Source organism: Flavobacterium geliluteum, from assembly GCF_017948595.1.
GTDB lineage: Bacteria > Bacteroidota > Bacteroidia > Flavobacteriales > Flavobacteriaceae > Flavobacterium > Flavobacterium flavipigmentatum.
Map to the genome: position 1 here is coordinate 57,672 of NZ_JAGFBV010000009.1, position 57,671 is coordinate 115,342.

The 57,671-nt window shown below is 35.2% G+C and carries 45 protein-coding genes (2 of these 45 cut by a window edge); 24 read left to right on the forward strand and 21 right to left on the reverse strand.

Annotated features, from left to right (window positions below; translation table 11 throughout):
* From J3495_RS07450 to rpsF, 6 genes are all read right to left on the reverse strand, one after another.
* Positions 1-7,108: the 5' portion of an Ig-like domain-containing protein gene (locus tag J3495_RS07450; protein WP_210665929.1), read on the reverse strand. 1,097 nt of this gene lie to the left of the window's left edge; only the first 7,108 of its 8,205 coding nucleotides appear in the window; its start codon is at positions 7,106-7,108; its stop codon lies off the left edge, out of view.
* A 1,255-nt stretch (positions 7,109-8,363) separates the two neighbouring features.
* Positions 8,364-8,837, reverse strand: a complete 474-nt coding sequence (locus tag J3495_RS07455; RefSeq protein ID WP_210665930.1) for a DUF6495 family protein — start codon at positions 8,835-8,837, stop codon at positions 8,364-8,366.
* Positions 8,838-8,939: 102 nt separating this feature from the next.
* Positions 8,940-12,110 carry a TonB-dependent receptor gene (locus tag J3495_RS07460; RefSeq protein ID WP_210665931.1) on the reverse strand — a complete coding sequence of 1,057 codons (3,171 nt, stop codon included), beginning with the start codon at positions 12,108-12,110 and terminating at the stop codon, positions 8,940-8,942.
* Positions 12,111-12,211: 101 nt separating this feature from the next.
* The gene (gene rplI / locus J3495_RS07465) at positions 12,212-12,652 is read right to left on the reverse strand and encodes a 50S ribosomal protein L9 (RefSeq protein WP_210665932.1); all 441 of its coding nucleotides are present in this window, start codon (positions 12,650-12,652) and stop codon (positions 12,212-12,214) included.
* Positions 12,653-12,718: 66 nt separating this feature from the next.
* Complete coding sequence (gene rpsR / locus J3495_RS07470) at positions 12,719-13,015, reverse strand: 30S ribosomal protein S18 (protein WP_002987043.1); 297 nt, start codon at positions 13,013-13,015, stop codon at positions 12,719-12,721.
* Positions 13,016-13,020: 5 nt separating this feature from the next.
* Positions 13,021-13,362: a 30S ribosomal protein S6 gene (rpsF, locus tag J3495_RS07475; protein ID WP_007810575.1), complete on the reverse strand. Its 342-nt coding sequence runs from the start codon at positions 13,360-13,362 to the stop codon at positions 13,021-13,023.
* A gap of 179 nt (positions 13,363-13,541) precedes the next feature.
* Between rpsF and J3495_RS07480 the strand changes: the two genes are divergently transcribed.
* Positions 13,542-14,240: a LytR/AlgR family response regulator transcription factor gene (locus J3495_RS07480; RefSeq protein WP_210665933.1), complete on the forward strand. Its 699-nt coding sequence runs from the start codon at positions 13,542-13,544 to the stop codon at positions 14,238-14,240.
* Positions 14,241-14,243: 3 nt separating this feature from the next.
* Here the strand turns inward: J3495_RS07480 and priA are convergent, their stop codons facing one another.
* From priA to nadC, 5 genes are all read right to left on the reverse strand, one after another.
* Positions 14,244-16,694, reverse strand: coding sequence for a replication restart helicase PriA (gene priA, locus J3495_RS07485; protein ID WP_210665934.1), 2,451 nt, complete (start codon positions 16,692-16,694; stop codon positions 14,244-14,246).
* Positions 16,695-16,713: 19 nt separating this feature from the next.
* Positions 16,714-17,466 (reverse strand): subclass B1 metallo-beta-lactamase, encoded by a 753-nt coding sequence (bla-B1-FLAV, locus tag J3495_RS07490; protein ID WP_210665935.1) that lies wholly within the window; start codon positions 17,464-17,466, stop codon positions 16,714-16,716.
* A 3-nt stretch (positions 17,467-17,469) separates the two neighbouring features.
* On the reverse strand, positions 17,470-17,901 hold the full coding sequence (locus J3495_RS07495; RefSeq protein WP_210665936.1) for a DUF2147 domain-containing protein: 432 nt from the start codon (positions 17,899-17,901) through the stop codon (positions 17,470-17,472).
* A gap of 1 nt (position 17,902) precedes the next feature.
* Complete coding sequence (locus tag J3495_RS07500; RefSeq protein ID WP_210665937.1) at positions 17,903-18,829, reverse strand: YihY/virulence factor BrkB family protein; 927 nt, start codon at positions 18,827-18,829, stop codon at positions 17,903-17,905.
* 78 nt (positions 18,830-18,907) lie between these two features.
* Complete coding sequence (nadC, locus tag J3495_RS07505; RefSeq protein WP_210665938.1) at positions 18,908-19,765, reverse strand: carboxylating nicotinate-nucleotide diphosphorylase; 858 nt, start codon at positions 19,763-19,765, stop codon at positions 18,908-18,910.
* A gap of 156 nt (positions 19,766-19,921) precedes the next feature.
* Here nadC and J3495_RS07510 point away from each other — a divergent pair, with 156 nt between their 5' ends.
* From J3495_RS07510 to rlmH, 6 genes are all read left to right on the forward strand, one after another.
* On the forward strand, positions 19,922-21,022 hold the full coding sequence (locus tag J3495_RS07510) for a DNA alkylation repair protein (RefSeq protein WP_210665939.1): 1,101 nt from the start codon (positions 19,922-19,924) through the stop codon (positions 21,020-21,022).
* A 105-nt stretch (positions 21,023-21,127) separates the two neighbouring features.
* Complete coding sequence (locus J3495_RS07515; RefSeq protein ID WP_210665940.1) at positions 21,128-22,009, forward strand: pirin family protein; 882 nt, start codon at positions 21,128-21,130, stop codon at positions 22,007-22,009.
* Between the two features lie 3 nt (positions 22,010-22,012).
* The gene (locus J3495_RS07520) at positions 22,013-22,408 is read left to right on the forward strand and encodes an OsmC family protein (protein WP_210665941.1); all 396 of its coding nucleotides are present in this window, start codon (positions 22,013-22,015) and stop codon (positions 22,406-22,408) included.
* Positions 22,409-22,414: 6 nt separating this feature from the next.
* Positions 22,415-22,699: a GNAT family N-acetyltransferase gene (locus tag J3495_RS07525; protein ID WP_210665942.1), complete on the forward strand. Its 285-nt coding sequence runs from the start codon at positions 22,415-22,417 to the stop codon at positions 22,697-22,699.
* Positions 22,700-22,906: 207 nt separating this feature from the next.
* Positions 22,907-24,322 carry an amidohydrolase family protein gene (locus J3495_RS07530; RefSeq protein WP_210665943.1) on the forward strand — a complete coding sequence of 472 codons (1,416 nt, stop codon included), beginning with the start codon at positions 22,907-22,909 and terminating at the stop codon, positions 24,320-24,322.
* 85 nt (positions 24,323-24,407) lie between these two features.
* The gene (gene rlmH / locus J3495_RS07535) at positions 24,408-24,881 is read left to right on the forward strand and encodes a 23S rRNA (pseudouridine(1915)-N(3))-methyltransferase RlmH (protein WP_210665944.1); all 474 of its coding nucleotides are present in this window, start codon (positions 24,408-24,410) and stop codon (positions 24,879-24,881) included.
* 44 nt (positions 24,882-24,925) lie between these two features.
* Here rlmH and J3495_RS07540 read toward each other — a convergent pair whose 3' ends face one another.
* Both J3495_RS07540 and folP read right to left on the reverse strand, forming a co-directional pair.
* Entirely contained in the window at positions 24,926-25,576 is a 651-nt protein-coding gene (locus J3495_RS07540; protein WP_210665945.1) for a hypothetical protein, read from the reverse strand.
* Positions 25,577-25,725: 149 nt separating this feature from the next.
* Positions 25,726-26,550, reverse strand: a complete 825-nt coding sequence (folP, locus tag J3495_RS07545) for a dihydropteroate synthase (protein WP_210665946.1) — start codon at positions 26,548-26,550, stop codon at positions 25,726-25,728.
* A 151-nt stretch (positions 26,551-26,701) separates the two neighbouring features.
* On the opposite strand from folP, the gene J3495_RS07550 reads away from it, so the two are divergent.
* The 7 genes from J3495_RS07550 (at position 26,702) to J3495_RS07580 (ending at position 32,466) form a co-directional block, all read left to right on the forward strand.
* The gene (locus J3495_RS07550; protein ID WP_210665947.1) at positions 26,702-27,241 is read left to right on the forward strand and encodes a DUF1599 domain-containing protein; all 540 of its coding nucleotides are present in this window, start codon (positions 26,702-26,704) and stop codon (positions 27,239-27,241) included.
* A 60-nt stretch (positions 27,242-27,301) separates the two neighbouring features.
* Positions 27,302-28,402, forward strand: a complete 1,101-nt coding sequence (locus J3495_RS07555) for a BT_3928 family protein (RefSeq protein ID WP_210665948.1) — start codon at positions 27,302-27,304, stop codon at positions 28,400-28,402.
* A gap of 315 nt (positions 28,403-28,717) precedes the next feature.
* Positions 28,718-29,212 (forward strand): TlpA family protein disulfide reductase, encoded by a 495-nt coding sequence (locus J3495_RS07560; protein ID WP_210665949.1) that lies wholly within the window; start codon positions 28,718-28,720, stop codon positions 29,210-29,212.
* 53 nt (positions 29,213-29,265) lie between these two features.
* Positions 29,266-30,018 (forward strand): triose-phosphate isomerase, encoded by a 753-nt coding sequence (tpiA, locus tag J3495_RS07565; protein ID WP_210665950.1) that lies wholly within the window; start codon positions 29,266-29,268, stop codon positions 30,016-30,018.
* A 185-nt stretch (positions 30,019-30,203) separates the two neighbouring features.
* Complete coding sequence (locus J3495_RS07570; RefSeq protein WP_210665951.1) at positions 30,204-30,539, forward strand: PadR family transcriptional regulator; 336 nt, start codon at positions 30,204-30,206, stop codon at positions 30,537-30,539.
* Positions 30,536-31,144 (forward strand): HAAS signaling domain-containing protein, encoded by a 609-nt coding sequence (locus J3495_RS07575; RefSeq protein WP_210665952.1) that lies wholly within the window; start codon positions 30,536-30,538, stop codon positions 31,142-31,144. Before J3495_RS07570 ends, J3495_RS07575 begins: the two co-directional genes overlap by 4 nt.
* 5 nt (positions 31,145-31,149) lie before the next feature.
* Positions 31,150-32,466, forward strand: coding sequence for a serine hydrolase domain-containing protein (locus J3495_RS07580; protein ID WP_210665953.1), 1,317 nt, complete (start codon positions 31,150-31,152; stop codon positions 32,464-32,466).
* Between the two features lie 107 nt (positions 32,467-32,573).
* Here J3495_RS07580 and J3495_RS07585 read toward each other — a convergent pair whose 3' ends face one another.
* The 3 genes from J3495_RS07585 to hutH are packed head-to-tail and all read right to left on the reverse strand — an operon-like array spanning position 32,574 to position 36,155.
* Entirely contained in the window at positions 32,574-33,914 is a 1,341-nt protein-coding gene (locus J3495_RS07585) for an inorganic phosphate transporter (protein ID WP_210665954.1), read from the reverse strand.
* A gap of 33 nt (positions 33,915-33,947) precedes the next feature.
* Entirely contained in the window at positions 33,948-34,592 is a 645-nt protein-coding gene (locus tag J3495_RS07590) for a DUF47 domain-containing protein (RefSeq protein ID WP_210665955.1), read from the reverse strand.
* 48 nt (positions 34,593-34,640) lie between these two features.
* A complete protein-coding gene (gene hutH / locus J3495_RS07595; protein ID WP_210665956.1) occupies positions 34,641-36,155 on the reverse strand; it encodes a histidine ammonia-lyase in 1,515 nt (504 codons plus the stop codon).
* 646 nt (positions 36,156-36,801) lie between these two features.
* Between hutH and thrA the strand changes: the two genes are divergently transcribed.
* From thrA to J3495_RS07615, 4 genes are all read left to right on the forward strand, one after another.
* On the forward strand, positions 36,802-39,249 hold the full coding sequence (gene thrA / locus J3495_RS07600) for a bifunctional aspartate kinase/homoserine dehydrogenase I (RefSeq protein WP_210665957.1): 2,448 nt from the start codon (positions 36,802-36,804) through the stop codon (positions 39,247-39,249).
* 145 nt (positions 39,250-39,394) lie between these two features.
* On the forward strand, positions 39,395-40,315 hold the full coding sequence (locus J3495_RS07605) for a homoserine kinase (protein ID WP_210665958.1): 921 nt from the start codon (positions 39,395-39,397) through the stop codon (positions 40,313-40,315).
* A 115-nt stretch (positions 40,316-40,430) separates the two neighbouring features.
* Complete coding sequence (gene thrC, locus J3495_RS07610; protein ID WP_210665959.1) at positions 40,431-41,720, forward strand: threonine synthase; 1,290 nt, start codon at positions 40,431-40,433, stop codon at positions 41,718-41,720.
* A 672-nt stretch (positions 41,721-42,392) separates the two neighbouring features.
* Complete coding sequence (locus tag J3495_RS07615) at positions 42,393-42,806, forward strand: VOC family protein (protein ID WP_210665960.1); 414 nt, start codon at positions 42,393-42,395, stop codon at positions 42,804-42,806.
* A 206-nt stretch (positions 42,807-43,012) separates the two neighbouring features.
* Here J3495_RS07615 and J3495_RS07620 read toward each other — a convergent pair whose 3' ends face one another.
* Positions 43,013-44,056, reverse strand: a complete 1,044-nt coding sequence (locus tag J3495_RS07620) for a glycosyltransferase family 9 protein (RefSeq protein WP_210665961.1) — start codon at positions 44,054-44,056, stop codon at positions 43,013-43,015.
* Between the two features lie 308 nt (positions 44,057-44,364).
* Between J3495_RS07620 and J3495_RS07625 the strand changes: the two genes are divergently transcribed.
* Positions 44,365-44,871, forward strand: coding sequence for a GNAT family N-acetyltransferase (locus J3495_RS07625; protein WP_210665962.1), 507 nt, complete (start codon positions 44,365-44,367; stop codon positions 44,869-44,871).
* 103 nt (positions 44,872-44,974) lie between these two features.
* Here J3495_RS07625 and J3495_RS07630 read toward each other — a convergent pair whose 3' ends face one another.
* Positions 44,975-45,544: a Crp/Fnr family transcriptional regulator gene (locus J3495_RS07630; RefSeq protein WP_210665963.1), complete on the reverse strand. Its 570-nt coding sequence runs from the start codon at positions 45,542-45,544 to the stop codon at positions 44,975-44,977.
* 228 nt (positions 45,545-45,772) lie between these two features.
* Here J3495_RS07630 and J3495_RS07635 point away from each other — a divergent pair, with 228 nt between their 5' ends.
* Positions 45,773-46,882 (forward strand): pectate lyase family protein, encoded by a 1,110-nt coding sequence (locus J3495_RS07635; protein ID WP_210665964.1) that lies wholly within the window; start codon positions 45,773-45,775, stop codon positions 46,880-46,882.
* Between the two features lie 287 nt (positions 46,883-47,169).
* On the opposite strand, the gene J3495_RS07640 is transcribed toward J3495_RS07635, so the two are convergent.
* The 3 genes from J3495_RS07640 to J3495_RS07650 all read right to left on the reverse strand — a co-directional run bounded on the left by J3495_RS07640 (position 47,170) and on the right by J3495_RS07650 (position 49,254).
* Positions 47,170-47,553, reverse strand: a complete 384-nt coding sequence (locus J3495_RS07640) for a DUF3037 domain-containing protein (RefSeq protein ID WP_210665965.1) — start codon at positions 47,551-47,553, stop codon at positions 47,170-47,172.
* Entirely contained in the window at positions 47,543-48,325 is a 783-nt protein-coding gene (locus tag J3495_RS07645) for a HipA family kinase (RefSeq protein WP_210665984.1), read from the reverse strand. Before J3495_RS07645 ends, J3495_RS07640 begins: the two co-directional genes overlap by 11 nt.
* Before the next feature lie 80 nt (positions 48,326-48,405).
* Positions 48,406-49,254, reverse strand: a complete 849-nt coding sequence (locus tag J3495_RS07650) for an NAD(P)H-hydrate dehydratase (protein ID WP_210665966.1) — start codon at positions 49,252-49,254, stop codon at positions 48,406-48,408.
* 237 nt (positions 49,255-49,491) lie between these two features.
* On the opposite strand from J3495_RS07650, the gene gcvT reads away from it, so the two are divergent.
* The 4 genes from gcvT to J3495_RS07670 form a co-directional block, all read left to right on the forward strand.
* Positions 49,492-50,574, forward strand: a complete 1,083-nt coding sequence (gene gcvT / locus J3495_RS07655) for a glycine cleavage system aminomethyltransferase GcvT (RefSeq protein ID WP_210665967.1) — start codon at positions 49,492-49,494, stop codon at positions 50,572-50,574.
* Positions 50,575-50,828: 254 nt separating this feature from the next.
* Positions 50,829-52,859 carry a S41 family peptidase gene (locus J3495_RS07660; protein WP_210665968.1) on the forward strand — a complete coding sequence of 677 codons (2,031 nt, stop codon included), beginning with the start codon at positions 50,829-50,831 and terminating at the stop codon, positions 52,857-52,859.
* Between the two features lie 136 nt (positions 52,860-52,995).
* Positions 52,996-53,709 carry a YebC/PmpR family DNA-binding transcriptional regulator gene (locus tag J3495_RS07665; protein ID WP_210665969.1) on the forward strand — a complete coding sequence of 238 codons (714 nt, stop codon included), beginning with the start codon at positions 52,996-52,998 and terminating at the stop codon, positions 53,707-53,709.
* A 269-nt stretch (positions 53,710-53,978) separates the two neighbouring features.
* Positions 53,979-57,671, forward strand: the 5' portion of a protein-coding gene (locus tag J3495_RS07670) for a hypothetical protein (protein WP_210665970.1). It continues 1,029 nt past the right edge of the window; 3,693 of the gene's 4,722 nt are visible here — the first part of the coding sequence; it begins with the start codon at positions 53,979-53,981; the stop codon falls past the right edge of the window.

Below are 57,671 nucleotides of genomic sequence, written 5' to 3' on the forward strand. Positions count from 1 at the left end.
AGTTCTGAGTTGTGTTTGGTGTTGTTATTACACCAGGTATATTAACATTTACCGTCACTACTAATCTTACGGAATTCTCACACCCTGCTGTATTTGAAATTGCTCCATAATACAAACCGCTAACCAAAGGTGTTGTTGCTGGCAGCACCGTTCCGCCTGTTGGGGTACTGTACCAAACTACATTTGACTCATTTACCTGAATATTAGCTACGGTTGGTGTACTAATACTACAAAAGTTTTGAGTTGTAGCATTTGTAGTTGGTGTTACACCAGGAGTATTTATCGTTACGGTCACTTGTAGTCTTGTAGTACTTTCGCAACCAACTCCCTGACTTATGGCTCCATAATAGATTCCGTTAGTCAAAGCTGTTGTTACAGGTAGTGCTGTACCTCCTGTTGGTGCACTGTACCATACTACATTTGACTCATTTACCTGAATGTTAGCTACAGTTGGTGCGTTACTACTACAAAATTCTTGTGTATTATCTGTAGTGGTTGGTGTTGCAGGATTGCTTACCGTAACAGTAATTTGCAATCTTATTACACTTTCACATCCTGTAACAGCATCTTTAATCGCAGCATAATATACTCCGGTAGTTAAAGCAGTTGTTGCTGCGATAGCCGTTCCTCCTGTTGGGGTTGCATACCATACTATGTTGGTTTGGTTTACCTGAATGCTCGCAAATGTTGGCATATTTGCAGAACAGAAACTTTGAGAAGCATTGGATGTAGAAGGTGTTCCTGGATCGGTAACAGTAATTGTAATTTGCAATCTTGTGGCACTTTCGCATCCTGTTACTGCATCTTTGATTGCGGCATAATACACACCTGTCGTTAAAGCAGTTGTTACAGCAATAGCAGTTCCTCCTGTTGGATTGGCATACCAAATAATATTAGTTTGATTTACCTGAATATTTGCAAATGTAGGATTGTCTACTGCGCAAAAACTTTGAGAAGCATTCAACGTTGAAGGTGTTCCCGGATTGGTTACAGTGATCGCAACTTGCAAACGCACAGAGCTTTCACAACCTGTAGCTGAATCTCTAATTGCTCCGTAGTAAGTTCCGCTGGTTAAAAGCGTTGTCAACGGAATCTCTGCTCCTCCTGTTGGTGTCGCATACCAAACCACATTGCTCTCGTTTACCTGAATACTTGCAAATGTTGGCGCATCTACGGTACAAAAACTTTGCGGATTGCTGGTAGTTGTTGGAGTATCCGGATCTGTAACAATAATGGTTCCTACTTTAAGATCTCCTGCCAGATTTTCGCAACTGGTATCGCTGGAAACAGCCACATAATACGATATAGGAGACAATGCTTTTGTTAATCCTGTAACCGTCAAAACTCCTGTTGGACTTATCGTATACGTAACTCCTGCAGGTACTCCGTTGGTAACAGGCTGTGTTTTATTATTATCTAAATACCATGTAAAAACAGGATTTGTTAAAGTAGTAGTTGGTGTTAATGATGCTGGCACATTCGAACAAACAGATGCATTATTTAACTGAATGTCTGTTGCTTTTGACTCAGGTAAAATCGTAAACGTTACCGATTTTCTATCTGCCGGTGCAGTCTCACAAAACTCATCTGAACTAACTCCTACGTAATAAGTATAAGTTCCAGGTGTTAAACCCGTTAGTAATAATTGATTGGACGTTTCACCCACGATTAGTTGACTTGTCGTTCCATTAAACTGATACCAGTAATATACAGGATTTGTCAAAGCTGGGGTTCCGGTTACAGCAGTCTGCAAAGTAACTGACCCTGTAGAAGAGCAGATTGTTGTATCTGTTCCGCCATTTAAAGTTATATTGGCTATCGCTCCTTGTGGTGCGGTCGCTTTTACTTCTACAATAACTTCTCCTCTGGCCAAATTCTCGCAATCGTATCTAATCGACTGGATGTAAAATCTGTAAATCCCTGCGGGTATGCCTGCCGGTAAGGTATAAGAAACTCCGGTAGTAATTTGATTACCACCCATTGCCGAATCATACCAGGCATATTTTGCACAATTTTCTTCGGGTATCGAAAGTGTAATAGGCGTTCCCGGACAAACAATTACTTTATTATTGATGTCGCTTCCTATCACTTTTGTATTGGCCAAGCGTTCTACCGTGTGTACTCGCAAAAAGTCTAATACACCAGCAACTCCTCCAAAACGAATTCTAACTTTATCATAAGCCTCTGGCTGAGAAAAAACTACAACCGCAGATGATAAACCTCCGTTTAATAATTTTACTTCTAAAATACTGCTGGTATTATCAATAGGAGCTCCCACGGGAACATTACCTAAAAAACGTTGAATAGTTAATCCCGTAAGTACGCCCGCAGTCAAAAGAACAGCCGGTTTAGAAACTACTATTCTAAGCGTATCCGAAGCAATAGAAGGCGTTTTAAACAATACTGTTAGATCTGCAGCTGCCAGAATACCAGCACCACTATACATGGTCGCGTAGCTGGAAGCATCTCCATCTGCGACATTCCATGCATCACTAACTCCCACGGTGGCAGTTGCTACTCCTACACCTAAGTCAGTTGCTCCATAAAAAACATCTTTTATATCGCCCGGAGTACAAGTAACAGTCGTAACTTGTCTGGAATAATATGCCTCATAAACTTTAGTATTTTGAGCTACGCTTAAAAGTGATGAAGATTGAATTCTAATCTCATCATACTCTTTCGGCCCGGTTGCATCCGCAGGAACAAAGGTAAATTCGAATGAATTATCTCCAGCTAATACATTCAATAAAGAACCAGAAACCGACTGAAAATTCCCTATTTGAACTCCATTTCTAAATCCAACTACAGATAAATTTTCAGCCAAAGCAACTCCGCTATATTCCGAACCTAATTTTACAGTTACCGGAGTTCCTTGCGCAACAGGTGCTGACCACTGCAAATTTTGCCACGTAGTACCAATCCCTAAAAGACCAAGTCCTGTAGTAATGGTCGAAAATGTTTTAACATCTCCGTCGATAGCATTACTTCCGTTTGATACCGTACCCGTTACTATTGAACCCGAGCTTTGGCTATTAGCATAAACTCTTTCTGTTAATGACTGACAAGTATTTGGATCTATAACATTTATGAAGAAAGTACCAGTTTTAGAACAATTTCCAAGTGTTGCTACAACGGTGTATGCATAAATTCCCGGCGTTGTCAAAGTAACTGACGGATTAGCAGGCAATGGATTTCCTTGAGGATCAAACCATGATAAAGTTCCGTTTGAAGTCGCTGCTAAAGCGATAGGACCTGCATTTGGCGCCACTGTAACCGGATCTGCCACAACCAAAGTTGGTGATGGACTGATCGTAACTGTTACTAATTTTCTATCAGAAGAACAGTTTCCAATACTACCCTGAGCCTGAATATAATAATCACCTGAAATAGTAATATTTGAAGCAGCATCAACTGTTATTGGATTATTTGAAGCATCAAAAAAAGTATAAATCGTACTTCCTGAATTGTCTATATTTTGAATAGCATCCTTTAAATTGGCTTTATCACAACCTGCTAAAGTTGCAGTAACATTAAAAGTAGTCACTGCCGGAAAATTAACAACAACTTCTTTTAAAGTGCTTGCCTCATTTTCGCATTGCAAAGCATTAGAAACCGAAATATAATAGGTATAAGGACTTCCTAACGCTGTAAGGCCTGTAATGGTCAAAGCGCCAGTTGCACCGTTTATACCTGTTGTGATTTCACCTGTTTTGTCCGGATTTGCATAGTATTTAAATTGTGCTCCAGCTAAAGCTGATGATGGCGCCAAAGTAATCTCGCCTGTACATGAAGCTATAAGCGGACTATTAATTATAACATCGGCAGCCACAGATTTTGGTAAAACAGTAACCGTTACTATCTGACGAACACTGTTGGCACAAGTACCACGTGTTGCCTCTAAATAATAATTTGTGGTCGCTGTTAATACCGGCGTTGTATAAGTAGAAGAAGGTACTGCATCTAGTGGCGTCAATCCGTTTGGGGTTGCGTACCAAAGAAATGTTTCTGTACCTACCGAGGAAGATGCTGTTAAAGTGGTTGTATTTCCCTCGCAAATTGTTGTATTTCCTGCAATAACGGCCTCTTTATAACGATAAGAAGCGTTATAAATATCCAGACGGGCCAAGGCCGTTAGCAATCCGCCAAGGGTAACTCTAACACCTGTAAAATCTCCTCCAGCGGCAAAACTCGCTCTAAAACGATTTCCGCCTAGCAATTGAATATTTAAAAGCGGATTATTAACAGCCGTTAGATCAGGATTATTGCTTGCTCCGTTATAACTTTGTAAAGTAATATTCGAAAGAAGTGAAATATCTAATAAACCTCCCGGAACTCCCAATTCAACTTCGATAATATCTCCTTGTAAACCTGAATTTGTAAAATCAATTTCTTGAAAAATATCCTGTCCAAGTCCAAGCGGAATTGACAGTGAAGCTGCCGAATCAATATCTGTATCTACAGAATTATTTGGAGAGTTTACAGCACACAATACACATAAAATACCATCGTAAGTTGTAGTTACAGCATTGCCTCTCAAACATCCCGTAAGGGGCTTATTTACAATAACATTTACAGTAGTTCTTACCGGATTTATACATCCTGACGCCGTATTTGTTGCAATAATATAATAAGACGCATTTGCTGTTAAAGGATCTGTTTGGTATGCTGTACCAACAAATTTGCTTTGATCGTTTGAAGCATCAAACCATTCGTAAGTTACTCCTGCTTCAGGATTCGAAACCATCAATAAAGCACTTTGACCTGATTGAATTGTGACATTTGCCGAAGCCACTGTTGGAGCTGTCGGCAATGGATTTACGGTAACAGCTACCTGAGTTTGGCCTGTACTTGTACAAGTGCCTATTCCTGCTTCTACATAATAACTTGTATTAATCGTTAAAATCGGAGTTGTAAAAGAATTACCTGTAGCTAATAAAGTGCCCCCAATTACAGCATCATACCATCTGTAATCTGTTCCTGTTACCGGATTTGTTATGGTTAAAGTAGTGGCATTACCGGCACAAATAATGGTTCCTGTAGCAGCAATTGTTGGTGCAATAGGATTGTTTACATTCACTTGTACGGAAGTTCTTTCGCTATTTACACAACCATTTCTGGTAAGTTGTACATAATAAGTAGTGGCACCGGTAAGAACTGGCGTGGTATAACTGGCTGTACTGGCTAATAAAGTGCCTCCGGTACTGGCATCGTACCATGCTACTGTTTCTCCAACACCAAGAGCTGCTGTTAAAGTAGTAGTCTGACCGCTGCAAATTGTTGTGTTTCCTGTGATGGATGGTGCTTTGTAACGATAAGAAGCATTGTAAATATCTAAACTTGTAAGCACACTTGCTACGCCTCCCAACCGTACTTCAACACGATCAAAGGCTGCTCCTGCTACAATACTTGCTCGAAATCTGTTTCCTCCTAGCAACTGAACATTCAATAAATTATTAATTGAAACTCGATCATTATTAAAAGTAGCGCTATTATAAGTGGCCAAAGAAATATAATCCAAGAGTCCTACATCCAATACTCCGGCAGGTAGTTCCATTTCAACATCAATAATGTCACCTGCTCTACCCGGATTATTAAATTGTAACGTTTGCTGAATGTATGCGTTTACCAATCCTACTGGGACAGAAAGTCGTGTTGCAGTAGCTATATTTCCATCTACAGAAAAATTAGAGTTTGCAACTCCACACAACAAACACAATCCGTTAGCAAAAGTCTGCTGACTGCTTGCCTCAAGACAAGTGCCTAATGGCGATGGTATTACGGTAACTGTTACGGGTACTCTTACAGTGCTTAAACAATTTCCTGCAGCACTTTCTGCTTCTACATAATAAGTTTTTGAAGCTGTTAAGATGGGTGTTGCAAAGGATGACGTATTACTTGCAATAGCAACGCCTCCTGTTGGTACATCAAACCAGTTTAAAGTAACATTTGGTTCAGTTGTCATTGCACTCAAAGTTGCATTTTGGCCTGATTGTATGGTTACACTTTGCGTTAGTACTGTTGCTGCAGCCGGAATTGGTGTAGCGATTACTGTTACCTGAGTACGAGAAGGACTTACGCAACTGCCGATAGAAGCTTCTACATAAAAATTGGTTACTCCAACAGGAACTGTTGGCGAATAACTAGTTCCGCTTGCGAGAGCAACCCCACCACTTGCGGTAGAAAACCATCCATATGTAGTTCCAAGAACCGGATTAATAACTGATAATGTAGTCTGTTGGTTTGTACCACTCGTACAAATTGAGGTTCCTGAGCTACTAATAGCAGGTGCGATAGGATTTGACACATTGATTACAACAGGCAAACGTTCGTTACCCTCACAACCTGCAAGTCGTGAAACCCCTATGTAATAAGCGGTATTAGCTGTCAATGTAGGAGTCGTAAAACTATTTGTTGTAGCCAATGGAGTTGTAGAAACTGCTGAACTGTACCAAGATATGGTAGTATTGGCAGCTGGCGTCGCGGTAAGCGTTACGGCATTTCCTGAACATATTGTTTGATTCAAACCTCCGCTTATGGTAGGTTTTGCAAAATCTAAACGCACATCATACAAACGTAAACTTACTAATAAACTTAGAAGGCCTCCTACTCTAATCTGAATTTGATTGGCATCGGCTGGGAGTGTATATTTAATCATTGCAATAGTATTACCATTGAGCAAATCGAGATTCAAAAGCGGACTGTTTAATGCTACTCTTGGACCTACATCTGTCCCGGATAACCTTGCTTGCACTGAAACATTAGAAAGTAAACTTAGATCTAATAAACCATTGCCGGTACCAATATAAAATACTACTTGGTCACCCGCTTTTGCAGTTTGATTAAAAGTTAATGTTTCCTGAACAAAACACCCCACGCCTATCGCATTATTTAGCGTGGCATAGGTGCTTAAACCTGCATCCACATCGAATGCATTGTTAGGATTGTCTACATTTAAGCCAATACATAAAATTCCGCCCTCACTGTTTGTTTGAGATATAGGTCTGCAAACATTTTGTGCCACGGCATTCGTACATAAAAGTAAAAAAAACAATAGTCTGAATAATCTTTTCTGGAAGTTAAGATTATTGATTTTTAGATAATTTCTCATAATTTGGAAGATTAGAAAATGGACAATAAAATACCTGTTGAGATAAGCCAAAAGACCTATTCAATTTTAAAACACTAATAATCAAATAATTGGAACTCGTTATGATTAGCTACTTCATAATAAGTCCATTAGAACTCGATTAAAAGCTCAAAATAAATTCATGTTGTTTGGTTCTGAATAAAACATAAAATTCTATCAACCTTATTTTTTCAAACAAGGCAAATTTTAAAAACGGAAACTTGAAGTACTCAATTTTCCAGACAGGAGAGATTTGTGTGGGATTGTATTTTCTAAAAAAGAAAATCTAAAATTATAGTAGAATTGGGGAATTCTTTAAAAACAATATCATAAACTTTTTGCTCAGGAGTTATTTGTAGTTGATTAGAAAACAAATAACAAATCATCGGGAAAGTTGTTAATTACAACTCCCAAATGATCAACAAGTACTACTGGGTTTAGGATGCAACCTATTAAAAAAAGCTTTCAATAAGTTTGGTTGGAAATTTAAAAACGAGTGCTCTTCTTTGCCCCACTCCAAAATAAAAGTTGGAACTAAAGAAATAAAATAAACACTCCGTGTGATCTGATTAAAAAAAGTAATTATTAGATTCATAAGCATACTATTAATTGTTCTTGAAAAACGAAAAACTGATTAAAAAACCATCATGTTTAAATACAAGTTAAATGCCTAAAAAACAATTTTCAATTTCATTTACCAACAATAAGCTATAATGCTTATTTCTACATTTGTTTTTGTACAAAAGCATATAATTGCTTTAACTTTTGTTGATTAAAATTACAACCTTTTTTTAAAACTAGCAAATATCTAATTCATAATATTTCAAATTATTACACAAAAAAAACTGACAGAAATAGATTATATTTTTAAAAAACCTAATAAAATAAGGAGCTTTTGACTTTCATTAATTTCACTAACACAAAATAAAAAAATATCATTTTAGTATTTAATATAAGTAATTACTTATAATAAATAAATAAAAAGCTATATTATACTACAATTAGGCATCATAGTAAAGTGTTATAATTTGAAAATTTTGTTAAGTTAAACAATTACAAAATAAATTTTAAAAATATGAATTTAATAAAAAAAGAGCGATTAAATAATAATAAAAATAGTGGAGTCTAATAATTTTAAAAAAATTAAAATTAAACAATTGTTAAAATTAAAACAAAAAAAACAAGTAATTATAAGAAATTACCTGCTTTAATTTTTTAATGATGTAATTGGTAGATATTATGATTCTATTATCGTATTAATCTGTTTAAATAACTGACCATCAGTCAAGAAAGCACCTTGCTGTATCAATTCGAAGATCGATAGGTTTCTGTCTTCAGTAAATACTTTTTTACCCACTTTCATCTCAATATTTTCCGTAAACATATTATCACTTAGCCATTGCAACCCTTCTTTGGTTAGAAAATCTGTTTCTGGAACCAATGCTTTTAAAACAATTGATTGAACATGTGTTTCGAAACATTGAAACAAAAAAATGTGATTTTTAGAAAAATGTTCTAAATATTCTGCTCTAGATAAAACGCCTTCCCAAATCAAATCTGAAAAAACATCCAATTCCTGCTCTGCAACTTCTGGCTTGTTCTGCTTTATCGAGTCCCACTCTGCTTTATCGATCGCTTGTGTGGCTAAAAAGTTGGTAAATTCAGCATGTAATTCATCAAATTGCTCTTTTGTTAATCTCGCGTATTTCATTGTTTCTTTTTTGAATATTATAGTTTGTTAAAAGAGGTAAATTAAAATCATAAAAAAAGCCCTCTCCAACGAGAGGGCAAATTTAATACATTTTTTATTTGACTAGAAAATATATCTAATACCAAATTGCGCTTGCCACCTTGACGCTAGACTAGCATCATAATTAAACGTTTTGGTCTGTGTATTCGTAAAAGTATACGTTGGGGTATTACCAACAACCGAAACTCCTATAGGCTGTACACTTGTAGGATTCTGAACCAATCCCCAATCTGAATTTAATAAATTCCCAATATTTAAAACATCAATACTAAACTGAATCGTATTTTTTTTCTCTGAAGCAGATGATACTTTAAAGTTATAATCTTGCAATAATTTCAAATCCCATCTTCCTCTCCAAGGCGCAATAGCACCATAACGCTCTACATATTCGCCTCTTCTATCTCTTAGATATTTATCCTGACTAATAAATTTATCAAAAGCTTCGCCTTGACCAGCTCCTGTAAAAGTCATTTGACCAATTTCTGCCGTTGTAGGTACATAAATTAAATCGTTTACCGCAGAACCATCATTGTTGATATCTCCTCCGTAAGTATAATTAAATCGTCCTCCTTGTGCATATTCAAAGAAAGTAGAAACTGTAGTAGCCCATTTGTCTTTGCCATATTTCCATTTTTTTGAAGCAACCCCAATAAAACGGTGATTATCTCCATATTTAGAATTAGAAAGTACTGCATTATTTACATTTCCTAAAGCAGGATTAAACGCAAAAGCATCTCCTGTAATTTCGGCTTCAATAGAGTTAACGTCTTGAGATTTCATGTAGTTATAAGCCAAACTTGCATACAATCCGTTATCGAAGGATTTTTGCACTTTTACCGAAGCATTAAAAGCACTTCCTTTATCAGAGTTTGTCATTACATACGCATTATTTGCACCTTTGTCACCTGCTGTATAAATCAATCTGTTGTCAGCTCCGGCTAAAGTTCCTGTTGGCGCTTTTAATCCCCAGTTTTGTACTTGCACTCCATTGATATCCTTATTATAAGACATATCAAAAGTCACAATATAATTACTTTCAAATCTATGATCGTAACCCAAACTCGTTCTCCAGACTTGCGGCCATTTATAATCAGGATCCATGATCTGAAAAAAACTATCATCGGCACCACTTACTTGATTTCCTAACCACACAAATGGAATCCTACCTGTAAAAATTCCTGAACCACCACGAAGCTGCGAAGTAGCATCTCCTTTTACATCCCAATTAAATCCGATTCTTGGAGACCAAAGCAATCTGTCGCTTGGCAAATCTGTAGAAATTAATTTTGTAGCCTGTCCCGTTTTTGGATCAAAATAATCTACGGTATTATCTCTTCCTGCACCACCATTGTCAGTATCTATATATTTTTGAATTAAATCTGCTGTATCAAAATACAAAGGCTTATCAACACGCAGACCTAGTGATAACTTAAAATGATCGCTTACGCTAATATCATCCTGTGCATAAAATGCCAGCTGGCCAACATTAAGTTCTGCCAGTTTCCATCCGCCATCGCTTCCTACTGTAAATTGACTTTTTGAATTGTAAGTATCTTGTGCGTATTGCAAATTTTGCGCAATAATACTTGAGGCGAAAGGTCTTGCTGCGTCATCCAAAAATGCCTGAACATTAGAGTAAGGCGTAAAGAAAGTACCGGCGTAACCATTTGGGTTTCCAAAATTATCGTAACCTCCTAAGTTAAAAGAGTTTTTAAACTGAAATTTTTCAAATGAAGTTCCAAAAGTAAAAGCATGTTTACCAAGAGTATACGTTAAATTATCTGTAATCTGAAATACTTTTTGATCTAAAGTATTATTGATAGAAAAGGGCTCATGTCCCGCAATAATGTAATTGGCACCTGATCCGTCCTGAATATTAATAACAGGAGCAGGAACTGAAAACGGTACTCTGTAATCGTCAAAATGGGTATATCCTGCTTGTAATTTATTCGATACCGATTCGCTAAACTTAGAATTCAACTCCAATAAAAACGAACTCAATTTGTTGTTGATCTGGTAACCTGAATTCTGAAACTGAAGAATAGAAGCATTTGGACCTCTAAAACCTAAAGCCGTTGGATGAGCCGGTTTGTCTTTTGAAGAATCAAGAAAGTTATATATTACCGCAAGCTTATGATTGTCATTAATATTCCAGTCTAATTTTATGATTCCTTTACTCGAATTAGATTCATGCTTAAAACCTTGGTAAGCACCAGTATTGTAACCCAAATTTGCCAAAGCATTAGAAACAGCAATCAAATCCGACTCTAAAACTCTGGATTCGTTTATTCCCGCTACACCATCATTGTTGTTTGCTCCAAAATTAGAACCTAAATCACTTCTTTTATCAATTTCGAAATTTCCAAAAACAAATAATTTATCTTTAATAATAGGAGCACCTAAACTAAAACCAGCCTGAGTTTGCTCTAAAGAAGGTACAAATATTTTCTCACCTTTTATTTTGCTTCCCGTTAAATCCTGATTTCTATAAAAAGCATACGCTGTACCGTGAAATTCATTCGTACCCGACTTGGTTACCGCATTCACAGAAGCTCCTGTAAAACCTGACAAAGTAACATCATATGGAGCAGTTGCTACCTGAATTTGCTCAATTGCATCCAGAGAAATAGGCTGCGCACCAGTTTGTCCACCAGGAGTCGCCGCATCTAACCCAAACGGATTATTAAAGACCGCACCATTTAAAGAATAATTATTGTATTGATCATTTCGACCACCAAAAGAACCGCCACTTGCCGTTGGCTCTAAACGTGTAAAATCTTCTGCAGATCTCGAAATAGTAGGCAACGAAGTCAATTCTCTTCGGCCAATTGTAGTTTCTGCACCGGTTCTTCCGCTTTGAAAGACTTTGTTTTTAGAAACCACTTTTACCTCTTCTAGAGCCTGACTTTCATCGGCCAGAAGAACATCCAAATTAAATACTTTTCCCAAATCAAGATACACATCGTTGTATTCCTGATTTTGATATCCTACAAAACTTACTACTATTTTATAAGGACCTCCAATTCTCATATTCAAAATACTAAACCTTCCATCCTCATTAGAAAGTCCAGAATATTTAGTTCCTGTAGGAGTATGGATTGCCAGAATGGTAGCACCCGGCAGAAGTTCATTTCCTGAGCTTTTTACAATTCCCTTAATGCTCGAAGTCGTTGTCTGCGCAGTAACGAATATAAAGCTACAGACACACAACAATAATGTAAAGATTTTTTTCATTTTCCTTAATTTTGAATGAGTTATTTCGCTCAAAATTAGGCAAAAAAAAATCACTCCGAAGAGTGATTTTTATATTTTATTAACAAAATGTTAACAGAATATTATTTTTCAGCGATAATCTCGTAAGGCAATTCTACGATAACATCTCTGTGTAAACGGATGCTTGCAGTATATTTTCCTGTACGTTTTACGATACCACTAGTAATGAATTTTCTATCAATAACGTTACCTGATTTCTCTAAAGCTTCTGCAATATCGATGTTTGTTATAGAACCAAAAAGTTTCTCTCCACCTGCTTTTGCAGTAAGTTTTATTTCCAAAGCTTTTAAGCTTTCTGCTACTGCTTTTGCATCAGCAACCACTTTAGCTTCTTTGTGAGCTCTTTGTTTTAGGTTTTCAGCCAAAACTTTCTTTGCAGAAGGTGTAGCTAATTGTGCGAATCCCTGAGGAATTAAAAAGTTACGACCGTAACCAGCTTTTACTGATACTACATCATCTTTAAAACCTAAGTTTTGTACGTCTTGTTTTAAAATAAGTTCCATGTTGTTGTCCTTATATTTGAGAAGTTAGGTTCCTTTGACGGGAAACCAACAACTTTGTTTTTAATATTATTTTAATAAATCGGCCACGTATGGCATTAAAGCCAAGTGACGCGCTCTTTTTACAGCTACAGACACTTTTCTTTGGTATTTTAATGAAGTCCCTGTTAAACGACGAGGAAGAATTTTTCCTTGCTCATTAACAAATTTCAATAAAAAATCAGCATCTTTATAATCGATATATTTGATACCTGATTTTTTGAAACGACAATACTTTTTAGTTTTGTTAGTTTCAATATTTAAAGGCGTAAGATATCTAATATCCCCGTCTTTTTTTCCTTTTGCAGATTGCTCTATTGTAGACATAATAATTAAGCTTTAGTAGATTTTAATTTGGCTCTTCTTCTTTCAGCCCATGAAATAGCATGTTTGTCTAAACTTACAGTCAAGAAACGCATAACTCTCTCGTCACGTCTAAATTCAGTTTCAAAAGCAATTAGAACTTCTCCAGCTACTTTGAATTCGAATAAGTGATAAAAACCACTTTTTTTGTTCTGGATTTCGTAGGCCATTTTTTTCAGACCCCAATCCTCTTTCGATACCATTTCAGCTCCTCTACTAGTAAGAAATTCTTCAAATTTCGTTACTGTTTCCTTCACCTGAACCTCAGATAAAACGGGATTTAAAATGAAAACAGTTTCATAATGATTCATAAATACAATTATTTATTTGTTAAAATTGGGTGCAAAAGTAAGGATTAAATTTAAATATACAACACTTTTTTATCTTTATTCGTTGTAAAGCGAAAAACATAGCTGTATTTTAGTTTTATTATTAAAAATATAATACATTTACTAAGCTATCCTGAATTTATTCTAAATTTTTAAATGTTATGAAACTAAACTGTGTTGTCGTTGATGACAGTTCTATACAGCGGACAATTATTGCTAAATTAGCAAATAATCACCCTGGTTTGCATTTAATCGGGGACTTTTCGAATGCAATTGAAGCAAAAAGCTGTATCTCTCTAAATAATATTGACTTAATTTTCCTAGATATAGAAATGCCCGTTATTAACGGATTTGACTTCCTTGACGGGTTAAAAACAAAACCGCAAATTATTTTTATCACTTCTAAAGCAGAATATGCCTTAAAAGCATTTGATTATGATGCCACAGATTATCTGCAAAAACCATTATCTGTAGAACGTTTTAATGCTTCTGTAAAGAGAGCGCTCGACTTGCATATCCTTAAAAAAGATATAAAAGAAGAAGAAGGTGATCATATTTTTATTAAAAGTAATCTAAAAAAACTCAAAATTTTTACCTCAAAAATAAAATGGATTGAAGCTTTTGGCGATTACGTGCGGGTAGTGACTGAAGATGACAGCAATCTGGTACTTTCGACAATGAAATCTTTTGAAAATGATTTATCAAGAGACAAATTTATCAGGGTACACAAGTCCTATATAATTAATATCGATAAGGTAGAACGCTTTAATAGTAAATTTGCAGAAATTGGAATTACCAAAATTCCTTTAAGCCGAAACAAAAAAGAAGATTTGGTAAAAGCTCTATCTGCAACTCCGTAGGCGTTAATAAAAATCAACGTTTACCGCAACTTTTATTGCTCTGTAGTGAGCAACAGCCTCAAAACTATTCAGCATTTTCTGAATAGTTTTTTTTGTGTTTCCCAATGGCTCGTTTTGCGGAATCTTAATCAAAATTGTTCTAATATATTCATTTCTGATTCTACTAATCGCCGGTTCTTCCGGACCTAAAACAGGCATTTTCAAATTTTGACTTAAAACCTGATACAACCACATCGAACCTTCTTTTAATTTATCAAAATCACGGTGTTTCAACGTCAGTTTTATAATTCTAAAATAAGGCGGGTATTTGTAAATCTGACGATCATACAATTGCTCCTTATACATAGCTATATAATTATGGGTTGTAACTTGCTGAATCGTATTATGATTTGGATTATAGGTTTGAATAACGACTTTTCCTTGTTTTTCTGACCGCCCCGCTCTTCCTGCCACCTGTGTCATCATCTGAAAACTACGTTCAAAAGCCCTAAAATCGGGATGGTGCAGCATATTATCTGCATTCATGATACCCACGAGGCTCACATTATCAAAATCCAAACCTTTGGCTAACATTTGCGTTCCTACCAAAATATCAATTTCTCTATTTTTAAAAGCATCAATTATTTTCTCAAAACCAAACTTTCCGCGAGTAGTGTCCTGATCCATCCGACCTGTTTTGGCTTTTGGAAAAAGCGTCATTAGTTCTTGCTCTATTTGCTCGGTTCCGAAGCCTTTTGTTGTCAAATCAATACTCGAACAACTATGGCAGTGCGTTGGTTTGGCAATAGAGTAACCACAATAATGGCATCGCAGTTGGTTTTTATGTTTATGAAAAGTGAGACTCACATCGCATTGTTGGCAATGCGGCACATGACCACAAGTCATACACTCTATAATAGGTGAGTAACCTCTTCTGTTCTGAAACAAAATAACCTGCTCACCTAAAGACAGCGCTTCTGCCACTTCTTCGATTAAAAGATCACTAAAATGTCCCGTCATTCTTTTTCTAAAATGTTTGTCTTTCAAATCGACAAGAACAATTTCGGGCATTCGCACATTATTATAACGTTCAAAAAGGGTTACCAACCCATATTTTTCAGTTTGGGTATTAAAATACGTTTCGATACTTGGTGTTGCCGAACCCAAAAGCACTTTGGCTCCATGAAAATTAGCCAATACAACCGCGGCATCACGGGCGTGGTATCTTGGTGCAGGATCGGTCTGCTTAAAAGTCTGCTCGTGCTCTTCGTCAACAATCAAGAGGCCTAAATGGGCGAAAGGCAAAAACAACGCCGACCTTGCTCCTATCACAATCTGAGCTTTTTCTGCGTTTTCCAACGTCTGTCTCCACACTTCTACTCTTTCATTATTACTATATTTCGAATGAAAAACGGCTACTTTATCGCCAAAATAATGTCGCAAACGTGACACCAATTGTGTTGTAAGCGCAATTTCAGGCAGCAAATACAGGACTTGTTTGCCTGTTTGAAGGTATTCTTCAATTAGTTTTATATAAATTTCAGTCTTTCCGCTGGACGTTACGCCATGAAGTAAACACACTTCTTTTTTAGCAAAATTTTCTTTTATTTGATTAAAAGCTTCTTCCTGCGCATCACTCAATTGCAATTGTTTTTCTGAAGCTTTTCCGGCAAAAGAAACTCTATCGTGCTGCAGAAAATACTCTTCAAAAACCTCTTTTTCGATCAAAGCTTTTACAATCGTAGGAGTAGATTGTGACGTTTCTACCAATTTCTTTACCGTAATGGGTTTCTTCTCAGAAGCGCTCAACTGAAAATAAGTCAGAACGATTTCTTTTTGTTTGTTGGCTCCTTTCAGAATTTCAAGTAATTGCCCTAAACCTTCATCCGACTCATATTTCTCGTGCAATTTTACATATCGAATGAGTTTGGGTTTGTAATTTTCTTTGATTTCATCTTCTAAAACAATGATATTTTTGGCTATCATGGTTTGAAGAATCGGAAAAATATTTTTCTTATTTAATATCGAAATAATATCCTGAACTTTTAATGAACTCTGTTGCTGCAAGGCTTCGTAGACAAGAAACTCATCATTTGAGAGTTCGTTTTTATCAACAAAAACATCTGTTTTGTGCGAAATAATGGTTTCATTTTCTAATAATAATCCTGTCGGAAAAGCACCTCGATACACATCGCCAATGCCACACATATAATAGTTAGCCACCCAAAGCCAGTGTTTGATCTGTATTTCGGTAGCAATTGGTTTTTCATCTAAAATTTGATGAATCTCTTTGGCTTCATATAAACTTGGGGCATTTTGATGCATGTCCAGTACCAAAGCGGTGTAGATTTTACTTTTTCCAAAAGGTACGGCGACGCGCATTCCTTTTTTTATAAAATGAAATTCGGCCTCAGAAACACGGTACGTAAAGGTTTTGGCTAGTGAAAGCGGTAAAATAACTTCGACAAAAAACATGTGATTTTTAAACTATATATTAAGATTTCTTTCTGCCAGAAGCTTTTTCCGCCAAATATTTCTCTACCAATTTTAAAGTATGATACAAAGAGTCTGTACTAGTCCAATCATCATGCCCAGGAATTATATAAACGGGACTTTTAAATTTAGCTAGCACTTTTTTTATCGATTTCTTCCATTCCTTAGCATCGGCATCACCTAAATAACCTAAATCTTTTGCTTCGGCACTTTTTATAAAACAGCCTCCGTACATCACTTTTTCTTTGTCAAACCAAACTACAATATTGTCCGGAGCATGACCTTTACCAGGATAATATACTTGAAAAGTATGCTGCCCAACAGTAAAAGTAGTATCATTCGGAATAACAAATTCGGCTCTGTTTTTTCCTTCTTTTTCAAGAATTTGATCCGTAAGTTGGATGCTATATGTTTTTATCCCCTTTTGTTTATAAAAACCAAAACCACCCGATCTGTCGTCATGTGAATGAGTACCAAAACACATCACAACTTCTTTATGATGTTTCGCTTTTATGCTGTCCAGCAAAGGCTGAAATTGCGTTTCATCCCAAGGCGCATCAAAAAGCACAACCCCTTTTTCTGTAACAAGATACATGGCATTGGCAGAAATCAGATTTCCTTTGTAATCATGAAATGTTTTATAAACATAAAAGTCACCCGTAAGATGACTTATTTGCAATGCGTTATTTTTAGATTGTCCAAAAGCATTTGATAACCCTACTAAAAATAAAACTATCGATGCTACTTTTTGCATATTTTAGTTTTTTACTCGAGTCCAATATTGCGTTCTTCCCATAAGGGCTACTCCAACATAACCGCGAAGTTTCAATTTATCGGCAGATTCTAAAGTGATGTAACATTTGTATTTTTTACCGTTGGTCGGATCCAGAATAGTACCTCCGTTGTACTCATCATCATCTTTTTTGAGTCCGTTTATAATGATCATTCCTAAAATTGGTTTGTTTTTTTCTGCACCATCACATTTTGTACATAAATCTTTTTTATGACTGGCTCTTAGTATTTCTACCACTTTACCGTACACCTTTCCAGATTTTTCATAAATTTCTACAACTGATTTTACTTCACCTGTTTCGTCATCAATTGTTTTCCATTTTCCAATAACACTCTGACTCTGCATTGTGTTTAGAGCCAGAAAAACAACTCCAATCGTTAACATCCAATTTCTCATACTATTTTTTTTTGTTTTTTTGTTTTAATTTTCTGATTGAGGCATTCAATTCAAATCCCAAAAGCAGAATCATACAGTTAATCCAAATATAAAACATTAGAATTAATAATGTGCCAATAGAACCATAAAGTTCGTTGTATTTTGAAAATTTTATAACCCAAATTCCAAAAAAGAACGAAGATATAACAATTAATATGGTCGTAAAAACCGATCCAATACTAATAAAAGGTACTTTGTTATATTGTTTTGTACCGTAACGCAATAATAGCGAAGACGTTACCAAAATCATCAGTAAAATAAACAAATACCTACTCAAAATGATCAGCGGAATTTGATCACTTAACACATCCTGAATGATAGTTTTCTGAATTATCACCTCAAAAACAACGATCGTTGCTACTGTTACAAACAATATTAATGTCATTACCAGCGAAATAGCAAGTGCCGCTAAATATTGACTAAAAAAACCTCGTTTATCAAAGACATGTTTAGAGGATTCAAAGCCACTTAAAATTCCGTTAATACCATTGGCCATCAAAAAAATAGAAAGCAAAAAACCCGAGGATAAGAGTCCCGAATGACTATTATTTAAAATATCACTAATGATTTTATTAATCGCATCATAGGTATTTGGAGGAACTCCTTGCTGCACAAACTGTAAAAAATCTGCCTGAAATCCTTCTATAGGTATGTACGGAATTAAATTTAAAATAAATAAAGTAAAAGGAAACAAAGCCATAAAAAAACTGAAGGAAACGGCACTCGCATGATACGAAAATGCGCCCTCAATAATTCCAATGATGTACATTTCGAGCAAATCGTACAACGAAAACCCTTCCAGCGAAGGGAATTTTATCTTCTTTAAAAGCCGAACTAAATTTCGAACAACAGGGATTTTTTCAATCCGAGCTTCTATTTCTTGCGACATAATTTTATTTTAGATTTTAAAATTCAGGTTTTAGATTAGAATAAAAACACAGAGTATAAATTCCCGTAACTCACGTCACTAAAAAGCTTTCAAACTCAAATCCATGTTGTAAACAGAGTGCGTCAAAGCACCCGAAGAAATATAATTGACACCACATAACGCATATTCGCGAATGGTTTTTTCGTTAATATTTCCTGAAGATTCTGTTTGGCATTGCTTTCCAATCAAAGCAACAGCTGTTTTTGTATCTTCATAATTAAAATTATCAATTAATATCCTATGCACACCTTCGCTTTGGAGAATTTCACGAATTTCATCCAAATTTCTGGCTTCTACAATAATTTTCAAATCCAGATTATTATCTTTCAAATAGTCTTTTGTCGTTGCAATGGCACGTGTAATACCTCCCGCAAAATCAATATGATTGTCTTTTAGCATCACCATATCATAAAGTGCAAATCGATGATTCTCGCCGCCACCAATCTTTACCGCCCATTTTTCGGCCACTCTAAAGTTGGGTGTTGTTTTACGTGTATCCAAAATTTTTGCTCCTGTCCCTTCCAAAAGCTTAGTATATTGATGTGTTTTGGTCGCAATCGCAGACATACGCTGCATCGTGTTCAAGACTACTCGTTCTGCTTTCAAGATCGATTGCGAACTTCCCGAAACTTCAAAAACTACATCTCCATAATGCACCTCTTCACCATCTTCTATAAAAGTTTTTACTCTCAGTAAAGGATCTACATATTCAAAAATCATTCTGGCCATTGTAACACCGGCAATAATTCCCTGATCTTTTACTAACAATTTAGCTTGCCCATTTGCCAATTCAGGAATACAAGCCAGCGAACTGTAATCGCCTGTACCCACATCTTCTCGAATTGCATTGCTAATTAACAGTTTTAATTCGGATTGAAATTGTTCTTCGCTAATCATTTTTTTAGTTTTATGAGGTGCTAAAGTAGGATAAATTTTGTCTATTTGAAAGTTTCGCTTCTTCGAAAATCGAAAAATATGACTAAAACTTCTTGTCCTTAATTATAATAAATTAAAGGAACATTAAATATCTTTGATCCTCATCTTATCAAAATCATGGCATTAATAAAAGACATTTACTCGGTTACTTTTTACGAAAAATTCGGTCAGGCTGTAGCCGAAATTCATCCAACATTTGATAAACAGCAATTTATCGATACGATTTACCAAGACGATTTTGCTCAAAAAGAATGGAAAGACCGAATGAAGCATACAACAGTAGTTTTGCATCAATTTATGCCCGAAAGTTTCTCAGAAGCCGTTTTACTGATCGATAAAATCATTCAAAACTTAAAGAAAAACAAGTTTACAGACGGCAATCTGGCTTTTATATTCTTTGCCGATTATATCGAAATGTATGGCTTAGACGATTTTAAAACTTCGGCGAAAGCCTTTGTTTCTATCACTCAATTTATCAGTTGCGAATTTGCTGTTCGTCCTTTTATTCTTAAATACAAAGAAAAAATGATTGACGAAATGGTGCAATGGTCCTTGCATGAAAACCATCATGTACGCCGACTGGCCAGCGAAGGAAGCCGTCCTAGGTTGCCGTGGGCAATGGCGATTCCGTTCCTGAAGAAAGATCCCGCTTCTATACTGCCAATCTTAGAAAATCTAAAAAACGATTCCTCAGAATACGTGCGCAGAAGCGTTGCTAATAGCCTGAATGATATTGCCAAAGATAATGCTCAAACTGTGCTCGAAATAGCAAAAAAATGGCGCGGAATCAGCAAAGAAACCGATGGTATTATCAAACACGGTTGCAGGACTTTGCTAAAACAGGGACATCCCGAAATATTAAGTCATTATGGTTTAGAAAGTACTAATATTGCACTTTCCTCTTTCGAAATTAAAACGCCAGTAGTAAAAATCGGGAGTTATCTGGAATTTCAATTTCAATTAAATAATAAAAATAACGAAGCCAAAAACGTTCGTTTAGAATACGCTATCCATTATAAAAAAGCAAAGGGTCATCTGGCCAAAAAAGTCTTTAAAATTAGTGAGAAGAGTTATTCGCCCAATCAAATAATTAAAGTAGAAAGGAAACAATCTTTCAAAGTTATTACGACTCGCGTTTTTCATACGGGTATGCATCAGCTTTCGATCATCATCAACGGTACCGAAAGTGATGTTTTGGAATTTGAGTTGATCAATTAATTTTCCTACTTTTATAAAACAATAACAAAAAAAGCTTTTCTTAATCTAAATTAAGCCGACTATTGATGTTGGCAAACTAATTTTGTTAAAACAAAAACCATTACTATGTCAAATATCAGTTTAATAATCGAAGAACGTTCTGCCAATATTGGCAATTTTATGGTCGGCAGACTATTGCCTTTTCGCGAAAAAAGAGCGGTTGGACCATTTGTTTTTATCGATCACATGGGACCTGCACATCTTAATGAATATCAGAACATGGATGTGCCTCCTCATCCACATATTGGCCTTTCGACACTAACTTTTTTGTTTGAAGGAAGTATCATGCACCGCGATAGTTTAGGAACAGAACTTGAGATAAAACCGGGCGCCGTAAACTGGATGACAGCAGGAAAAGGAATCGTACATTCTGAGAGAACGCCCGAATACCTCAGACATTCTGATAAAATGCTTCACGGACTGCAAATTTGGGTTGCATTACCGAAAGACTTAGAGCAAATGGAACCTAATTTTGCACATATCGAAGCAGACGAAATACCAAATTGGGAAGCAGATGGCGTCTCATACAAACTTATTGCGGGTGAAGCTTTTGGCAAAAAATCACCTGTTCCAGTGTATAGTCCTTTGTATTTTATCGAAATTAAAAGTACAAAAGCGCAAAAAATAAACATCGGAAACCATTTATTTGGAGAAAGTGGCTTGTACATACTCGAAGGAAGCATCAAAAGTGGCGATCATGTGTACGATCCAAAACAAATTCTAATTACCAACGACAGCACTTTGTGTGAGTTTGAATTGGCGGAAAATACGACTGTATATATTTTTGGAGGAACACCTTTTCCTGAAGAACATTTTATCTTTTGGAATTTTGTCTCTTCGGATAAAAATCTAATAGAAAAAGCAAAAAAAGACTGGACTGAACAGACTTTCCCAAAAGTGCCGGGCGAAACCGAATTTGTCCCTTTACCTGAACCAAAAATCAAATAATTTATGCAAACGATATCCGCAACAATCGATACACGCTTGTATCGCACCGAAATAAAATCTTCCAGCGATAATGTTATAATTGCCGATGAACCTCAAGAAATGGGTGGCAAAAATTTAGGCTTTAACCCTACCGAACTTTTGGCTGCCTCACTGGCTTCCTGCACGCTGATTACGCTACGAATGTACATCAATCGCAAACAATGGGATGTGTCTGAAATTTCGATTAAAGTAGATTTTGAAAGAGATACCGAGCGAAACGTAGCACAATTTACCAGAAAAATTGAGGTTATTGGAGAAATTGACACCACACAAAAACAACGTCTGGAAACTATTGCCAACAGCTGTCCGATTCATAAAACATTGACACATTCAATCGAAATTAAAACCACTTTAATATAATTTATCATGAAAATAGAACAAACAAACGACGGAAGAAAAGGCTATTTTGAAGCTCTAGAAGAAGGGAAACAAGCCGGAAAAATGACCTATACATGGGCAGGTGACACCAAATTTATCATTGATCATACCGAAGTAAATGAAGCATTTAACGGAAAAGGTGTTGGTAAAAAAATGGTTATGGCAGCTGTAGAATATGCACGAGAAAAAAATATAAAAATCCTTCCGCTTTGTCCTTTTGCCAAAAGTGTTTTTGATAAGACACCAGAGATTCATGATGTACTTTTTTCTTAAGGATCTAAGTTTTTTTTACCGCAAAGCACACAAAAAATTACACAAGGTTCGCAAAGTTTTATAGGTAAAGCTTTGCGAACTTTACGTTTGTATTAAGTCTGCAGATAAAAAATCTTGCGTTCTTTGCGTTAAAAAAAATATCACGAAAATCAAATTTTTTAATCTCCTCCAAAAGTCATATATTTGCATGTAATTTAAACTTAGAGTATGTCAAGGATAATTACACTTTTCTGTTTTTTTATAGCACAAATCGGCTTTTCTCAATCAGCTGAAAATTATTTAGAAAAAATCAGAAATAACGAAGCTCTCTTAACAGCTTTCTTTCAACAAATGCCAAAAGGCGGCGATTTACACCATCATTTTTCGGGATCAGTTTATGCAGAACCTCTTTTGGAAAGAGCTATTGCAGAAGATTTTTACCTGAATACAGAAACGATGGAAGTCGCCAAAACAAAAGCTTCAAAAGGCAATTGGGAGACTTTTTCTTCACTTAAAAACAATGGAAAATTAGACTTTTACAAACAACAAATCATGCAAACCTGGTCTGCTAAAGATTATAATGGTTCTGTACCTTCTGATGATTTATTTTTTGATTCCTTTCTTAAATTTGAAACCACTATTGCCGGTCATTTTGCAGAAGGTTTGGTTGAATTAAAAAAACGAGCGCTTACAGAAAATGTCAGTTATATCGAAACACAACTGTCAACGATTCCGTGTGATATGAAAGTGGATGATTTAAGTGTTTTTAATGTAAAATTGCACGAAGCGGCAGCAGTAAAAGATGAGAAAGCCGTGCTACAACTTTTAGACGAATTGTATCAATCAATTCAGAAAAAAGAGGCCAAAAAATATGCTGAGGATTTTAATACCAATTTCATCGCAAAACTACACAACGATTTAAAAATAGACGATGACCGTTTTACCATGCGCTATCAAAATTTTGTTCTTCGTTTCATGAATCCGGTTGATTTGTTCAAAAACCTGACTATTGCATTTATTTCGGCAAACAGCAGCAAATTGGTGGCGGGTGTCAACATCGTTTCTCCAGAACATGGCGATACTTCTATGAAGGACTACTGGCTGCACATGATGATGTTTAAATATTGTCATACTAAATTTCCTGCTGTAAAATATACGCTTCACGCTGGCGAACTCACTTTAGGATTGGTACAACCAGAAGATCTAACCTGGCATATAAACGATGCTATTTATATAGCGGGTGCCAACAGAATCGGACACGGAGTAGACATTGCATACGAAGCAAACTCTTATGATTTGTTGCGCTATATGGCAAAAAATACTATTCCGATCGAGATTAATTTGGCTAGTAACGAATTTATTTTAAAAGTAAAAGAAGGACGTCATCCATTTACACTTTACAAAGAATTTAACGTACCCATCGTAATTAGTACTGACGATGCAGGAATTTTACGCACCAACATGACCGAACAATATGTTTTACTTGCCAAAAGATATCCTGATGTTTCGTATGCCACCATCAAACAATATGTTTATAACAGTATCAACTACAGTTTTATTCAAGATGAAGCTGTAAAAAAACAATTACTTAAGAATTTGGATGCAAGATTCAAAACTTTTGAAAATCAATTTTCGAAGAATTAAATATTTTTTATGCCAAAGATTAAAGGAGTAAAAAGGATTATTTTTTAATATGCATTTAATTTGTGGCAAAAAATAAAACTAAACAATGAACATCAAACTTATTGCCATTGGCAAAACCGACAATAAATCGTTGCAGACTTTGATAGACGATTATACCAAACGTTTGTCGTTTTACATCAAATTTGATTTGGAGATCATTCCAGATATCAAAAACGTAAAAAACTTATCTGAAAGCCAGCAAAAGGAAAAAGAAGGCGAATTGATTCTCTCGAAACTAACGCCAACCGATCAATTAATTCTTTTGGATGAAAACGGAAAAAACTTCTCAAGTGTTGGTTTTTCTGAAGAATTGCAAAAAAAGATGAACTCAGGAATTAAAACGCTGGTATTCGTAATCGGAGGTCCTTACGGATTTTCAGAAACAGTTTACAGCAAATCGCAAGGTAAAATTTCGCTTTCGCTAATGACGTTCTCACACCAAATGGTACGCTTGTTTTTTATCGAGCAATTATATCGCGGATTTACTATTTTAAGGAATGAACCGTATCACCATCAATAACGTTTAATCGTTGATTTGTTGATTTTGGTTAATCCTAAAATTATTTAGTAGATATACTCTTTTTCGTCATTTATAAAAACGAAAGGAATCTTTTTATCAACTATCGTTTTTACCAATATTTTACATTGAATATAATCTCCATAAAGCATCTTTTTATCGTATGAAAATATAATTTCAGCTTTAGGATTTATTACTAAGCTATCCAGAAAAGGTTGCAAATTATTTTTAGGAAAATCATACGTTTTTCTACCTCTATATTCTATCATCCCATTTTTTCTGAAATACAATTGGCTGCTGTTTTTACTGACATTTTCCATTTTATAATACACTTTCGTGAAAGGTAAAAAGGCTAAATTCTTTCCGACAGTATCGGCGTAAGAGTAATAATTCTCGGCTTTCTCATTTTTATGAGCGCTGTCTCCGCGCTTTTTTTCCTGCAACTTCATTACTTCGGGAATTACCAATTTTAAAGGCAGACGTTTGTCGATATTAAAAATCCAATTGGTCGAAATAATACTGTTTTTTCGGTTTACATCGGCGATTGTGTCTTTTCCTTCGATTTTAAAAAAGATGTAAATAGGCGAATGATCCTCTACTTCTTTTACCACAGAAACATTGGATTTTGGTAATAATACATCTTCCTTTTTTCCGCAACTAAAAAGAATTAAAGTAATAATTAAAGTAATATATTTCATAATTATTTATTTTTTAAAAACACAAGGTATGTCATTTCGACTAAGGAGAAATCTCCGCAAGAAACTCGGTAAAGAAAAGCCAATCTTTGTCGATTCTGCAACGAAGATTTCTCCTTCGTCGAAATGACAAATTGAAGTGTTTATTTATCTTATAAACTAATCTTACTAAACAAAGTAACACATTCTACCGCTTCTTTTACATCGTGAACACGTACTATTTTTGCCCCTTTTGTCAATGCAATGGTATTCAAAACTGTTGTTCCGTTTAAGGCTTCTTGCGCAGTCGTTTGCAATGTTTTATAAATCATCGATTTTCTCGAAACACCAGCCAAAACAGGCAATTCTAGTATATTAAAAAGTTCCATTTTTTGCAAAACTTCATAATTTTGATCGGTTGTTTTGGCAAAACCGAAACCAGGATCGAGGATCAAATCGTTAATTCCTAAACTCCTTGCTTTTTGCACTTTTTCAGAAAAATAGAACAACATTTCTTTTACAATATCGTCGTACTGCGTTAGACTTTGCATTGTCTGCGGATTACCGCGCATGTGCATCATGATATACGGAACGTTGTACTTTGCAATCACGTCAAACATTTTATTGTCTAACTCTCCGGCGGCAATATCGTTGATCATTGCTGCTCCGCTTTCTAAACTCACTTTTGCCACTTCGGCTCTAAAAGTATCAATTGACAATAGAGCTTCAGGAAAATGCTTTAAAATAATTTTAATGACGGGAACAATACGTTCTATCTCCTCTTTTTCAGAAACAAATTCGGCACTTGGTTTGCTCGAATACGCGCCAATATCAATAAACGTGGCGCCATCAGACAACATTTTATCTACTTGCGAGATAATTTGCTCCTCATTTTTATATTTTCCTCCATCAAAAAAAGAATTTGGCGTAACATTTAAAATTCCCATTACTTTAGGAATCGACAAATCAATCAGTTGGCCTTTGCAGTTAATCAGCATTTTTATTGTTTTTGTTTCAGGTTTCAAGTTTCAAGTTGTTGGCATTAACACTTTGTTTAGAAAAAACTTGAAACAAAGAAAACCTTAAACTTGAAACTCTTAAAAAATTATCCTTATTTTTGAAGAAATTTTAGCAAATATACAGCAATAAATGAAGAATACTTCCCTTGAATATGATAATGTAATTACAGTTTGCCGCACTTTATTTGTCAACAAAATGAAAGATTACGGCAGCGCCTGGCGTATCTTGAGATTGCCTTCTCTAACCGATCAGATATTTATAAAAGCACAAAGAATCAGAAGTTTACAGGAAAACGAAATTCGCAAAGTAGACGAAGATGAACAAGGAGAATTCATCGGAATCATCAATTATTCGATCATGGCTTTAATTCAATTAGAGTTAGGCGTTGTTGATCAACCTGATCTGGATGTAGAAAAAGCAACTGAATTGTACGATGCTAAAATTAAGGCGACCAAAGAATTAATGGAAGCCAAAAATCACGATTATGGCGAGGCTTGGCGCGATATGCGTGTAAGTTCGTTAACAGATTTGATTCTCCAAAAACTCCTTCGCGTTAAGCAAATTGAAGACAATAAAGGTAAAACTTTGGTCTCTGAAGGTATTGATGCCAATTATCAGGATATGATCAATTATGCTGTTTTTGCCCTAATTTTAAATCCTATTAAATAAATATTAAGCTGCGAATTACATTATTTAAGTGTTGTGATTTGTCGCAAAAAAAATTAAAATATGAAAAACATCCTTACTCAGTTTTCCCGATTATTTGTCGGAGTATTATTTATCATTTCCGGATTAATAAAGCTTAATGATCCTGTTGGATTCTCTTATAAACTAGCAGAATATTTTAGCGAACCAGTTTTTAACATGCCGTTCTTAGAGCCGTTGGCATTGGCATTGGCGATTATTTTGGTTATTCTCGAAGTGGTTTTGGGCGTAATGTTGCTGGTAGGATATAAGTCAAAAATAACGATTGGAAGTTTACTGATTTTAATTGTCTTTTTTACCTTCCTTACCTTCTACTCTGCTTATTTTGATGTTGTAAAAGATTGTGGCTGCTTTGGCGACGCTTTGCACCTTACACCGTGGCAATCGTTTACAAAAGATATCGTTTTACTTTTCTTTATTCTGATTTTATTTTTCAATCAAAAATTAATAAAACCGTTATTCACAACTCAAAAAACCAATTTTACAGTGTATGCAAGTGTGGTCTTATGTGCCTTTATGGCGGTTTGGGTTTTGAACCACAATCCTATAAAAGATTTCCGTCCTTACAAAGTGGGAACGAATATCGAAAAAGGAATGGAAATTCCAGAAGGAGCGCCAAAATCTGTGGTTGAAATGATTTTTATCTATAAAGTAAACGGCGTTGATAAAGAATTTAGCGAAAAAGATTTGATGAACATTCCCGAAGGAGCCACTTTTGTTGACCGAAAAGACAAAGTAATCACAGAAGGTTATGTGCCGCCAATTCACGATTTCACCATGACAAAAGACGATTCTGATTATAAAGAAGAGCTGCTAAAAGAATCAAAACTATTGATTTTTGTTACCTACGATTTGAAATTGTCTGCACAATCTGGAATGGAGAAATTAGAAAAACTTAGTCAGGAAGCAAAAGCAAAAGGCTACAAGGTAATTGCCATGACGGCTTCTGGAGCTGATGAAATTGCAAAAGCAAAAAAACAATTTGGCTTAAATGTAGATTTTTATTTCTGTGATGCCACGACCTTAAAAACGATCGAAAGAGCCAATCCGAGTATTGTGGTTTTACATAACGGAACTGTGATTCAGAAAGTACATTATAACGATATTAAGGACTTGAAATTATAATATTTTCTCTTCTTAAATCATAAAAAATCGGTGAGTCACATTTGTGTTTTACCGATTTTTTTTATGTCAAAAGCTATTTTTTTTCTCCAAAACCAATTTACAGAATATAAAATAGACTTTTTTTTTATCCTTTTGGAATTCTCTTCTAAAAAAAAATATTAAAAACATCATTTTTGCGGCCTACTATTACGATTTCAGAACCTTTTTTCTAACCAAAATTTTAAGATTTGTTATAAAATAAAGGAGTGTTCAAATTTTGTTAATCTCCATTTGGCATTCAAATTGTTTGATTAACTTTGTTTAAAACAAATTAAAATGAAACAAATAGCACTACTACTTTTTGCCGTTATAACTTTTTCTTGCTCACAGGCACAAAAAACAAATTTTTCTAAAGAGGCTTTATCTCAAAAATTATTAGCTACAGATGACAGCCAGGTTACTTTCAAAAACATCTTAAAAAAATACAAAGGAAAAACTTTGGTGATCGAAGTTTGGGCTTCCTGGTGTGGCGATTGTATAAAAGCAATGCCTAAAGTAAAAGAACTACAAGCCAATAATCCAGATGTTTCGTACTTATTCCTTTCGGCTGATAAAACGGCTGATAAATGGAAAATCGGAATTGAAAAACACGAATTAAAGGGCGATCATTTTATGATGAATGACGGTATGAAAGGTGTTTTTGGAAAAGCCATTGACCTTGACTGGATTCCGAGATACATCATTGTTGACAAAACAGGTAAGATTGTTTTGTACCGAGCAATCGAAACAGATTTTGAAAAAATCAATGAGACTTTATCGAGCCTGAAATAAGTTTGAGATGTAACTTCAATAAAAACAAAAATTAAAAAATAAAAACTACCAAAATGAGGAAAAAAATTGTTGCAGGAAACTGGAAAATGCATAAAAATGCTGGTCAAACAGAAGAATTACTAAACGAATTAATTGCTAAAATACCAGCACAGACTACTGCTCAGGTAATTGTTGCACCAACATTTGTAAACTTAGCTGCTGCTGTGGCAAAAGTAAAAAACACAACTATTGGAGTTGCAGCACAAAACGTTCATCAGGCAGAAGGTGGTGCATTTACAGGAGAAATTTCTGCAGACATGCTTAAAAGCGTTGGTGTCAATACTGTGATTTTAGGCCACTCTGAGCGCAGAGCTATTTTTCACGAAAGTGATGCCTTAATTGCATCTAAAGTTGATACTGCTTTGAAACATGAAATGACTGTAATTTTTTGTTTTGGAGAAGAATTGAAAGATCGTCAATCAGGAAATCATTTTAATATTGTCGAAAATCAATTACGTGATGGTGTTTTTCATATTGCAAAAGAATCATGGACCAATATCGTACTGGCATACGAGCCTGTTTGGGCAATTGGAACGGGAGAAACGGCTTCGCCGGAACAAGCGCAGGAAATGCACGAATTTATTAGAGAAACCGTTCGTAAAGCTTTTGGAGCAGCTATTGCCGATGAAGTTTCTATTTTGTACGGTGGTTCTGTAAAACCGGATAATGCCAAAGAGATCTTCTCTAAACCGGATGTGGACGGTGGTTTAATTGGAGGAGCTGCTCTTAAAGCTGATGATTTCTTAGCAATTGTTACTGCAATCTAATTTTAGATTTATATAAAATTGAAAGCGATACTTAACGGTGTCGCTTTTTTTTATTCATAAAAATCAACCTCATTAATCTTTTTTATCAAACACAACTAATTCATTTTTAAGACTTTAAACAATTATTTTAAAAATATTTACTTAGATACATTGTTATACTATGTATTTTGTTATACATTTGCTTTATGAATGAGACATTTGTAACAAACTGGAAATCACAGGTAAAAAAAGGAACTTTGACCTTTATCATCCTGAACGTACTCAAAAATAATGAGTATTATGGCTATGAACTTATTGAACAAATAAGGAATCACACTGAAATAGAGATTGCAGAAGGTACACTTTATCCGTTAATGAATCGGTTGAAAACTGAAGATTTAGTCATTTCAAAATGGGTAGAGCAAGAAACCGGCATTCCAAGAAAGTACTATTCGCTGACCCCGGCCGGAATAGCAACTTTAAGTCAGATGAATGTGTACTGGGAAAATTTAGAAAAATCAATCAAAAAAATCATCAAATGAAAATAGAAGCCATACAATTTGAGCAAAAAGCTTCGCAGAGAATTTATAACGATTATATGAAGCGCATCAAAAAAGCGACAAATTCGTTATCAAAAGATAATCAGGATGACATCTATATGGAATTTAACAGTCATATTTTTGAAGCAATTCAGTACAAAAATAACACAAACGAAATTGATTCACTTTTAGATATTATTGAAAAACTAGGAGCCCCTGAAGAAGTATTGAAACCGCTTGTGGCAGATAAAAAACTGGAACAAGCTACCAGAACATTCAATCCTGTTCATGTTTTTAGAGCATTGATCTTGAATTTTACCAACGGAATTTCGTATGTCATTTTCTTTATTTTATACCTGTTTTTATTCGGATTTGTATTTTTGATTTTTGCTAAGATCTTTAATCCAGAACACGTTGGCTTATTTATAAAAGAGCATTCTGCTTCTATTTTTGTACTAGGAATGATGAGCCCTGAAGATAAATTGCATAGTAATGCTGTAGAAATTTTAGGCAATTGGTTTATTCCTGTCATGATCCTTTCTACATTTTTGTTTTACTTTCTGATTACCCTTTTATTAAAATTTAAAAAATCAATTAATCAAAAATAACCCTTATGAAAAAACTAATCTTTTCTTCACTGCTTGCCTTTATTCTTACAAGCGGATTTGCTCAAAATTTCAACTCAAAACGACTCGACAGTCTCTTTCAGCTTTTAGATAAAAATAATAAATACATGGGAAGCATCGCCGTTTCTGAAAACGGAAAAGTCATTTACTCGAATGCTGTTGGATATGATAACATCTCAACTTCAAAAAAATCAGATACAAATACAAAATACCGAATTGGTTCTATTTCTAAAATGTTCACTACGGCTTTAATTTTTAAAGCTATCGAAGAGAAAAAATTAAATCTCAAGCAAACAATCGACAAATACTTTCCAACGGTAAAAAATGCTAATAAAATTACGATTTCAAATTTATTAAATCACCGAAGCGGAATTCATAATATTACCAACAATGAAGATTATAGTTCATGGGAAACCCAATTTCAGTCAAAAGAGAAAATGATTGAAAGAATTGCTACAGGAAAAATAGAATTTGAACCTGATACCAAAGCTGATTACAGCAATTCGAATTTTATTCTACTCACTTTTATATTAGAAGACGTTTACAAGAAACCGTACAGCGAAATTATAACCCAAAAAATCATCAAACCTCTACAACTAAAAAACACGTATTATGGAGGAAAAATCAATTTAGATACAAAAGAGTGTAACTCGTATACTTTTTCGGGACAATGGAAAAAAAGCACAGAAACAGACCTATCTATCCCACAAGGCGCTGGAGCACTTGTTTCTAACCCCACAGATTTGACTATTTTTATCGAAAACCTTTTTGCTGGAAAAATAATTTCATTAGAAAATGTAAATTTAATGAAAACCATAAAAGACAAATACGGAATGGGAATGTTTGAATATCCATATTTTGAAAGAAAAAGTTACGGACACAGCGGTGGAATTGATGGTTTCAGGTCTTTACTGAGTTATTTCGAAAAAGAAAAACTTGCGGTTGCCCTTACTTCAAACGGACTGAATTACGATCTAAATAATATCATTTTATGTGCGTTGAGTTCTTATTTCAACAAACCTTTTGAAATGCCTAATTTTGAAAAAGTAACATTAAAACCCGAAACATTAGATCAATATTTAGGCACTTATGCCAGTTTAGAAATTCCACTAAAAATAACCATTACTAAAAAGGACGCATCCTTGATGGCACAAGCAACTGGTCAATCTGCATTTCCTCTAGAGGCAAGTAGCGCAACAGTTTTTAAGTTTGATCAGGCTGGGATCGTCTTAGAATTTAAGGCCAGTGAAAAACAAATGACTTTAAAACAAGGAGGAAAAGAATTTTTATTTACAAAAGAATAAAAGCAATATAAAAGCATAAAAAAAGCTAGTTTCTGAATTTGAAACTAGCTTTTTTTATATGTTTTAAAAATGCGATTTTATCTTTCACATTTTACAAAAATCATTATTTACATAAATATACTTAAAATAAAATAAACCAATCCAGCCAAAATTGCCGATATAGGAATAGTCAATATCCAAGCCCAGATCAAACTAACGGTTACTCCCCAACGAACTGCTGAGACACGTTTTGTTAATCCAACTCCAATAATAGAACCTGTAATTGTGTGGGTTGTACTTACTGGAATTTTTAAATGCTCAGTAAAATATAATGTTAAAGCTCCAGCTGTTTCTGCGGCAACACCTTCAAAAGAAGTTACTTTTGTGATCTTAGAACCCATTGTTTTTACAATTTTCCAACCACCACTTAAAGTTCCTGCTGCAATTGCAGAATAACACGCTAACGGAATCCAACCCGGCATTACACCTTTTATACCCATATCATCATTTGGCAGAACAACGTCTAACCATGAAGCCATGTGAACTCCCGGATTTGTATTGATATAAACTGCAACAGCCGCTGCTATAATACCCATTACTTTTTGAGAATCATTACCTCCGTGACCTAAACTAAAAGCCGCAGAAGATAATAATTGCATTTTCTTTAGCGCAGCATCAGCCTGATGTAGATTTAAACTACTAAAGATCAAACAAAAACCACTTACTGTTAAGATAATAAAGGCCACTAAAAGCCATTTGATATTATGCGGATCAAAAGCTACGCTCCAAAAATGCGAATCAAATCGAGGTTTTCCATGCTCAACAATCTCTTCATAAGGAACCATCAAGCGACTAACAACCCATACAGTAGCGATCATTAAAACAACTGTGAATATTTTAGGGCCAATAACTTTACGAGAAGCATTTAACAACCAGATTGAAATTAGGTATGATGCTAATGCTCCCAATAATGGTGCTAAAACAATAAAGGCAATAATGATAAGAACTCCCGAAGGCATTCCGCCATCTTTACCTGCTTTGTACCAACTTACGATTTCGTACCAATAATGTGTAGTTCCATCTTCGCCAACATAACCAGAAAAACCGTGTACTGCTATTGCGTGAGCCACAGCTGCTCCGGCAAAACCACCAATCAGAGTGTGTGATGAACTAGAAGGAATTCCTAACCACCATGTCAATAAATTCCAACAAATAGCCGCGATAACACCCGCCAAAATCACTACCAAATTAATCTCCATGGTATGTGCGGTTTTTGCTACTGTATCTGCAACACCAAATCCGAAAACCCAATAAGCTAAAAAGTTAAAAAAAGCTGCCCAAAGTACGGCCTGAAAAGGCGTTAGAACCTTTGTTGCAACAACTGTAGCTATAGCATTTGCCGCATCATGAAAACCATTGATGTAATCAAAAATTAAAGCTAATACTATAATAATTATAAGTAGCGTCATAAAATTATAACTTCAGAATGAAATAAATTGAATTTAAGAATGTTTTACCGAAATAGATTCTAGTATGTTTGCAACACTTTTACATTTGTCTGTTGCAGATTCTAAAACAGATAACACTTCTTTATATTTAATAATATTTTTAGCGTCTGTTTCGTTTTCAAAAATTTCAAAAACTGCTTTGTTATAAACGTTATCCGATTTGTTTTCAAGTTTATTAATTCTGGCACATGCCTCCTTAATAACATTCATGTTTTTTAAGTTGCTCAACTCTTTTACGGCACTGTCAATATTTTGACACGCCTCAAGGTTGATTTCGGTCATCTTTCTGATTGATTTTGTAATTTTATCAACCTGATATAATCTCATTCTGCTGGCTGCACCATGCAAATAATCAGCCACGTTATCAATAGATGTTATTAATGTGTGAATGTCTTCTCTATCGAATGGAGTAATAAAGTTTCTACTCAACTCTAAATTAGTCTGACGTGTAATGTCTTCTCCTCTTTGTTCTAACTCATCTATTTTCTGAAAAAGAACTTCTCTTTCTTTCAACGGAAGGTTTACAGCTTCGTGTAAATTAGAAGCCAATTCGATCAAATTGCTTGAAGCCTCTTCAAAAAGTGGAAAGAATTTTTTGTCTTTCGGCACTAAAAATTGGAAAATACTGTTTATTGACATTTTTATATTTTTGATACCGCAAAATTACTTCAATATTAATTTGCAATGTTAAGCCATTGTTAACAAATCGTTTTCTATTTGGAAACTATCCAGGAATACAACGGTCTTTTGGATATCGTAATGCAAGATCCTGTCTTCTTTTACCAAAGGCACAACTTCTCTGTAACTACTGAGAAACATCTCGATAAAATCACTTGATTTCAGGGGTGCTCTATACGCAATTGCCTGCGAAGCATTCATTAATTCGATTGCCAAAATACGCTCTAAATTGTCCATAACACGAAGTGCTTTTGTGGCTCCATTTGCGCCCATACTTACATGATCTTCTTGCCCGTTGCTCGAAACAATACTGTCTACACTGGACGGAGTTGCCAATTGCTTGTTCTGACTTGCAATACTTGCAGCAGTGTATTGCGGAATCATAAAGCCGGAATTCAAACCAGGATTATCTACCAAAAAAGCAGGAAGATTGCGCAATCCCGAAATCAATTGATAGGTTCTTCTTTCTGAAATACTTCCTAATTCGGCCAAAGCAATTGCTATAAAATCTAAAGCTAAAGCCAAAGGTTGACCGTGAAAATTACCTCCCGAAATAATCTCATCGGCTTCTATAAATATATTGGGATTATCGGTAACCGAATTGATTTCGGTTTTGAATACTTTTCTAACATAATCCATCGCATCTTTTGAAGCTCCATGAACTTGCGGCATACAACGGAAAGAATACGGATCCTGAACATGCTTTTTCTCTTGTGCAATAATTTCACTTCCTTCCAAAAACTCATTGATGCGCTGTGCAGTCAAAATTTGTCCTTTATGAGGGCGCACAAAATGAATCAATTCGTTAAAAGGTTCACTTCTTCCATCAAAAGCTTCTAGCGAAATAGTTCCGATTAGATCTGCCAAATACGAATATTTGTAGGCTTTCATCAAAATATGTACCCCATAAGCACTCATAAATTGCGTCCCGTTTAGCAAAGCCAAACCTTCTTTAGATTGCAAAACGATCGGCTGCCAGCCAAAATGTTTCAAAACTTCGCTGGCATGTACTTTTTTGCCTTCAAAAAACACTTCGCCTTCTCCTAATAAAGGTAACGACAAATGTGCCAAAGGTGCCAAATCTCCCGAAGCTCCCAAAGAACCTTGTGTATAGATAATAGGTAAAACATCATTATTATAAAAATCTACCAAGCGATTCAAAGTCTGCAATTGTACTCCCGAATGGCCATAGCTTAGAGATTGTATTTTAAGCAACAACATCAGTTTTACGATTTCTAATGGCACTTCTTCGCCTGTTCCGCAAGCATGCGATTTTACGAGATTTTCCTGAAGCTGTGATAAGTTTTCGTTCGAAATTTTTACATTACAAAGCGATCCAAAACCAGTATTGATTCCATAAATAGGCTCCGAATGTGTGGCCATTTTTTTATCTAAATAATCACGGCATTTTTGAACATTTATTTTGGCTTCGTCAGACAATTCAATCATTTTTTGATGTACAATTATTTCTTGTAAACCTTCTAATGTCAATAATTCTGAACTTATATAATGGATTTCTTTCATCTTATCTGTATTTTGAGAGCTCAAAATTCAACAAATCAATATTAAAAAGCAACCTTTATTCCTAATAATTAAAATTTTAACCTTTTATAAATTATCCTTTTATTCCGTAAACAAACGTAACCCTGCAATAAACCATATGTTTACTTTTTTTACCTGCGCTGTCTCTTTAAATTTCAAAAAAATCATTTACAAAAATATATTCTACTTAACATATAGGACAAAGTAGGTATTTTTTTATTCCTTTTTTATAAAATAAATCTTTGAAATTCAGTTTATAGCATCAAAAAAATAAGTAAAATTATACGAATACGGTAACCTTAAAGATTTAATTTTAGTAAATACGTAATATTAAATTGGTACTTTTTGAATTATTGAAATATTCGCAAAAAGAAAATAAAGGTTTTTCTCTTTTATAAAAAACTGTACTTTTGAAAATAAGAAATGAAAAGTAACAGCTACAAATATCTATCTACAATGACAACTCAAAACAGAGTTGCAATTGCTGCTACAACATCTACTACGACTACTACTACCCCTTAGGGGTATACATTTTACATACAATCCTTGGTTATCTATACTTTTTTCTCGAAAGAAGAGAGTCATTGGATACATAAAAACATTTGCTTTAAAAGAAAAAAATATCAAAATGAAAGTATTAAAATTTGGCGGAACTTCGGTAGCCAATGCACAAAATATAAAACTCGTTCTAGAAATTATTAATCAAAATTCAAAAGAAGGAAGACTAGCAGTAGTCGTTTCGGCATTAAGCAAAGTAACCGATTTACTGCAACTGGCAGCAGCAAAAGCAGCCGCTAACGATGAAAGTTTTAGAGAAATCGTTGCCGAAATTGAGAAAAAACACCTGGATACGCTAAAAGAATTAATTCCGGTAAGCGAACAAAGCAGTTTGTTGAGCCATATCAAAAGAATAATCAATCATCTGGAAACTTTACTGGATGGCTGTTTTTTATTAGGCGAATTATCTCCGAGAACTGCCGATACTATTTTGAGTTTTGGAGAGCTGCTTTCGTCTTATATCATTGCGCAAGCGTATCATCAAATTAATAAAAACTCTGTTTACAAAGACAGCCGCGAAATCATTAAAACAAATAGTAACTTTGGTAAAGCGGTAGTAAATTTTGAAATTTCAAATCAATTGATTCAGGAATATTTTGCAGAAAACGAGTCTCAAATCAATATTTTACCGGGCTTCATCGCCTTAACGCTCGACGGCATCACTACTACTTTGGGGCGCGGAGGTTCAGATTATACGGCAGCAATTCTTGCCGGAGCGCTTGATGCTGAACAACTTGAAATCTGGACTGACGTCAACGGAATGTTTACTGCTAACCCAAAAATCGTAAAACAAGCCCAGCCAATTGCTACTATTTCGTATCAGGAAGCGATGGAATTGTCGCATTTTGGTGCCAAAGTATTGTACCCGCCAACAATACAGCCGGTTTTACGGAAAAATATTCCAATTTTAATTAAAAATACTTTTGATCCTCAAGCAGAAGGCACTTTAATTACCAATCAGGCACCTGCAAATGGCACAGCCGTTAGAGGTATCAGCCATATTGACAACATTTCGCTTTTAACACTAGAAGGCTCAGGAATGATTGGTGTGTCAGGTTCTTCAAAACGATTGTTCGAAGTATTGTCACACGAAAAAATCAATGTTATTTTTATCACTCAGGCCTCCTCGGAGCATTCTATTTGTATCGGAATTCTAAATTCGGATGCTGATAATGCCGAAATTGCCATCAATAAAGCTTTTGAAATTGAGATTTTACAAAACAAAATCGATCCGTGTATTGTAGAAAAAAACCTTTGTATTATTGCTTTGGTCGGTGAAAATATGAAAAATCACCAAGGTCTGAGCGGAAGAATGTTTAGCACTTTAGGAAAAAACAATGTCAACATTCGTGCGATTGCGCAAGGTGCTTCTGAAAGAAATATCTCGGCAGTAATTAACGAAAGAGACGTAAAAAAAGCATTGAATACCCTACATGAAAACTTCTTTGAAGAAAACACCAAACAACTCAATTTGTTTGTAATGGGTGTTGGAAACGTTGGAGAAAAATTCATCGAGCAAATTCACAATCAAAGAAAATTTTTAAAAGATAATTTAAAGATAAACGTTCGCGTAATTGCGTTGTCAAATTCTAGAAAAATGCTTTTTGACGAAGACGGAATTTCTCTAAAAGAATGGCAAGCGGCTTTAGATAATGGCGAAACTGCCCAAAAAGAAGCATTTATTGCCCGTGCGAAAGAACTCAATTTACGCAACAGTATTTTTGTAGATATTACAGCCGATGCAAGCGTTTCTGAAACTTACGAGCAATTTTTAAAAGAAAGCATTGCGGTAATAACCTGCAACAAAATTGCCTGTTCATCGGCATATGATAATTATAAAAAACTAAAGAGCTTGTCTCGTCAATACAATGCTCCATTTTTGTTTGAAACCAATGTGGGTGCGGGATTACCGATTATCGATACGGTAAAAAACTTAATTGCTTCTGGTGATAAAGTACATAAAATACAGGCTGTTTTGTCTGGAAGTCTGAATTTTATCTTTAACAATTTTGATAAAAATAACTCGTTTCACGATGTGGTAAAAGAAGCGGGCGTGCAAGGTTTTACCGAGCCTGATCCGAAAATTGACCTCAGCGGAATTGACGTAGCACGCAAAATACTGATTCTCATTCGCGAAAGCGGTTACGAAATGGATATTGACGCCATTGCCAACGAATCATTCCTGCCAGCCGAATGTTTGGCAACGACTAATAACGAAGCCTTTTTTACCTCTTTAATCAAACATGCTCCTCATTTTGAGAAAATCTATGAAGAAGCACTCAGCAAAGATTCGAGATTGAAATATGTAGCGCAATTCGAAAACGGAAAAGCAAGCGTTGGCCTGCAATTTATTCCTAAAGATCATCCTTTTTATAATTTAGAAGGAAAAGACAATATCGTCCTCTTTTATACCGATCGCTACGTAGATCAGCCATTATTAATAAAAGGAGCCGGAGCTGGTGCTGCCGTTACCGCCTCTGGTATTTTTGCAGATGTAATTCGTATTGGGAACATATAAAAGGTGCAAAGGCTCAAAGTAGCAAAGGTTCAAAGGTTTTTCACTTTGTCGCTTTGCCTCTTTGATCTCTATGCCTAAAATAAAAATATTGAGTTGCAAAAGCCTTTGTTCCTTTGAGCCTTTGCTACTCTGAACCTTAAAAAAAATGACAGAAATAAAACTCTTTTGCCCAGCTACAATCGCGAATCTTTCCTGTGGATTTGACGTTCTGGGACTTTGCCTGGACAATGCAGGTGACGAAATGATTGTTCGAAAAGTAGAACAAAAAGGTGTTCGCATTACTAAAATTATAGGTGCCGATTTGCCTTTAGAAACCGATAAAAATGTTGCGGGAGTAGCTGCTCTAGCAATGCTGGCAACCTTAGAAGTGGATTGCGGATTTGAAATCGAAATTTACAAACACATCAAAGCCGGAAGCGGTATTGGTAGTAGTGCTGCTAGTGCTGCAGGAGCTGTTTTTGGCATCAATGAATTATTAGGAAAACCTTACTCTCGCAAAGATTTGGTGCAATTTGCCATGCAAGGCGAAAAATTAGCCAGCGGAAATGCACATGCCGATAACGTTGCCCCTGCCCTTTTGGGAGGTTTTACGCTGGTGCGAAGTTATCATCCACTGGATATTATCAGGATTGACAGTCCTGAAGAATTGTTCGCAACGGTTGTTCACCCTCAAATTGAGTTAAAAACTTCTGATGCCCGTTCTGTTTTAAAACAAACGGTTTCCCTAAAAAGTGCCATCATGCAGTGGGGAAATGTAGGTGGGTTAATTGCAGGGTTGTACACCAAAGATTATGATTTAATCGGGCGTTCGCTTCATGACGAAATCGTAGAACCGTTGCGTAGCGTTTTGATTCCTGGTTTTGATTTAATCAAACAAACGGCTTTAGAAAACGGTGCTTTGGGCTCTGGAATCTCAGGTTCTGGCCCTTCTATTTTTGCTTTAAGCCGAGGAAAAAATACCGCAGATCAAATTGCCAAAGCGATGAGCGACGTATACGAAAAAATGAATTTGCCTTATGAAATTCACGTTTCGAAAATAAATCCTGATGGCGTGAGAATTATTTAAAATGAGTACTTAGTTCTTAGTAATTGGTCCTTAGTTGCAAAAGCTAAAGATTGAAATTAAGACTAAGGACTAGGGACTAGGAACTAATAACTTAAGAACTAAGAACTTAAAAACAATGAAATACTTTAGCTTAAACCATAATGCACCAGAAGTTTCGTTTAAAGAAGCTGTAATTCAAGGATTAGCAAGTGATAAAGGATTGTATTTTCCGCAAATCATTACACCTTTAAATCCTGTGTTTTTTAATGTAATCGAAAATCTGAGTCATCACGACATTGCTTATGATGTCATACATCAGTTTATTGGTGATGAAATTCCAGAAGCCCATTTAAGAGAAATAATTGCCGACACTTTAAGCTTTGATTTTCCGGTCATTGAAGTTGAAAAAGATATTTATTCTCTAGAATTATTTCATGGCCCAACTATGGCTTTCAAAGATGTTGGTGCCCGTTTTATGTCGCGTTGTCTAGCCTACTTTAATAAAGACGAAAAAGACAGTAAAAATACGGTTTTGGTAGCGACTTCGGGAGATACAGGAGGTGCTGTTGCCAGCGGATTTTTAGGCGTAGCTGGTGTCGATGTTGTCATTTTATATCCGTCAGGAAAAGTAAGTGATATTCAGGAAAAACAGTTAACGACTCTCGGAAAAAACATCAAAGCCCTAGAAGTTGATGGTGTTTTTGATGATTGTCAGGACATGGTCAAAAAAGCTTTTTTAGACGAGAGTTTGGCTCACAAAAACCTTACTTCGGCCAATTCTATCAATATTGCGCGCTGGCTGCCACAAATGTTTTATTTTTTCTTTGCTTACAAAGCTTTAAAAAAACTAAACAAACCTTTGGTTTTCTCTTGTCCGAGTGGAAATTTCGGAAATATTTGTGCCGGAATCATGGCAAAAAAATTAGGCTTGCCAATTGAGCATTTTGTAGCGTCTACCAACGTAAACGATACGGTACCAAGATTCTTAGCAAGTGGAGAATACGACCCAAAACCTTCAAAAGCAACGATTTCTAACGCTATGGATGTTGGCAACCCAAGTAACTTTGTGAGAATTCAAGAATTATACAACAATGATTTAGCTGCTTTCGAAAAAGATTTTTCTTCATACAGTTTCACCGATGATAAAACTTTGGAAGCCTTAAAACAAATTTATAATACCAGCGGATATATCGCAGAACCACACGGATCTGTTGGTTATTTAGGGCTTAAAAAACAATTGCAAAAACACGATAATGCCATTGGTGTTTTCTTAGAAACGGCACATCCCATTAAATTCCTAGATGTGGTCGAACCTGCTTTGGGCATTACGCTCACAATTCCGACACAAATTGAAAGCGTGATAAACGAAGAAAAAGTTAGTGTAAAAATTTCTAATTATGAGGATTTGAAAGCCTTTTTACGATAATTTTTTTACTGTTTTAAAATACAAGCCACAACATACAACCAATATATTTTGATGTAAGTTGTGGCTTTCTTTTTTATTTTTGAATACGTTTTTTACCTTTCAATACTATATTTTTTTAACCACACTATTAAACATAAGTAGCTATATTGTCGTGGTCTTTTATACTAAAATGAAAGCTGCTGTTTTAAAAAACTAGCGAAGCAATTTGCAAAACTCGTGAAGCAAGTTATAAACCTATCGAAGCAGTTTGTAAATCTTGCGAAGTAATTTATAAAACTTACGAAGCAAGTTGTAAACCTAGCGAAGCATTTTATAAATCTTGCGAAGCAGTTTACAAAACTCGAAAAGCAATTTATAAACTTAGCGAAGTAATTTACAAAACTAGCAAAGCAGTTTATAAAATTCGTGAAGCAAGTTATAAAACTAGCGAAGTAGTTTATAAATCGAAAGAGTCTCCAAAAAACAGTCTCTCTTTGCCACTTACAACCAAACAACATAGCAGAAAAACCATGATTTCAATAGCAACATTAGCCGATATTCCCGCATTAAGCACCTTGATTAATTCTGCTTAAAGTGTCAGAACTTGCATATATAAAGCAATAAAAGGATCCAATATATTGTATAGAATGACAACTTTAATTCTTACATTAGTACAACTAAAAAACTAAAATAATGAAAGAGCAAAACAACGATACAAATAAAGACATAAACCCGAAAGTAAACGGAATTGGAGGGATTTTCTTTTTTTCTGACGATCCAGCAGCAACAAGAGCTTGGTACGATAAGAATTTAGGAATTGAAACAAATGATTATGGTGCCAGTTTTGAATCTAGAAATATCGATAACCCTGAAGAAATAAACATGCTGCAATGGTCGCCTTTTACAAAAGGGAGCGCATATTTTGCTCCTTCAAAAAAAGAATTCATGATCAATTATCGCGTGCAAAATATTGAAGAACTTGTAAAGCAACTTAAAAGCAATGGTGCGACCGTACTAGATGATATTGAAAATTCTGAGTACGGAAAATTTGTTCACCTACTTGACCCAGATGGAAATAAAATAGAATTATGGGAACCTAACGAATAAAAAATCTTTCAAAAAAACAATAATACAAAAAATGCCTCCATTAATAGGAGGCATTTCCCTTCTAACACCATAAAAAAACAATAACATTCATTATGAAAATAATTTCTCTCTCTATTCAAATTCCTTTTTGAGTTTTCTGAGTTATACCCTTTTTTAGATTGCTGCTTTCTTGCTGGTTTGCTTTCTCTATTTTTCTGAGGAGCTTCTTATTTTTCAAGAAGTATCTTGATCTTTTCGATAATGGTTTGTATGGTCAAGTCATTGGTATTGAGTGCCAAATTATTATTGCCATAAGGGCCATACACTTCTTTGTCTGTGGTTTTAAATAAACCAATAGTCGTCGTACTAGTAGCGTTTGCCAAATGCATAATATCGCCATCTGTACTGATAATCAGTTGTAAATTATCAATAAAACCAGCCATTTCTCTGATAGAAGGACTAAAAAATTTCGGAATCTTATCCTTGATATTAGATCGCTTGGTATCGGGCAAAATTTCGACAAAATCATAATCGGGTAATGTATTTTTTAAACCGTTGTAAAGCTCCTCCCACCAGTCACTATCATATTCTTTTTCACCGGTTGTCGCCGTATACAAACCTATTACCTTCTTGGTCGTATGTAGGACATCAAAAACTAAATCAAGTCCTTCTTCTACTTCTAAAGGTGTTAATCGTAAATCTAATTTTGGAAAAAAATTATAGTTCATAATCATACCGCTATCCATATAAGTTCTTAGGGCAATAATTGGTTTAAGCGCAATGTGTTTGTTTGTCTTGATAAAAGGATAAGCACAATGTGTGTATATTTTATTTTTCGAATGTACCAATCGTGTCGCCAGTCTTCCAGAATTAGAATTTTCTACAACATTGATGACCAAGTTATAACGCTTAAAAGGTAATGTTAGCCAAGTAAATAAGTACAAAAAAATGTCTCTAAAATGATGTTTAGGCAAAGAAATGATCGACACATTTTTATACGATTTAAAAATGGTAAAACTCACCTTTCCTTTTACAAATAATTCAATAGCGGCATTCGGAAACTGATTTTGCAATTCGGTCACCAAAGGCAACAACAGCAATTGATTTCCTAAACTATGTTCGGGTCTTACAACTAATATCTTAGTGATACTTTCGCAATTTGGTGCAATAATGCCCATTTTATTTTCCTTCGAAACTACTTTGGTTACAAGACTCAGTACACTGTGTCTATAGCCATTTATCTTTGCTTTTGTATCAATAATATACTCCATCGTATTGCGTTGCTAAAGGTTATTTTTTTAGGTCTCTGAGCAGATGCTACTGCTTTTCTCTACCAAAATTAGACACAATATTGAGCGAAAAAATATTATTTATTCCAAATGAAAGAAACTGTCGACCAAATGCAATTTTCGTTAGATTTACCAATGAAGGCCTTTGCAACAAAAAAGCAGCTACTTTGTAACAGAAAATGTCAAAGTATTCAAAAGAAGTTTTTCTTTTATAAATCGAGCGAAGCCACTTATAAAAATATAGAGTCTCCCAAAAACAATGTACCTTTGAAAATTATAATTAAAAAACCATGATTTCAATAGCAACATTAGCAGACGTTCCCGCATTACATACCTTAATCAATTCGGCCTACAGAGGCGAAACCTCTAAAAAAGGCTGGACTACCGAGGCCAATATCCTCTCAGGAAAAAGAACCACCGAAGAAGAATTGACACAAACCATATTAGACCCTAAAAATACGATACTGAAATATACTCAGGAAAACACTATTATCGGTTCGGTTTTACTGGTAGTAAAAAAAGATCAATTGTATTTGGGAATGCTCACCGTTTCGCCCGAATTGCAAAATAGCGGCATTGGCAAAAAGATGTTGGCCGAAGCAGAAAATCATGCCAAAGCTTTAGGATTGTCGAGTATTATCATGACCGTAATTTCGGTTCGCGAAGAGCTGATTGCCTGGTACAAACGTCACGGTTATGAAGATACGGGCGCAAGAGAAGCTTTTCCAGAAAGTGATATTCACATTACCACTTCAAAAGAACCTTTAGAATTTATTTATCTAGAGAAAAAGGTTTAATTTTTATTTCAGGTTAATCGCAAATTTCGCGAAAGGGTTTTTAATATAAATCAATAAAAAAACCTTAGCAACTCAGCATCTAAGAACCTTAGGTGCTAATAAATTAACAACTACGCTTAATCTTCGATAAAAATTCATGAGAAACCCCCAAATACGAGGATAAATTTCTGTTGTTGACGGTTTTTATTTTGTGTGGATATTTGTTTATAAAATCCAGGTATCTTTCTTTGCCGGTTTTGTTCAAAACATCCAAAAGCCGCTGTTGTATGGCGATGTTGGCTTTTTCGACCATTAAAATATGAAACTGAATTAGTTTGGGAACCTCCTTAAATAAGAGGGTTTTATTAGCTTTATTAATGACCAATATCTCGCTGTCTTCTATCGCTTTTATATTGTAGGTAGTTGGTTTTTGATGATAAAAACTTTCGATATCACACATCCATTCATTTTCGAAAGAGAAAAAAATCACACTTTCTGTTCCGTTATCATTCAGAATATAAGTTTTGAATGCTCCTTTAAGAATAAAGCCTTCATAAGAACTATTGGAGTCCTGAATTTGCAGGAATTCATTTTTCTTCAATTTAATAAATTCTACTTTTTCTGCAATACACCGCCACTCTTCATCGCTGAGAGTTATTTTTCGTTCAATACTTGATCTGAGGGACTGGTACATGTTTTTTGTTTTTATTTCTTTCTAAATTATTTTAAATAACGGAAAAAATTAAAATAATGTAATCGATTACGCAAATGTACTTTTTTTGTCCTTTTTTGTAAACTAACAACTGTTAAAAAAATATTTTTGCCCTAATTATTTTTAAAACGTTGAACAAGTTCAACTTTTCTCTCGGTTTTTATAATCAGATTTGTACTGTTAACTATTTATAACCTCAAATTTTTTATTATGAATTTTAAATCAAAATGTTCAGCGCTTTTAATGGCACTGATGATCGGTCTTACGGGATGTAATACCGAAGAAATGGCTTCGACAGCAAATGCTGAAACAACTGTAGAAACAACAGTACCTACAACAACTGACTTTACAGCAAAAGTGGGTAATTGTGCTCAAGTTCCGGGATGGGCCTCTCAAAACGGAGGAACACTTGGTGGAGGAACGTCCGCCGAAACAACGGTTACTACTTACGCTCAATTAAAATCTGCCATAGAAAGCAGTTCTGTAAAAGTAATCAAAGTTACGGGGACTATTACGGTAACAACAAGATTGTCACTGCAAGACCAAACCGGTAAAACTATTTATGGTACAAGCGGAGCAAAATTGGTTTCTACCAACCAGACAAAAGATGGCTCAGGTATCATCAACATCAAAAGATGTAAAAATCTAATTATCAGAAATCTTATTTTTGAAGGACCCGGTGCTTATGACACCGACGGATGGGACAACGCTATTTTGGACGATTGCCAAAATGTATGGGTAGACCACTGCGAATTTAGAGATGGTGTAGATGGCAACTTTGACATCAAAAACAAATCAGATTATATTACGGTTTCTTATTGCAAATTTGGTTATTTAAAACCACCAAAAGCTGGAGGTTCAGGAGGTTCGGATGATCACAGATATTCAAACTTAATAGGTTCAAGCGATGGCGCAACTGCAGATCGCGGGAAACTAAGAATTACTTTTGCTCGTTGCTGGTGGGCTCCTGGCTGCAAAGAAAGAATGCCAAGAGTTCGTTTTGGAAAAGTACATTTGATCAATAACTACTTTAACAGCACCGTAAGCAATAAGTGTATCGCTGCAGGATTTGAAGCTGATATTAAAGTAGAGAACAATGTTTTTGAAGGCGTAAAAACTCCTATTGATTTAATGACCGGTTTTACAGCTGTTACAGCAGTTGGAAACGTGTTTACTAATACTAGCGGAAATACAGCAGGAAGCAAAACAGCTTTTACACCTCCTTACACTATCGTAACTCTTGCGGCTTCGGCAGTAAAAGCGGATGTTACTGGTGGAGCGGGCGCTACATTCTCAGGTAATACTTGCGGTTCTTTCTAATTTTTCAAAAAAAGAAACCACAATTCTATTACCAATTTTTAAAACTTTAGTTTTAAAAATAATAGTAGTTATTAAGTTTTGGTTTTGTCTAACCCTATTTTTGATATAAGCAATACAAAGTTCAAATTAACCCTGAACTATTATTTACTTATATCAAAAATAGGGTTATTCCTTTTTTAAGAGAATAGATTTGCCTACGAGTTATGACACAAATAATTCTGTAAAAGCCTAAAATTAGAAACAAAAAACAGTAAATGATCAGATTTAAAAAACTAATAAATTGCTTTTTACAATACTAATTCTTCAAATAAACGTTGCATTGTTTTCTCTAAATCTAAAGAGAGTCCCGGATGCGGTCGTGATGTTTGTATCGCCGAACTGCGAATCGCAGTTAACCAGCGAAAACGCGACGGAATATCCATCGCTGCAATGGGGCCGCCATCTTTGGCACCATTAGCTATTTTTTCCAGAGCGGTCAAATTACATTTGAGTTGTTCGATATCAAAATCATTAGAAAGTGCTTCTATTTTTACTTCATTAATATGGAAGAGCACTTTTATAAATTTGGCTTTTTTGCAAAACAAAATCACTCCGATATTCAGGAATTCTTCGCGTTCCACCCTTGGTACCACACGAATTACGGCATACTCATATAAGTGACTATCTTGCATTTTGCGCTTGATTTACAAAGATTTCTGAATGATCTAAACGAGTTGTCAAAAACTGCAAATAGATATTTCGCAAAGCCTCGGGAGATTCATCGGTATCCTCCCACTCCAGCCATTCTAGCGGGATCGTATTGACAATTGCTTCCAATGCTTCAGCAGTCAGAAGTTTTTTAAACTCAGCATCAACTTCTTGCAAAAGTGACGCCTGTGGCAATAAAACATGGTCTTTCATAAGAGCAAAAGGACTTTTTGCATGTTGCTCCCAGTTGTTCCAGGAATGATGAAAATAGAGACAAGCTCCATGATCGATCAGCCATAATTCTTTGTGCCAGATCAGCATATTGGTATTTTTGAAAGTTCTGTCTACGTTTGTAATATAAGCATCTAACCACACTATTTGCGAAGCAAGTTTGGCATCAACGGTAGTCACAACGGGATCAAAAGTGATGGCACCAGACAAAAAATGAAGTGCCAGATTGAGTCCCTGACTGCCTTGTAGCAAATCTTGAATTTCTTCGTCGGCTTCGGTTCTTCCAAAGGCTTCATCGAGATTTGCAAAAACCAATTCGGGCAATTGAAGTTGCAATGCTTTGGCTATTTGACCACCCACCAGTTCTGCAATCAGGGCTTTTACACCGTGACCCGCCCCTCTGAATTTTAAGACATATTTAAAATCGTCATCGGCTTCTGCCAAAGCTGGTAAAGAACCTCCTTCTCGCAAAGGAGTAATGTAACGCGTTACGTTTACGGTTCTGAGATCGAAGTTTTTCATAATACAAATCTACAATTTTGTTTATTGAACCGCAAAGGTCAAAAGGTTTTCCGCAATTCTTAACGAACTCCTTTGCGATTAAATTATTTCTCTAAACTTAAAAACGCTTTTCCTAAATTCGCAATAATATCAGATGCTGTAAAAGATTGATAACCTGTTTCTGGCAGCGCAATATCTGCTGTTAATCCGTGGAGGAAAACACCAAGTTGGGCTGCATGTAGCGGTTCGTAACCTTGCGCTAATAAACTTGTGATGATACCCGTAAGGACATCACCGCTTCCTGCTGTTGCCAAAGCGGCGTTTCCGGTTGTATTTTGGTAAATTGTATTTTTAAAAACAATGTGGGTTGGAGCGCCTTTCATGACCATGATTACGTTGTACTTTTCTGAAAAAGCAATTGTGTTTTCAAACTTTTCAGTCTCCGATTGCCATTTGCCTATTAACCGTTCGAGTTCTTTCGGATGCGGTGTCAAAATACTATTTGGAGGCAATAACCCTAACCAAGATGGGTTTTGCGCCAAAATATTGAGGGCATCTGCATCGATCACCAAAGGCAAAATGTTATTTTCTAGAAATTTGAATACTGCTTTTTGAGTAGCTTGCTCCTGCCCTAATCCCGGACCAATTCCGATTGACTGAGGAATTACTGGAAGTTGAATATCGGTAATGAAATTAGAATTTGCATCGGTCACGACCATCACTTCGGCAATAGCCATTTGCAGGATTTCATAGCCACATTTGGGCACAAAAGTAGTGACGAGACCGCAGCCCGATTTTAAAGCGGCTTTAGAACTTAGAACCGCTGCTCCTATTTTGCCATAACTCCCCGCAATAATCACCACATGTCCCTGAATTCCTTTGTGTGTAACAGGATTTACTGGTTTGTAAATCTTTAGTATCTCTTGTTTTGTGATGGGAATTGGAATTATCATTTGGAATACAATTTTCCTTAAATTTACGTAATTTTCTTTGAAAAGCCGACTATTACTTGATTATCGAGATGCCCTAGCCCTGATAAAAACGGCATCCTTTTTGTTTTTTCTTTAAAAACAAAAAGATATAGTGAATAGCAGGAAATAGCTCCTCATCTTTGCGATTTTTATAATTTATACTGCTTATTTTCGATATTTTTTGAATAAATTTGCGTCACAATTTTATAAAACAACACAATGAAAAATACTGCGCTAACGCACATACATGAGGGTTTGGGAGCAAAAATGCTTCCGTTTGCTGGTTATAACATGCCGATTACTTACGAAGGCGTGAATGCTGAACACGAAACGGTTCGTAACAGTGTGGGCGTTTTTGACGTTTCGCACATGGGCGAATTTTTACTTTCGGGACCAAATGCCTTGGCTTTGATTCAGAAAGTAACTTCGAATGACGCTTCGACTTTGACCATTGGAAGAGCACAATATTCTTGTTTACCGAATAATGACGGCGGAATCGTAGATGATTTGATTGTTTATAAAATGAAGGAAGAGCAGTATTTACTAGTTGTAAATGCTTCGAATATTGAGAAAGACTGGAATTGGATTTCGGCTCACAACGATTTGGGTGTTGAGATGAAAAATCTTTCTGATGACTATTCTTTATTGGCTATTCAAGGTCCGAAAGCGGTTGAAGCAATGCAAAGTTTGTCTTCGATCGATTTGTCTGCCATCGCATATTATCATTTTGAAGTGGCTGATTTTGCCGGAATAGAAAACGTAATCATCTCGGCTACAGGATATACTGGTTCGGGAGGTTTTGAAATTTATTGCCAAAATAGCGAAGCAGAACAAGTTTGGAACAAAGTTTTTGAAGCGGGCGCTGCCTACGGAATCAAACCAATAGGATTGGCGGCTCGTGATACTTTGCGTCTGGAAATGGGATTCTGTTTGTACGGAAACGATATTAATGATACTACCTCTCCGCTGGAGGCTGGCTTGGGATGGATTACAAAATTCAACAAAGATTTTACCAATTCTGAGAGCCTGAAAAAACAAAAAGAAGAAGGTGTTACCAAAAAATTAGTAGCTTTTGAAATGCAAGAACGTGCAGTGCCAAGACATGATTACGAAATTGTAGATGCTTCCGGTGCTGTGATTGGAATTGTAACCTCGGGAACGATGTCACCTTCTATGAATAAAGGAATTGGTTTGGGATATGTTACCGTAAACAACAGTGCTCTTGACAGCGATATTTTTATCCGAATTAGGAAAAATGATGTTCCTGCAAAAGTGGTAAAATTACCTTTTTATAAAAAATAAATTTTAGTATTGATCGATTAGAAATGCACTATTTTTAAAAGTAGTGCATTTTTTTTATCGTTTAAAATCTTTTTGTTTTCTGGTTTTTAAATTCAATTTTAGCATTACAAAAAAGTAGAAAGTATTTTTTATTGCTAAAAAATGATGTTTTTTTTATTAAACCAAATCGTTTGTATGTAAGATTTTTTAGAAAAAATATAATGCTTGGTAAAATAAATTAGTGTAATTTTAATCTAAACGATGTTTTTCGATTTATGAAAAAAATTTCTCTACTACTTTTGCTGACCTCAGGTGCCCTATTTAGTCAAAATAGCACCAAAACATGCGAAATATTAAATAAAATAAATTCGCTTATCCAGTCAGAACACATTCAGCCTAAACCTGTAGATGATAGTTTATCTGCTTTTGTTTTTGACAATCTCATGAACGAATTAGATCCCGCACGAAACATCTTTTTTAAAAGTGAATACAAAGAACTCTCGCAAAAATACCGTCTGAATCTTGACGATTTAATTTTAAAAAACGATTGCAGTTTTCTTTCAGATATTGAAAAAACATACCATAACGGATTGGAAAGAACCAAATCTGTTCTGGAAAAAATTAAAGTGCAGCCCATTGATTATAATTTAAAAGATACGATTCGGTTTTATAAGAAATCATTTGATTTTTATGTAGAAAAAGAAAATCTGGAAAAAGTATGGACAAAAAAAATTCGCTATCAGATTCTGGATGATATTGCAGAATCGAGCGAGGATCCAGATGAGGCTCAAACTAGCTTTAAATTGCTAGAAAGTACTTCTAAAGAAATGATTTTAACCAACGAAATTTGCAGAATCAACACACTTTTGGAAACCAAAAATACGCAGGAAGAAAAACTATATAATTTTTTCTGTATCTATTTTGATCCGCATACGGCCTACTTTAGCAATGATTCTAAATCAAGTTTTGTGGCTTCATTATCCAAAGAACGCTTGTCACTTGGCATGAGCGTGAATCTGAATGAAAAGAACGAAATCATCATAGAAGAAATTGATCCGAATGGTCCCGCCTTTAAAACGGGGAAAATAAAAAAAGGCGATCAGATCATATCTATTTCCAATCAAAAAGAAACGTTGCATGTTTCGTGTTCTTCGTTAGAGTCAATTTCGACCATGATTTTATCCGAATCTAATAAAAATATTACGCTTACGCTAAAGCGAAATTCGGGTAAAAACTTTGAAGTATATATCGAAAAACAAGTAATGAAAGATGAAGAGAATTCGGTTTTTAGTTTTCTTATTGGTAAAGAAAATAAAATTGGTTACATAAAAATTCCGAGTTTTTACGCCGACTTAGATGGTAATTCTAGAAAAGGATGTGCTGATGATGTGGCGCGCGAAGTATTAAAATTGGAAAGAGACCATATAAAAGGTCTGGTGATCGATTTGATTGATAATGGCGGTGGTTCTATGGAAGAAGCTATAAAATTAGCCGGAATGTTTGTAGACTACGGTCCGATCTCGATTGTTGTCGATAACAAACGTAATCAATCTATTATCAACGATCCCTACAAAGGTGTCATTTATAAAGGCCCAATAGTTATTTTAGTAAATAGCAATACGGCTTCTGCAAGCGAATTTTTTTCATCGATTTTGCAGGATTACAATCGCGCTTTGTTGCTTGGGAGCGGTACTTTGGGCAAAGCAACCATGCAAACCATTGTTTCGCTTGACGAAAATAAAAACACTGATTTCCTAAAAATTACTATCAATAAATTTTATCGTGTTACGGGCAAAAGTCATCAAAAAACTGGGGTAACTCCCGATGTGATTCTCCCGGAATTTTACCAAAATATTTTCCAAAAAGAAAGTAATTTCAGTACTGCAATTCCTAATGACAGTTTGCCTCAACCTCTAAAATACAGACCGTATGTAAAGCGGGGCATTATTGATAAAGTAGCGCATAACAGTTCGGTGCGACTTGCCGATAATTATTATTTTAACAACATTAAAAAAATAAATCAAAAAATAGATGAGATGGTCAATACGCCAAAAGCAGAGATTCCGATGACTTTGGATGCGGTTTTTGAACAGAAAAAAATCCGAAATAGTTTGTGGACAGAAATCAATACCCTTAATGAAGAAAACAACCCTTTGGACATTTACAACTCAACCGTAAATCAGTTTTTATTAGGCACCTACCCTTATGAGAAAGTGATGAATGAGTATCAAATTAACAGTGTGAAAACCAATCCTTATCTAAATGAAGCGGTAAATATTATTAATGAATTTAATGGTTTTAAGTAGTTTCAGATAAAAAAACTTGAAACTTGAAACTTTTTAAACTTGAAATTTGAAAAACATAAATTAAAAAAGAATAGAGATTGATTTTGGAAAAATAAGGAATAACCGTATTTTTGCATCTCAAAATAAAAAATTAGTAATGGGAAGAGCGTTCGAATTTAGAAAAGGAAGAAAAATGAAACGTTGGTCAGCTATGGCCAAAACATTTACCCGAATTGGTAAAGACATCGTTATGGCGGTTAAAGAAGGCGGTCCTAACCCTGATGCCAATTCTAGATTAAGAGCCGTAATACAAAACGCAAAAGCCGCCAACATGCCTAAGGACAATGTGGAACGCGCTATAAAAAATGCGAGTAATAAAGATACTGCCAACTATAAAGAAATTTTGTTTGAAGGGTATGCGCCTCACGGAATCGCAATTTTGATTGAGACTGCATCGGACAATAATAATAGAACAGTTGCCAATATTCGCAGCTACTTTAATAAATGCAACGGAACAATGGGAACTCAGGGCTCGGTTGAGTTTATGTTTGATCATACTTGTAATTTTAGAATTGCAAAAGGAGAACTTGATCCAGAGGAATTGGAGTTGGAACTAATTGATTTTGGTGCAGAAGAAGTTTTTGAAGATGAAGACGGAATTTTAATCTACGCCCCTTTTGGAAGCTTTGGTGCCTTGCAGAAAGAATTAGAAAATAGAGGTTTAGATATTTTATCTTCCGGTTTTGAGCGTATTCCGCAAATTACAAAAGAACTTACCGAGGCTCAAATCGCCGATGTTGAAAAACTAATCGAAAAAATAGAAGAAGATGATGACGTTATGAATGTTTATCATACAATGAAAGAAGAATAACATTTTTGTTTTTTTATACCCACAAAAGCTCTGAATTTTTTCAGGGCTTTTTTTGTTTTATGATTTGATTGAGATTTTTTAGCACAAAAACTACTTGAAATGGCAGTAAATAAAAACATGTTAAAAAATATTTAAAAAACTTTTTTTAACATGTCTTATTCCTGTTAAATAAATTATATATTTGAACGCCATTAACAAATTCTACATATAAAAAATAGGTTTTTTCTTAAATTCTATTGTTTTATTTTAGAAACTTAACAAGTCTAAAATTGAAAAAAACTACTCTTCAGTTACGCTCTTTTCTATACTCTATTATTTTATTTTCGCTGAGTTTAAATTGTTTTTCAAGTACTTATACCGATACGATAAGCAATTCAAAAAAAACTTTAGCAGTTAAAAATGTTCTTTCTAAGGATCATATTTCCTCAGAAAAAAAATCCTTTGTTTATACGCAAAATTCAGAAAGTGAATTTACAGATGAATATTTAAGAAAGAATTTTCCTGTTAGTAGCCAGACTGGTGACGATTTAAAAACTGCAATGGCAACTTGTCTTAAAATTGACGAGAGTGGTAATCTAACAGATGTATTAGAACCTAAAAAATTGTCGATGTTACCACTTGGTATCAAAAAGACAATTGGTGGTATCCAATATTTATTAGGAATAAGTAATGCCAAATTTACACCTGAATATACCGAACTTACGGCTTTTGTTAGAATCATCATACCACAACACGGTGCAGACGGAAAACCAAAAGAATTATTTTTTGGAGCCAACAATATTAGATTATCCCACAAAGGAGGTTTAGTTGGCGATACCAATTTGGTTTTATTAGGCGACGTACCTATCAAAATTAACGGTGAAAACTTACTATTGATTCTGAAGGGCGGAATGGATATGAAGACTGGAATCGTTAAAAACGAAACATACGTAACTATTGATTGTAACGGTTTTAAAGAACTTGGAATAAGTGCTGAAGTACAATTTTCAAGAAAACTTTTAGAACCTGTAGACAATAATTATGTTGCTGTAGCAGAACCCGCTCTTGTTAAAGGGACGTTTAAAACTGTAGTTTCTAATTGGAATGACATTTTAATCGAAATATCATTGCCAAAATTTCAATTAACTTCTAAAAAAGGCTTCTGCTTTGAATTAAACACAGCCGTAATTGATTTTAGTGATTTACGAAATTCTACAAGTGTAAAATGGCCTCCAAATTATGCAAGTAAATATTTGGTTCCCGGAAACGAAAATTTGTGGCGTGGTCTTTATGTACAATCTCTTAAAATAGTTTTACCTGAGGAATTTAAGAAAAAACAAAGTAAGGAAAGAATTCGATTTGAAGCAACAAATCTACTGATAGATCGTATGGGGGTCTCTGGAACGTTTTCAGGTACTAACCTAATAGGAATTGATGAGGGAAATGCGTCTGGATGGCAAATGTCTCTTAACAGTGTGAGTATAACATTAGTTGCGAATTCTTTGACTGCTGCCAGTTTTGGCGGTGATATTCTTTTACCTGTTTCTGATAAATCAGAAAAATGTAATGGCGGCACAAGGTCTGAATTAGCTTATAAAGGATTGATAGACCCTGTTAATAATGAGTACTTATTAAATGCCCAGGTTACAAACGGCATCTGTTTTCAGGCGTTTAAAGCCCAAGCTGTTATCGAAAAAAACTCTTATGTCGAATTAAAAGTAAAAGATGGCAATTTTCTCCCAAAAGCAGTTCTATACGGTACTTTATCATTAAATGCCAGCAACAAACCTATAACTGCAGCAGAAGCAATTGCATTAGAAAAAACGGACTCTGGAAATGGAAGTTCCGCCACAGGAGAGAAAAAAGAAACGGTATCCTTTAAAGGGGTGATTTTTCAAAATCTAATGCTGCAGACCGTATCTCCCTATATTAGTGCAGATTATTTTGGGTATAAAAATGTGCAAAATGATGGCTCTACTGTTAGTAATTTCCCAGTTACTATCAATGAAATTGCTTTAATGACCACTCCAGAAAGTGCCAGCCTAAAGGTTGATCTTGCCATTAATATGATGGAAAATCAATTTAATGGCCAGACTAAATTTTACGTAGTTGGAAAATTTGGCAAGGATGAAGGAATTCAGAAATGGAAGTATGATCATCTTAAATTTGAACAAATTTCGATTGGAGCAGATTTAGGTGGAATGAAATTAAAGGGAAGCATTACCATAATGGATAATGATCCCGTTTATGGAAAAGGCTTCAAAGGAATGTTAAGCTGCGACTTCACAGGTGGGATAAAAGTAGAAGCCAATGCTATTTTTGGGTCTATCGGTTTTAGATACTGGTACGTTGACGCAATGGTAGATGGTCTAAACATACCAGCGGGTGCCATTACTTTTAAAGGTTTTGGTGGAGGTGCTTATTATCGAATGAAAAAAGATGGTTTTAGTAACCGATTTACAGCTTCAGGGTCTAATTATGTTCCTGATATCGACTCTGGTCTTGGTGTAAAAGCCATGATTAAATTTGCAGGAACCGCTACCGCCGATGCTTTTTGGGGTGGTGCCGGTTTCGAAATCGCCTTTAACGGTAGAGGAGGTATAAACCGAATTAGCATCTACGGTGAGGGTCACGTTATGCAGCCTTTTGAAATCCCTGGCGCAGCCGAATTAACGGATGCTTTGAAAACAGTGACAGAAAATGAATCTTTAATGGGTAAGATAGCCGTAGAAGCTTTAAAAACATCTAATTTATCAAAAGCTGCCGCACAGTTATACCCTAATGATGTGGAAGCCTCTATGGGTATTAATGCTTTTGCTGCTATAGAATATGACTTTAGAGCTAAAACATTACACGGTTCATTCGATTTATATATCGCTACTCCTGGTGGTTTTATTCAGGGTCGTGCCTCAGGAAACAGAGCTGGATGGGCTGTTTTACATTTTGGTCCAGATAAATGGTATGTACGCGCGGGTACACCTACTGATAGATTAGGAATTAAACTAGCAATCGGCTCTCTTGAAGTAGAAGCCGGTGGTTATTTTATGATGGGAGATGATATTCCTGGAAGTCCACCACCACCGGACATTGTAGCGCAATTACTTGGTGTTGATGTTGCAACTCTTGATTACATGCGAGATGAAAATAGTGTCGCATCTGGTAAAGGTTTTGCTTTTGGCTCAGATTTTAGCCTAAAAACAGGAGATTTAAGTTTCTTAATGTTTTATGCCAATTTTCAGGCTGGTTTTGGTTTTGACATTATGGTAAAAGATTATGGCGAAGCACAATGTAAAGGATCGGGACAAATTGGCCTTAATGGATGGTACGCCAATGGTCAGTCGTATGCCTATTTACAAGGTGAACTCGGAATTAACATAAAACTGTTTTTTATTAGAAAGAAAATATCCATTATAAAAGGTGGAGGTGCCGTTTTACTACAAGCAAAACTTCCAAACCCAGTCTGGATTCGTGGTTATATGGCAGGATATTTTGATATCTTGGGTGGTGCCATTAAAGGTAGTTTCCGATTTAAACTCGAATTTGGTAAACAATGCGAATTTGTAAATGATGCACCTTTAGGAGGGCTAAAATCTATTGCAGATATAACTCCTTCTGAAGGAGCCAAAGATGTAGATGTTTTTACGGTACCTCAAGTTGGTTTTAATGTGCCCGTCGAGAAAAATTTTACTCTAGAAGAAGATAGCGGTACAAAAACTTATAAATTAAAATTGGAAGAATATACTATTAAAAAAGATGGAGTAGCCCTTCCCGGACAAATTTCTTGGAATGATACCAAAGATTTATTAAGTTTTACCTCTACAGATATATTGCCTCCTAATTCTGATTTGATATTGACTGTAAAAGTAAGTTTTCAAGAATATACAAATGGGACATGGAAAACTGTTTTAGACAAAGGACAAATTGCTACCGAAACAGAAACTAGAAATTTTGCAACTGGTACAGCACCTAAAAATATTCCGGTA

What these genes read in the sequence shown, in the direction of transcription:
- J3495_RS07630 (WP_210665963.1), bottom strand. Translation starts at nt 45,544, where the DNA reads ATGTACCAGTCCCTCAGATCAAGTATTGAACGAAAAATAACTCTCAGC.
- tpiA (WP_210665950.1), top strand. Translation starts at nt 29,266, where the DNA reads ATGAGGAAAAAAATTGTTGCAGGAAACTGGAAAATGCATAAAAATGCT.
- J3495_RS07540 (WP_210665945.1), bottom strand. Translation starts at nt 25,576, where the DNA reads ATGAAATATATTACTTTAATTATTACTTTAATTCTTTTTAGTTGCGGA.
- J3495_RS07650 (WP_210665966.1), bottom strand. Translation starts at nt 49,254, where the DNA reads ATGATAATTCCAATTCCCATCACAAAACAAGAGATACTAAAGATTTAC.
- rplI (WP_210665932.1), bottom strand. Translation starts at nt 12,652, where the DNA reads ATGGAACTTATTTTAAAACAAGACGTACAAAACTTAGGTTTTAAAGAT.
- J3495_RS07510 (WP_210665939.1), top strand. Translation starts at nt 19,922, where the DNA reads ATGGCATTAATAAAAGACATTTACTCGGTTACTTTTTACGAAAAATTC.
- J3495_RS07620 (WP_210665961.1), bottom strand. Translation starts at nt 44,056, where the DNA reads ATGGAGTATATTATTGATACAAAAGCAAAGATAAATGGCTATAGACAC.
- J3495_RS07575 (WP_210665952.1), top strand. Translation starts at nt 30,536, where the DNA reads ATGAAAATAGAAGCCATACAATTTGAGCAAAAAGCTTCGCAGAGAATT.
- rpsR (WP_002987043.1), bottom strand. Translation starts at nt 13,015, where the DNA reads ATGTCTACAATAGAGCAATCTGCAAAAGGAAAAAAAGACGGGGATATT.
- nadC (WP_210665938.1), bottom strand. Translation starts at nt 19,765, where the DNA reads ATGATTAGCGAAGAACAATTTCAATCCGAATTAAAACTGTTAATTAGC.
- J3495_RS07580 (WP_210665953.1), top strand. Translation starts at nt 31,150, where the DNA reads ATGAAAAAACTAATCTTTTCTTCACTGCTTGCCTTTATTCTTACAAGC.
- J3495_RS07590 (WP_210665955.1), bottom strand. Translation starts at nt 34,592, where the DNA reads ATGTCAATAAACAGTATTTTCCAATTTTTAGTGCCGAAAGACAAAAAA.
- J3495_RS07555 (WP_210665948.1), top strand. Translation starts at nt 27,302, where the DNA reads ATGAAAAACATCCTTACTCAGTTTTCCCGATTATTTGTCGGAGTATTA.
- rlmH (WP_210665944.1), top strand. Translation starts at nt 24,408, where the DNA reads ATGAACATCAAACTTATTGCCATTGGCAAAACCGACAATAAATCGTTG.
- folP (WP_210665946.1), bottom strand. Translation starts at nt 26,550, where the DNA reads ATGCTGATTAACTGCAAAGGCCAACTGATTGATTTGTCGATTCCTAAA.
- J3495_RS07520 (WP_210665941.1), top strand. Translation starts at nt 22,013, where the DNA reads ATGCAAACGATATCCGCAACAATCGATACACGCTTGTATCGCACCGAA.
- J3495_RS07460 (WP_210665931.1), bottom strand. Translation starts at nt 12,110, where the DNA reads ATGAAAAAAATCTTTACATTATTGTTGTGTGTCTGTAGCTTTATATTC.
- J3495_RS07585 (WP_210665954.1), bottom strand. Translation starts at nt 33,914, where the DNA reads ATGACGCTACTTATAATTATTATAGTATTAGCTTTAATTTTTGATTAC.
- J3495_RS07530 (WP_210665943.1), top strand. Translation starts at nt 22,907, where the DNA reads ATGTCAAGGATAATTACACTTTTCTGTTTTTTTATAGCACAAATCGGC.
- J3495_RS07560 (WP_210665949.1), top strand. Translation starts at nt 28,718, where the DNA reads ATGAAACAAATAGCACTACTACTTTTTGCCGTTATAACTTTTTCTTGC.
- rpsF (WP_007810575.1), bottom strand. Translation starts at nt 13,362, where the DNA reads ATGAATCATTATGAAACTGTTTTCATTTTAAATCCCGTTTTATCTGAG.
- J3495_RS07495 (WP_210665936.1), bottom strand. Translation starts at nt 17,901, where the DNA reads ATGAGAAATTGGATGTTAACGATTGGAGTTGTTTTTCTGGCTCTAAAC.
- hutH (WP_210665956.1), bottom strand. Translation starts at nt 36,155, where the DNA reads ATGAAAGAAATCCATTATATAAGTTCAGAATTATTGACATTAGAAGGT.
- thrA (WP_210665957.1), top strand. Translation starts at nt 36,802, where the DNA reads ATGAAAGTATTAAAATTTGGCGGAACTTCGGTAGCCAATGCACAAAAT.
- bla-B1-FLAV (WP_210665935.1), bottom strand. Translation starts at nt 17,466, where the DNA reads ATGCAAAAAGTAGCATCGATAGTTTTATTTTTAGTAGGGTTATCAAAT.
- gcvT (WP_210665967.1), top strand. Translation starts at nt 49,492, where the DNA reads ATGAAAAATACTGCGCTAACGCACATACATGAGGGTTTGGGAGCAAAA.
- J3495_RS07635 (WP_210665964.1), top strand. Translation starts at nt 45,773, where the DNA reads ATGAATTTTAAATCAAAATGTTCAGCGCTTTTAATGGCACTGATGATC.
- J3495_RS07455 (WP_210665930.1), bottom strand. Translation starts at nt 8,837, where the DNA reads ATGAAATACGCGAGATTAACAAAAGAGCAATTTGATGAATTACATGCT.
- J3495_RS07480 (WP_210665933.1), top strand. Translation starts at nt 13,542, where the DNA reads ATGAAACTAAACTGTGTTGTCGTTGATGACAGTTCTATACAGCGGACA.
- thrC (WP_210665959.1), top strand. Translation starts at nt 40,431, where the DNA reads ATGAAATACTTTAGCTTAAACCATAATGCACCAGAAGTTTCGTTTAAA.
- J3495_RS07550 (WP_210665947.1), top strand. Translation starts at nt 26,702, where the DNA reads ATGAAGAATACTTCCCTTGAATATGATAATGTAATTACAGTTTGCCGC.
- priA (WP_210665934.1), bottom strand. Translation starts at nt 16,694, where the DNA reads ATGTTTTTTGTCGAAGTTATTTTACCGCTTTCACTAGCCAAAACCTTT.
- J3495_RS07515 (WP_210665940.1), top strand. Translation starts at nt 21,128, where the DNA reads ATGTCAAATATCAGTTTAATAATCGAAGAACGTTCTGCCAATATTGGC.
- J3495_RS07605 (WP_210665958.1), top strand. Translation starts at nt 39,395, where the DNA reads ATGACAGAAATAAAACTCTTTTGCCCAGCTACAATCGCGAATCTTTCC.
- J3495_RS07625 (WP_210665962.1), top strand. Translation starts at nt 44,365, where the DNA reads ATGATTTCAATAGCAACATTAGCAGACGTTCCCGCATTACATACCTTA.
- J3495_RS07570 (WP_210665951.1), top strand. Translation starts at nt 30,204, where the DNA reads ATGAATGAGACATTTGTAACAAACTGGAAATCACAGGTAAAAAAAGGA.
- J3495_RS07660 (WP_210665968.1), top strand. Translation starts at nt 50,829, where the DNA reads ATGAAAAAAATTTCTCTACTACTTTTGCTGACCTCAGGTGCCCTATTT.
- J3495_RS07640 (WP_210665965.1), bottom strand. Translation starts at nt 47,553, where the DNA reads ATGCAAGATAGTCACTTATATGAGTATGCCGTAATTCGTGTGGTACCA.
- J3495_RS07525 (WP_210665942.1), top strand. Translation starts at nt 22,415, where the DNA reads ATGAAAATAGAACAAACAAACGACGGAAGAAAAGGCTATTTTGAAGCT.
- J3495_RS07665 (WP_210665969.1), top strand. Translation starts at nt 52,996, where the DNA reads ATGGGAAGAGCGTTCGAATTTAGAAAAGGAAGAAAAATGAAACGTTGG.
- J3495_RS07500 (WP_210665937.1), bottom strand. Translation starts at nt 18,829, where the DNA reads ATGTCGCAAGAAATAGAAGCTCGGATTGAAAAAATCCCTGTTGTTCGA.
- J3495_RS07615 (WP_210665960.1), top strand. Translation starts at nt 42,393, where the DNA reads ATGAAAGAGCAAAACAACGATACAAATAAAGACATAAACCCGAAAGTA.